This window comes from Sphingomonas fucosidasi (genome assembly GCF_036663855.1).
GTDB classification, from domain to species: Bacteria; Pseudomonadota; Alphaproteobacteria; order Sphingomonadales; family Sphingomonadaceae; genus Sphingomonas; species Sphingomonas faeni_B.
In genome coordinates this window covers 1-56,912 of sequence record NZ_JAXOJR010000010.1, presented here as the reverse complement: position 1 = coordinate 56,912, position 56,912 = coordinate 1, and the positions used below count along the sequence as shown (strand labels likewise).

Sequence of the window (56,912 nt, the reverse complement as noted above, 5' to 3'; positions counted from 1 at the left end):
CGCCCGATGCGGAATAGAGCGTGCCGTTCCAATCGCCGTTCGTGGTCCGATCGACCGCTTCGCTACCGATCGCACCGCTGAAATCACGCGAGCCGTCGAACTTGATCGTGGCACCCGAGACGCGCGCATTGGCCTGCAGACCGCCCCAATGCCCGCGCCAATATCCGGCCAGCTCATACTGGTTCGATCGCACTTCGTTGTTGGTGCCATCATCGGCATCCTGCCCGTTCAGATACGCGAGCGAGGTGCCGAAATTGCCGACGCCGGTCTTGTATTCCGCACCAGCCGAAACGCCCCAGCCGCTGATGTCGTAGCCCGCGGTATCGGCGACGCTTTTCGACGTGCCCCATGCGACCTGCGTTACCCAATAGCCCCACTTCCCCTCGTCCTTGAACGGGCCATGCGGGTCGGCGAGGACGCGGGCGGTCGCGCGCGAGCCCATCGTGACCGCCTCGAATGTGCCGCCGGCATGATCGGGCAGCATCTGGCGGACCGAGCCGCGGAATGCGTCGCCATCGGTGATGTTGAGAAACGCCCCGCCGATCTTCGCGTCGTTGCCGAGCGCCTTGTAGATCGCGTCATAGGCCGACGCCTGCGAGCGGTTGAGCCCGAGTTCGGTCGACGATTTGCGCGCGACGTCGACCGCAAGCTCGTTGCCCGTGGCGGTTGCGATGCTGCCCTTGTAGAGGAACGGGAGCAGAGTCGTGGTCGCGGTGAGGTTTGCGGCACCCGTCAGCGTTCCGGCGCGCAGGACGGTGTAGCGCCCCTCGGCATCGACGACGCTGGTGAGCTTCAGCGCGAGCTTCGAATCCTTGTCGAAGGCTGCGGTGCCCGCGACCTGGATCGCCGTGCTGGTGCCACCGGCCTTGTCGAGCGTTACCGCGAGCACGCCGCCCCCGGTGACCGAGAGCGAGGCGATCGACGCCGCGTTGGTGATGTCGAGCGTGCCGCCGGCCACCGCGACCGCGAGCCCTTGCGCGTTGGCGAGCGTGCCCGAGAAGCGCGAGGTCCCGCCGAGCGTCAGCGTATCGGTACCGCCACCAAAGTCCGCCGCACCGACGAACACCGACGTACCGGCCAGCGCGAGCGCGTCGTTGCCCGCGCCGAACACCGCGCCGCCGGTGAAGTTCGCGTCACCCGACAACGCCAGGCGGTTGTTGCCGCTGCCGAACCGTGCGGTGCCGGTGACGGTGCCGTCCGCGACGTCGAACAGATCGTTGCCGGTGCCGAAGCGCACGTCGCCGACCATCGCGGGTGCGGCGATGCCGGTCGCGACCGCGGTCTGGCGGACGATCGTGCCGGTCGTGTTCGCCGACAGATCGACCGCGACGTTGCGCTCGGACGTGGCGAGCGCCCCCGAAGCACCGATACCGCCGCTGTTCTCGACCAGAGTGACGGTGCCCGACCGGTCGAGGATGCCGATCGCGGTGCCGTCGGCGGCTTGTGCGGTCGCCTTGATCGTGCCGCTGTTGCGGACCGTCGCGACCGAGGCACCGGTGTCGATCAGCACCGCCGTCGAGCGCGATGCCGCCGTGCCGCCGCCGGCTGCCGAGATCGTGCCGGCATTGCGGATTTCGGGGGTCGACGCACCGCTGCCGAGCTTCAACCCCGTCGCGCTCGCGCCGTTTGCCGCCGCCGCGACAGTGCCGTTGATGCCGATCCCGCCGGCGATCGTCACCGCGCCACCGAGCCCGCCGATCGCGAGGCCGTTACCCTCGACGCCACCATAGACGCCGCTGCCCGCGATGCCGCCGTCGACGATCAAGCCGAAGCCGGTTCCCGTCCCCGCGACCGCGCCGATCGCGACCGCACGCGTCGCCGAACCGATCTGCACCGCCGGCGCCGCGCCATAGGAGGTGATCGCCGCCGAGCCTTCGGTGGCGTCGGGCAGGCCGTCCTTGTCTTCGTCGGTATCGGTGGTGCTCGCGTCCTTCGGCGGCACCGCGAAGATGATCCCGCCCGAGACGTCGCCGGCGACGACCAGCGCGGAACCGCCCTGCAACAGATCGTCGGCTTCGAGCTTCGAGGGGTCGGCGGGGGCCGTCACGTAGCGATAGCCGGTCGAGCCCAGCGCGCCCTGGACGACCAGCGCACCCGCGATGTTACCATCGATGCGTGCAGCCACCGCGCCCTGCCCGATCGCCGCGATCGTGCCCGCGAGTCGGACGTTGCCGGTCACGTTCGCGATCCGCACGCCGGTCGAGCGATCGCCGGTGACCGAGGTTTGCCCGTCATGCGTGAACGCGCCGGTCAGCGGCCCGCCCAGCCAGATACCCGCGGAATCGTTGCCCTTCACCGTGATCGCGCCGCTGTTGACGATCGCGCCCGTGTAGGCGCCCGCGGTGCGGATGCCGGTGCGTCCGGTGCCCGCCGCGAACGGCCCGTCGAGGTCGCCGTCCTTGTCGGTATCGGTCGCGACGTAGCTTTCGTCGACGATGATCTTGCCGGCAGTCGCGTTGGTGATGCCGCCGCCAGTGCCTGCGTTGGCGAGGATGCCGGTCGATCCGTCGGCGTTGGTGACCTGGATCGTACCTTCGTTGGTGACAGAATTGACGCTGTCGACCGTGACCGCGGTGCCGCTGGTCGGCGTCACCGAACCCGCCGCGGCGATGCGGATGTTGTCGGGTGCGCCCGCCTTGATCGTCGAGGTCCGCACCGCATCGGTCCGCTTGGTGTCGATCACGGTCTGCGCCTGCAGCGGCGACGTGATCGCGAACAGGCAGGTGGTGGTCAGCAGGAGACGACGCATACGGAACCCTTTTCGATGTGTTTTCGAAAAGAGGACGGAGGCGAGGCTCGCGAACCTTGAACCGCGCGCTATTATCCCGTGGCACCAGGACCCCGGCGGCGCGTTGTCGGCTCGATAATTTCAGGGAAACGCCAGCATGATCACTACCATCGCCGAACTCGACCGCATTCGCGACGACACCAAGCGCCTCGTCACGACGCGCTCGATGATGTCGGCGGGGGCCGCGGTCGTGCCGATCCCCGGCGCGGATATCGTCGCGGACATCGGCCTGCTCACCAAGCTGCTGCCCGAGATCAGCAAGCGCTTCGGCCTCGATCACGACCAGGTACAAAAGCTCGAGCCGCAGATCGCGCAGCAGGCGCTGGTGATGGCGTCGAGCCTCGGCAACACGATGATCGGCCGGATGGTGACCAAGCGCATCGTCGTCGCCCTGCTCCGCCGCGTCGGCGCGCGCGTCGCGGTGGGATCGATGGCGAAATTCATCCCCTTCGCGGGCTCGGCGGTGGCCGCGACGATCAGCTTCGGCGCGATGAAGCTGGTCGGCAATTCGCACGTGGAGGATTGCTACAAAACCGCGCTGGCGCTGCTCCCCGCCGACCAGCGCGCGCTGGCAAACGGCTGAACCTCTCATTCTCCCCCGCCAGGGGGAGGTGGATCGCGTAGCGAGACGGAGGGGGAGGACACGCAACGGATGTGATCGTTACCTCCCCCTCCGTCTGGCAAAGGCCAGCCACCTCCCCCGCCAGGGGGAGGATTGCAGCGTCAGAACGCCGCGTCCAAACCTATCCGCACCGTCCGCGGTCGCTGCGGCGTAATCTGCCCACTCCCGACCTGGAACGGCGTCCCCAGCGCGAACCGGTTGCCGACACTGTCCGTCAGGTTAGTCACCCCAAGCGTCACCCCCAACGAAGCCCGCCCGACCCGCGCCGTCAGCGCCGTATCCAGATAATCCCCCTGCTCCTCGCCGAGCACAGGCCCGACCCCGAGCCGCGACCGTCCGACATAGCGCGCCCACCCATACACCCGCAGTTCCAGATCCCGCCCGACATCCCGCCGGTAATCCGCCCCCAGCCGCCCGGCATAGCGCGCGATGTTCGGCACCTGGCTCATCCGCGCGAGCGCCACGAACAGCGCCGGGCTGGGCTCGGTCACGCGGCTGTCGTTATAGGTGAAGCCCGCGTCGAGCGTCAGCCCGGCGACCGGCTTCCACCCACCCGCCGCGCTGAACGTCCAGATCCGCCCGTCGCCGATATTGGCGGTGCTCGGCAGGCCGGTAGCGTCGATGAAGTCCGCCTGGATATCCTGCCAGATCGTGTGCGAGACGCTCGCCGACAGATACGCGCTGTCGACCCCCGCCAGCCCATAGCGCACGCCGCTCTCCAGCGTCCGCACGCGATCATTCTCGAACCGCCGCACGAAATCGCTCTCGATCGCCAGCCCGCCCGGGCGGAATCCCTGCTGGTACCGCCCGTACAGCGACACCTTCGGCAGCACCGCGGCGATCAGCGAGGCGGACGGCAGTACGCTCGTCTCGATCCGGTCCGCGGTCACGCGCGCACGGGCAAGCGCGACGGTCTCTAGCCGCGCCGGCGCGACGTCCTCGCCGGTGCCTGCCAGCGAGGCGCGCGTGACCCGAGCGCCAGCGGTCGCGATCAGGCCGCGCACCAGTTGCACGCTCCCCTCGCCGTACAGCGTCGCCTCGTCGATGCTGTTGGTCACGCCCGTCACCGGCGCGGGCGCATCGACCGGCCCGAGCGACCGTGACAGCCGCGTCCGGTTGTGCGTGAAACTGCCACCGACCACCCAGCCGAAGCCGTTCCGCATCGGCCGCCAGACCCGCGTCTCGTTCGCGATCATCGATGTCGCATTGCGCTGTGCGAACACGCGGGCTTCGCCTTCGGGCAGCGTCGCGTCGTACCGCTCGGTCAGCGTCTGGCCGACGATCCCGGTCGAGGACTTGACCTTCAGCCCGCCGATCGCGCCCGACACGACCACCTGCCCCATCGTGTAATCCGCCGAGAATCCCTGCACGATCGCGCTCGACCGGGTCAGAGGTGGTGCGTCGCGATCGGCATATTGGCTGTCGTCGCCCTTGGTCCATTGCCCGATCCCGCCGAAATCGACGGTCCAGCCATTCCCCGCATCGAGCCGCAGCATCGCGCGACCACCACCGATCCGCGTCCGGTTCACGTCGCGCCGGTCGCGCACCGGATTGTCGATATACCCGCCCTCGCTGACGCCGTAGCCAACGACGCGCAGCGCCACCCGCTCGCCCAATGGCACGTTCAGCGTCACGCCCAGATCCGCACCCGGATCGCCGTGCCACGTCGCCGAGAGACCGGCTGCGATCGACGCCGACACCGCGCCCATCTCCGGTGCATTCGGCACGGTGCGGATGATCCCGCCGAGCGAGCCTGCGCCGTACAGCGTCCCCTGCGGCCCTTCGAGCACCTCGACCGATGCGATATCGTACAGCCGCAGATCGGGATCGGGCGCGTTGTAGCTCAGCCGAAGATCGCCGAAATATTGCCCCACCGTGGTCTGGGTCGGCCCCGTGAAACTGGAATCGGCGATGCCGCGGATGAACAGCTTGTTGCGCCCGGCGCCGAGATGCGTCGAGGACACGCTTGCCAGCCGCGCAAGGATCGCCTCGGTCCCGCCCGCGCCGCCGAGCGCGAGATCGACCCCGTCGAGCAACGCCACCTGACCCGCGAAATCGCGCAACCGCACGTCGCGCTTGCTGCCGGTCACGACGATATCCGCGCCCCCTGCCACCGGTGCGGCGACGGGAACGACCTTCGGCCGCTTCACCCGAACCGCCACGACACGCGGTGCGCGCGCCACGAGCCGCCACCCGACCGGCCCCGCCGCAACGACATCCGCATTCGCCGCAGACGCCAGCCGGTCGAGCGCCCCGCGCGCGCTCATTCGCCCACGCACTGCCGGCACACGCCGCGCCCAAAGTCCCGGATCGCCGATGACGATGCTCGTCCCCGACTGCCGCCCGAGCGCCAGCACCGCATCGCCGAGCCGCCCTGCCGGCAGGTCGACCGCCCCCTGCCCCGCCTGCGCGGGAGCGGCGACGGCGAGCGCCGCGACGACCAGACATCCGCGCATCCTCACGAGCGCGAGGACATCACCCAGTGACCGCCACGCTTGCGGATCGCCACCCCCAGCAACGGCGCGGCCAGCCTCGGATCGCCCACCAGCTTGGCGGTGGCGATGCTGCCGCTGAACGGCCGCTTCGCCACGGTCGGGTCGGCGCGCAGGTCGACGCCGAGCGCGCGCGACAGATCGTCCGCCACCTCCGCCAGCGTCGCGCCTTCATAGGCCAGCACGCTGTCGCGCCACGATCCGACGCTGGCGACATCGACCGCCGTCACGATCGCCTTGCCGTCGCGCACGAGCAGCCCCTGCCCCTTCACGAGCCGGATGCCATCGCGTCCCGGGTTATAGTCGACTGCGCCCTCCGACACCGCGACGTGGGTCTCGCCACGCGCGTACTTGACGTCGAACGCGGTCCCGACATCGACCAGTCGCGCGCCGCCGACGCTCACCTCGAACGGATCGCTATCGTCGTGCCGGACCACGAACATCGCCTCGCCGCGCTCCAGCGTCGCGATCCGCGGGTCGTCGCGATCGAGCATCAGCCGTGTCTCACCACCCATCGCGATGCTGCTCCCGTCAGCGAGCTGCACCGTCCGCATGGCGCCGGCCGCGGTCTCGACCGCATAGGGGTGCGCGCGCGTTTCGAGCGCCTCATAGCCGACGAACAGCGCCAGCGACGCCGCGATCGCGCCGCCCGTCCAGACCGGCCAACGCCGCTTCGGCATCGGCACGACGACCGGTGCCGCCGCCTCGGCCGGCACGGCCGCCGCCATCTCCTCGATATCCGCCGACATCGCATGATACGCCGTCGCATGACGCGGGTCCGCCTCCAGCCAGGCGTGGAACGCCGGCCAGTCGTCGAACGCGTCGCTGCCGGTCTGGACGACCCAGTCCAGCGCTTGCGCGTCGATATCGTCATGCTCCGCCATCATGGCCTCCTATACGCGATGACGGAGACGATCCGGTACGACCTTGAAAACTCAAGTCTCGTCATAGCGCCGCTTTGCATCGATCATCGCACGATACGCTTTCCGCAGGTCGCCCTCGACGGTGCTGAGGCTCACCCCGAACTCCGCCGCGACCGTCCGCTGCTCGACCCCGTCGATCCTGTGCCGTCGAAATATCCCGGCCGCGCGCGTCCCGACCGACTGCAATGCCGCCTCCGCCAACGCCGCCTGCTCACGCGCGATCACGACGCGCTCGGCGGACGGCTCCTCGGACCGATCGAGCGAAGCGCCGCCGGTCGCCTCGGTCCATTCCCGATCCCGCTTCTCCGCCTGACGCACCGCGCGGTGGCGGTCGAGCATCAGGTTGTTCGCCATCCGGTACAGATACGACAGCGGCGACGCGATCGGCCCGGTCGGTGCCGATTGTATCCGCATCCACAGCTCGTGCAGCAGATCCTCGGCCGCATCGCCCGCACCGAGCGACCGGAGAAACCGCAGCAGCGTGTCGCGGTTCGCGAGGAAAACGGCCTCAAGGCCCGAGGAGTCCATGTTCCGCCCGTGTCGATAGGCCGCCGATCGGCGCGCCACGGCGCCGGGTTCGCGGGGAGACCTACAGCGCTTGCCCCCCCCGCACAATCGGAACGCGGTCGGAACGGAATCGCGTCCGCCGGGTCAGGCCCGGCTGCTGATCGAGGATGGAACTACGTCTTCCGCGATCCGCACGATACCAGGCGATACTCGGGATGATCGCCCTGTACCGCTGCCAGATGCGAATCCGTCCCCGCCAGCCGGCCATGCAACGACGGTCGCAGATGCACGAAGGCGAAACGCGCCAGCATTCCCTCGTCGAGGTCGGTCCGGGGAAAAACCGGCGACTGCGCGCGCCGATTATCGCTGCCCGCCGCTGCATCCGGGTATTTCCCTACTTCTGCGCGCCGCGGTTGGCGGTATCCAGACGGAGATGGCATCCGTTCCCCTTCCCTCTGCCGATCATGTTGCCGATGGCGACGTGCAGGCGCCGTCGCGCGCCGATTGCGCGTCGTGGCTGCCACGCGACCGCGAATGGCTGTTGCTGGCAGGGTATGGCGTAGCGTTTCTCGCGTTGCACCGGCTGGCGATCCTGTGGAGCGGGACAGGCTATTATTCTCTCTGGTTTCCAGCCGCCGGGGTGCGTCTCGCCCTGTTCTGGCGGTTTGGCGCGCGCCTGGCGCCGACTGCGGCGCTCACCGAGATCGCCGTCCAGTGCCTGACCGGAATCGTCGTCTTCACCCAACCCGAATGGCCGCGCGCCATATTCGGCGTCGCCAGCCCCGTATTGGCGTATGGCATCGCGGTCGCGGTGGTGCGCCGGGTCGCCGATGGTGCCACCGGCAGCCTGGCGACCGCGCCGATGCCGCTCGGGCTCGCCTCCGTCCTTGCCCCGCTGACCGCGGTTGCGTTCGCATTGCCATGGTCGATCATCCGGCCCGACCTCACCAACGTCGCCAGCGTCCGCGACGTCATCGCGTCGCTGACCGGGTTCGCGGTCGGCGACATGCTCGGCGTCCTGCTGATTGCCCCGCCGCTGTTGTGGATCGCCGATCTGTCGAGCGGTCGGACGGTCATGCCGGCGATGTTTCCGTCGCGCCGGCACATCGCCGAGGCCATCCTCGTGCTCGGCCTGTCGCTGGCGCTGGTGGCGACGCTCGCGACGATCGGCCTCGGGCTGCCCGCGACCCCGGTGCTGCTCGCGATCGCCTGGATCGGGCTGCGCTTCGGACGGGCCGCGGCGTGGGCGGCGATCGTTGTCACCGCGATCCTCGTGCTGCCCGAGACGACCGGCGCGGTCCCGGTCGACCAGCGGCTCGCGCTTCACATGAGTCTCGCTGCGGTCACCGTGGTGGGCTATCTCGCGGGAAGCTTCGCCGACGCCGAAGCGCGGGCGCTCGCCGCCGTGGCGCGGCGCGACCGGATGCTGTTCCAGGCCGAACGCCTGAAGACGCTGCGCGCGATGTCGGTCGCGGTGATCCACGAGATCAGCCAGCCGCTGTCCACGCTCGCGATCGAAGCGCGTCATCTGGTCGAGATCAGTGCCCGCGCCGATCCCGAGATCGCCGAAACCGCGCGACTTATCGAGCGCAAGACCGCGACGTTGTCGACGCTGGTCCGCCGCCTGCGTCGGTTCGGCGGTCGTGCGGTCGACGAGCCCTCGCTATTGCCGGTCGCGACGCTGCTCGACACGGTCACGGCGCTGGCCAGACCCGAGGCGAGCGTGGCGGGCGTCGCGATCCGTATCGCCCCCGTCGATCCCGAATGGACGGTGATGGCGCAGGAGATCGAGATCGCGCAGGCGCTCGTCAATCTGGTCCGCAATGCCGTGCAGGCGACCGACGATGGCGTGGTCGAGATCGCCGTGACGCGCCGCGACGACCGGATTGCGATTGCGGTCGTCAACCATTGCACCGATCACCCCCTCGTCCATGAGGGCATGGGCGTCGGCTCCCTGGTGGCGAAGGCGATCGTCGAAGCGCATGGCGGCACGCTGTCCCGCGCCGATCGCGGACTGGCGCGGATCGCGCATGTCGTGACCCTTCCGCTTGCCGAAACGCCGATCGGGTATGTCGCATGACGCTGACTTTATGCAGTCCCGCAACGGTGTACGTGCTCGACGACGACGACGATCTCGGCGCCAGCGTTGCTCGCCTGCTGATGCGGCACGGTCACGTCGCACAGGCGTTCGTCGACCCGATCGCGTTGCTGCGCGATTATCCGCGCACCCCTGCCGCCTGCATCATCTCCGACGTGATGATGGGCGACATGGACGGCTTCGCCTTTGCCGATGCCGTGCGGGAACTCGATCCCGACGTCGCCCTGGTCTTCATGACCGCATGGCCCACTACCGCCAACGCGGTCGACAGCGTGCGACGCTATGGCGGACTCGACTACCTCGAAAAGCCGATCGACGAGGACCGCTTGCTGACCGCGGTTGCCGAAGGGGTCGCGTGGTCGAACGGTCGCCGCCTGCTGACACGACGTACCGCGTTGCTGACGACCCGGGAACGCCAGGTGTTCGACATGCTGGTACGCGGCCATAGCAACAAGGCGATTGCGGGCGCGCTGGGGCTCAGCATCAAGACGATCGAAAACCACCGTGCGGCGATCGTCACCAAGACCGGTACCAATGGGCTCGCGCAATTGATCGCGCTCGTCTCATGAACGGTCGCGCGGCTGCAAGCGCTCCCCAATCATCCAGCCAAGGGACGGAAAGGGCGCGCTTTCTTTTGCCGCAACCATGTCTCCATGTCTCAAAGTTGAGCGCTGTGGACATTTCGCGGTTGTACAATCTGGATCAAGTGTCGGCCTTGGCAGGGGGTCGTCGACGGTCGTCGCGCGCACCCGGAAGTAGGATGTGACGATGCTGGTTTTTCCAATGCGCTCGACCAAAAGCGTCGATGGGCTGCTGATCCCGGGACCATCGGTAGAGGGCCAGCTACGATCGCGGATCGACGCGCTCGGCACCATGCGTTCCCGGTCCGCGGGCGCCTTCGAGATTTCGCGCCTGCCGGGGACCGCTCGAGTCCTGGTGATCCCCGAAGGCACCCGGGTCTCCGCGCGGATACGCAATCGCTATTACGATCGGCTGCCCGATGTCGCCATCGTCGGCCCCTCGAGCCAACCGGTCACCTTGCAGATCGATGGCACGGCGCCGGTCGAAATTCCGTTGAGTCCGCTGGACTGGTCGCGGTTGACGGCCGTCGTGGCCGCGACGATGTCCGATCGGATCGTCGGCGCGCGCGATCTTGGCATCACCTGCCTCGACGACGTCGCCGACTTCGCTATGGCAGACTTGGATACGGCCCGTTCGGACGGGGCCGACTCCGACGTGGCCGACTCGCATGTCGTCGACCTTGCGACCAGGGCGATCGCGCGGCTTGCCGAAGCGGTGGTCGCGCGCGACATGACGTCGCTCGATGTCGCAACCACCACGCTGATCGCAGAACTGATGGCGCTGATCGACGCCGGTAGCGTCGACGATGCCGCGACTGCCGCCAGTCAATTGGCGACGACTCCGCATAATCTTCGCCGTATCGCACTGCGCTGGTTCGGTTTTCCACCCAAGACGCTGTTGATGCGCCGCCGTTTCATTGCCGCGCTCGAACGGTTTCAGGAGACCGGGATGGATTTTGCCACGATCACGAACTTTGGTTATTTCGATGCGTCGCACTTTCTCCGCGACGCCAACCGCTTTTTAGGGACCACGCCCCGGCGCTATCTTCGCCGCATCGACAAATAATTTCTTGCAAAACCTGGATCTAGTCGAAATGTCTAGGGATAATCCGGCAGTGTGATAATCTAATCTAGATCAAGTCTTACAGATTAGGAAATGAGCATGAGTCATGAACGATCAGATCGTTTGACCACTGCCGAGGCTTGGCAACAGCGGGCGGACTACCACCGCAACCGTGCCGCGCAGGAAAAACTACTTGCCGAGCGTTCGAAGACCGAAGCGGGTCGCGCCGCGCATCGCCTTCTCGGCGACCGGCATCTTCAGATGATGACGTCGGCTGAACATGTCATGGCGATGACCGACCCCGAAATGCCGCAGAGCTCATCCTTGCAGATGACAGGCTGGCTCATGCGGCAATGCTATAGCGATCAATCCTAACGAAGGGTCGGCGTAGCGTCCGCATCGACCGTTCCCAGGTTGATCCCGTCGTAAAGCGCTAGCAACGCCGTTACTTCCTCGACCACCGTCTCTTGTTCGGCACGCCACCGCGTCGTCGCGTCGTGCTGCGGGATGCCGCCATGTCCATCATGCAGCGTAAAGCCCTGATCGATCAGCCATATCGCATCCGCCGCCCGGGCGCGCTGACGCCGCAGGTGATAGACCCATTGCTCGATGATTCCCGATGGAACCAGCCTGTCCAGATCGCCCATTCGCAAACCGGTACGGCAAGCGCCACGGCAATGCCAGAGTGCAACCGATCAATCCGCACTCGCCGAGAATCGCACGGGATCCGCGCGCGCATCATGGTCTCGCCGCGGTACTCGGTGATCGAGCATTCCTCTTTTTGTAACGCCCCCGCCGCCCAAACACGCCGACGACGCTTTGCGTGCGGCACGCAGATCGTTAGAGCGCGCGGCGATGAACGACCCTTCCATTATCCGCCGCCTTTATGGCCGACGCCAAGGCCACAAGCTTCGCCTCGGCCAGGCCGCGCTTGTCGAGGAAACGCTTGCGGACCTTTCGGTGCCCGACGAGGGTCCCCTCGACGCCGCGACGCTGTTCGGTGATACCGACGGCAATGGCCGTTCCCTCCATGTCGAAATCGGCTTCGGCGCGGGCGAGCATCTTGCCGCCCAGGCTGCGGCCAATCCCGATATCGGGTTCATCGGCTGCGAGCCGTTTCTCAACGGCGTGGTCGGCGCGCTCTCCCATATCCGCGACGGGGCGCTGACCAACGTTCGGCTGTATATGGGCGATGCCCTCGAAGTCATCGAGCGCTTGCCCGATGCCAGCCTCGACCGTCTCTACCTTTTGCACCCCGATCCCTGGCGCAAGGCGCGACACGCCAAACGGCGCATGGTCAATCACGGACCGCTCGACACGATCGCCGCCAAGCTGAAGCCCGGCGCGGAGTTCCGGCTCGGCACCGACGACCCGACCTATTGCCGCTGGTCGATGATGATCATGAATGCGCGCCGCGATTTCGTTTGGCAGGCCGAAAGCCCACACGACTTCCTCACCCGCCCCGACGACTGGCCCGAGACGCGCTACGAACGCAAGGCGCGGCGGCAGGGTCACGAGGTCTGGTACTTCCGGTACATCCGGACCTGACGGCGGGCAGTTTTCAGCGACGATCCAAAGCTTTCGGCCCATCTCGTCGGTGGACGGTGATTGTCCGGCATGAGGCTTCTCGCTTACAAGGGCTCCAACGAGGCGCATCGGCTATCAGTGCGCCCAGGGAGAGACAATGGCTCGTCAGCTCGAACGATTCCCGAACCTCGTCTCGATGTTCTTCGCGCGCGCCGCGGAGAGGGGCGACGCGCCGTTTCTCTGGACCAAGACCAGCGGCACGTGGGTCGCCACCAGCTGGGCCGACGCGGCGCGGCAGGTCGCGAGCCTCGCCACCGCGCTCACCGCGATCGGCCTGAAGCGCGGCGACCGCGTCATGCTGGTCAGCGAGAACCGCCCCGAATGGTGCCTGAGCGACCTCGCGATCATGGCGGCGGGGTGCATCACCGTGCCGACCTACGTTACCAACACCGAACGCGATCACCTCCACATCATCGAGAATGCGGGTGCCTGCGCGATCATCGTGTCGACCGCCAAGCTCGCCAGGACGTTGCTCCCCGCGGTGGTGCGCTCGAACCAGGCGCAGACCGTCATCGGGCTCGAGGACATCAAGGTCCCCGCCGGAATCGATTTCCACAACTGGCACGCGCTGATCGCCGCGCACCAGACCGCCCCCGAAACCGCCGCCGCCCGCGCCGACTTCGCCCGCGAAGACCTCGCCTGCATCATCTACACATCGGGCACCGGCGGCGCGCCGCGCGGCGTGATGCAGCACCACGGCGCGATCCTCCACAATTGCGCAGGGTGCGCGAACGTGATCTCGGAGGATTTCGGCTGGGACGACGAGGTCTTCCTGTCGTTCCTGCCGCTCAGCCACGCCTACGAACACACCGGCGGCCAGCATTTCCCGATCTCGCTCGGCGGCCAGATCTATTACGCGGAAAGCCTCGAAAAGCTCGCCGCCAACATCGAGGAGACGCGCCCGACGATCATGTTCGTCGTCCCCCGCCTGTTCGAGGTTCTCCGCACGCGCATCTCGAAGACGATCGAGAAACAGGGCGGTGCCTCCGCCTACCTATTGCGTCAGGCCCTGGACATCGGCCGCAAGCGCTACGCCGGCCGCCTCCGCCTGATCGACCGTCCTATGCAGGCCGCCGTCGCCACGCTCTTCAAGCCGAAGATCTCCAAGAAATTCGGCGGCCGGTTGAAGGCGATGATCTCGGGCGGCGCCCCGCTCAATCCGGAGGTCGGCCTGTTTTTCGAATCGCTCGGACTCACCTTCCTGCAAGGCTATGGCCAGACCGAAGCCGCCCCCGTCATATCCTGCAACCGCCCCCAGGCCGGCGTCCGCATGGACTCGGTCGGCCCGGCGCTCAAGGACACCGAGGTTCGCATCGCCGAGGACGGCGAGATCCTGGTGCGCGGCGAACTCGTCATGCACGGCTATTGGCGCAACGACGCCGAAACCGCGAAGGTGCTGAAGGACGGCTGGCTCCACACCGGCGACATCGGCGAGATCGACGATCGCGGCCGGATCCGCATTACCGACCGCAAGAAAGACCTGATCATCAACGACAAGGGCGAGAACGTCGCCCCGCAAAAGGTCGAGGGGATGCTGACGCTCCAGCCCGAGATCGTCCAGGCGATGATCGTCGGCGACAAACGCCCCTACATGGTCGCGCTGGTCGTGCCCGATCCGGAGTGGACGCAGGAATGGTGCGCCGCCAACGGCGACGCGTGCAGCTTCGCGCGGCTGGCGGAGAATAGCGAGTTCCGCACGGCCCTGGGCGCGGCGATCGAACGCGTGAACAAGGATTTGACGGTAACCGAACGCATCCGCCGCTTCGTGCTGGCGGATGGCCCGTTCACGATCGAGAACGAGCAGCTGACGCCGAGTTTGAAGATCCGCCGGCATGTGTTGCGGCAGGTCTACGGCGAAAGGTTGGACGGCTTGTATAAACCCTAAAACCTAAGCCCTCTCCCCTCCGGGGAGAGGGAGGGGCCCGCCCGTGCTTGCGGGTGGGAGCGTGAGGGGCGTGAGGCTCGGGCGATCATCCCAAAGCCCCTCACCCTTCCGTCGCCAAGCGGCTCCTCCTTCCCTCTCCCCTGCAGGGAGAGGGGCAAACCTCACTTCTTCGCCGCGTCCGGCACGACCGCCATCGTCCAGTCCTTTTCCGGCCGCAGATACTTCGCCGCCGTCGCCTGCAACTCCACGGGCGTCGTCGCGACCAGATCCGAAGCGATCCGCTGCGTCGCCGCGATCCGCCGCGGGTCGAACGTCGCCCCGCCGAGCTGCTGCAACCAGAACTGGTTCCCGGTCGAGGCGCGCAGGATATACTGCCCCATCGGCTTCTTGATCCGGTCCAACTCGTCCGCGGCGATTGGCGTCGACACCAGCTCGGCCGCGATCTGCCGCGCGATCTGGAAGAAGAACGACACCTTCTCCGGCGCGACCTGCCCGATCGCGACCATGCGGCCGCCGGTGTTCATCCCGACCGGCCACTGGCTCGACACGTTCGGGCTGTAGCTCGCCCCTGCCGCCTGCCGCAGCCGCTCGAACAGACGATCGCTGAACACTTGCGCCAGCACGTCCAGGCGCCGCGCCTCGACGATGTTGTCGATCCCACCGCCGGTCGGCCAGGCGATCACCGCCGCCGCCTGGTTCTCCGGGCCGGTATGCGCACGCATCACCGGCGTCGTATTATGCGCCGGAAAACCGACCGGAGCACCGACCGTAGACACCGCCGTCCGCGGCTTCATCGCCCCGAACGACTTGGCGACTGCGGCAATCGCCTCGTCCGCCTTCACGTCGCCGAAGATCGAGACTTCGATCGGTCCGGTCTTCAGGATCGGCTCCCAGAACGCACGGAAGTCCTTCGCGTTGAGCGCCTCGACGGTCTCCTTCGACGGCGTCCCCCAGCGCGGATCACCGGCCCGCAACAGACCTTCGAGATCGCGCGACAACACGCCATCGGGCGACGAATCATACCCCGCAAACCCGGCCAGCGCCGCCACTCGCGCACGCGCCACCGGCGCCGGATCCCAGGCCGGGAAGGCGAGCTTGGCCGCCATCAGCCGCAACTGATCCGAATAATCCGCCGGCGAGGTGATCGCGCCGAGCGTGAACGCGTCGTCGTCGATCCCGAAGTCGAGGCCGATCCGCCGCCCCGCGGTCAACTGGTCGAGATCGCCCTGGTCGAGCTTGCCGATGCCGCCCGCAACCAGCGCGAGATCGCCCGCCCAGGCCGGCGTCGGCCGGTTCGACGGGATCGCGGTATAGCCGCCACCGAACCGCACGCGCACGTAAACGCGCCCGGTCTCGCCCGCGTTGGGGAACAGCAGCACGCGCGTCCCGTTCGCGAAATTCACCTGCTCCATGTCGAACGCGGTGATCTTTTCGCGGCTCGCGACCGTCCCCGGCTTGCCGAGCGACGGCAGCTTCGAGAAATCGACCGACGCCTGCGCGCGACGCTTGCCCGCAAGCCCCGAGACGTCCGCCTTCAACGCGGTCGCCAGCTTGTTCGCAGCACCGGCATCGGGCGTCTGCGTATTCACGAGCGCCCGCGTCGCGGTGCCCTCGAAGATCGCCTTGCTCGAGGCGAGCAGCGTGGCGGGCGTGAACATCCCCTTCGCCTTGGCGTCCTGCAAAATCTTGTAGGACGTCTCGGGCCCCGCCACCGTCTCGCGGATGTCGAGCGCGCCGACCATGTCGTCGGCCTGCTTCGAGCCGGCCTCGACCTTCGCGGTCTCGACGCTGGTCCGCATGATCGTGTCGAAATCGGCATATTCGCGGTCGACCTCGGCCTGGCTCGGCGGGTTGGTCTGCGCGTCGGCGATCACCGCGCGCACGTCCTTCAACGCCGCTTCCCAGTCCGTGCCGATCGGCACGATGTTGACGCTGGTCAGGTTCGCCGAGCGCGACACGTCGTCGATCGACACGCTCGCCTGAAGGAAACTCCCGCCCGCACGCGCCCGCGTTTCCAGACGCCGGCTGATCAGCCGGGTGGCCAGCACGTCGACCAGCCGCTTCTGGTTCATGATCGCGGTGTCGTCCTTATACTCCCACGGACGGACCACGCCGAGCGTGACCACTGCCGGAATCGCAGGCTCGGCGACCGTCGCGGAGACCGGCGCCTTCGGGTCAGGCTTGCCGAAATCGGGCGCGGGCACGACCGGGTCGGTGCGCTTCCAGTCGGCAAAGTTCTTGACGATCAACCGCCCGAACAGCGCCGGATCCATGTCGCCCGAGATGATGACGACGGTGTTCTCCGGCCGATACCAGCGATCGTGAAACGCCTTTACCGTGGCGCCGGTGGCGGCCTCCAGCGTGTTGATGTTGCCGATCGGCGAGCGATCCGCGAGCGGCTGTCCGGCGAAGAACGTCGCGCGGATCGCATCGCCGAACCGCACCTGCGGCCCCGGCTGCTCGCGCTGTTCGGCCAGCACGATCGGGCGCTCGGCGGCGACCGACGCGTCGGTGATCGTCGGCTTTTCCATCATGCCGGCCATGATCTTCAGGCTCTCGTCGAGCCCCGCCTGCGTGGCCGAGGGAAGATCGAGCTTGAACGTCGTCGAGGTCGGCGTGGTCTGTGCGTTGGTATCCGACCCGAAGGTCGCCCCGAACCGCTGCCACACGCGCTTCGCCTCGCCGTCCGGCACATATTCGGACCCGCGGAACGAGAGATGCTCGATGAAATGCGCAAAGCCGCGTTCGCTGTCGGTTTCGTTCAGCGAGCCCGCATCGATCCGCACGCGTACCGAGACCTGGCCCGGCGGCACGCCGTTCTTGCGCACCGCGAACCGCATGCCATTGGGCAGCGTCCCGAACTTCCACTCCGGGTCCCGCGTGAGGTCGCTGCCCTTGTAGAGCCACGCGGTCGTATCGATCCCGGTCAGCTCGGGCAGCGTCGGCGCTTCTTTAGCGGGTGTGGAGGCGGCCTGCTGACTTGCCATCTGGCCGCTCGCCGGGATAGCGAGGCCGAGCAGGACGGGTAGCAGGACGGGAGCGCGATACAGGCGCGATAAGGATACCATGGCGCATCTCTAGCGTCCCCGCGCGCGCATCGCCAGCGTCGCACCATGGGTGGGGGTCGCGGCTGCCATCATTTCGTCCAACACCCGCGGTATATCGTGTTCAAACAAAGGGATCGGCGCCGTGACGCGTCGGGATGCAGGATAGAGATGACGGTCGAAGCGGAACTGGGGCAGTCTTCATTGTGGCGAGATTCGGGCGAGCCGGCCGTACGCCGCAGCACCCGCATGCCTGATCTCGCGCGCGTGCCCGATCTGAACGTCATCTCCGGCGCACCCAGGCCCGGCGCGCCGATGGTCGCCGAAGCCAACCGCCCTTTGATCATCCGCATCGGCAAGCATTTACGCGGCGTATTCGACCGGATGATCGCCTCGTCCTCGCTGGTCGCGAACGATCCGGTGCTCGACGTCCGCGATTTCGCCTGGACCGCGGTGCTGCGCGAGAACTGGGCCGCGATCCGCGACGAGGCCGTACATGTCGCGCTCAAAGGCGAGGCGTCGCCCAGCCTCGCGACGATCTCGCCCGATCATCGCTCGATCGCCGAGGTCGACAAATGGCGATCGTTCTTCCTCTACGGCTACGGCTATCCGATCGAGGAGAGCCTCGCCCGCTGCCCTCATACGGCGGCGGCAGTCGCGCGCATCCCTGGTCTCAACAGCGCGTTCTTCTCGATCCTCGCGCCCGGCACGCACATCCCCGAGCATCGCGGCGTGACCAAGGGGCTCATCACCTGCCACCTCGGCCTGATCGTGCCGCGCGACGGCGACGTCCGGATGCGCGTCCACGACCGCGTCGTGCGCTGGGCCGAAGGCGAGACCTTGGTGTTCGACGACACCTACAACCATGAGGTGTGGAACGACACGAACGGCACGCGAGTCGTCCTGCTGATCCAGTTCGAACGCCCCCTGCGCAACCCCGGCAAGTGGATCGCCGACCTGTTCCTCGGCATCGTCCGCCGCTCCGCCTTCGTCCAGGACGCGGTCCGCAACATCGGCAGCTGGAACGCCGCGGTGAAGGCGATGGACGTCTGAGTTTATCCAATCAATGATCCAATAATCAGTCGCCATAGCCAAGTCCGTCACCCCAGCGAAAGCTGGGGTATCCCGGTTCGGGCCACCCGCGTCCCAGCGGGAGACCCCAGCTTTCGCTGGGGTGACGGACTTTAGTGGTGAGGACGTTCGGATCTTCTCTAAGTTAAGCCCCCCGCCCCTCACCCCCCGAAAGAAACCGTTTCCCGTTCCGCGCTTGATCCACCGCGCTCGTCGGGCCACATGCGGTGCATGCTCATCGAAACGGAATCCACCCCGAACCCCTCGACGTTGAAGTTCCTGCCGGGACGCGCCGTCATGGACGCCGGCACGCGCGACTTCGCCACCCCCGAGGAGGCCGAGACCAGTCCGCTGGCCGAGGCGATCTTCAATCTCGGCGACGTGACCGGCGTGTTCTTCGGCCGCGATTTCGTGTCGGTGACCGCCGCGCCGGGCGTCGCCTGGTCGGACCTGAAGCCCGACGTGCTCGCGATCCTGCTCGATCATTTCTCCGCCGCGATGCCGCTGTTCAAGCCTGCACGCGCCGGTTTCTCGGTCCCGTCCGACGAGCCCGCTCTGTCGGACGACCCCGCAGATGCCGACATCGTCGCGCAGATCCGCGAACTGATCGACACGCGCGTCCGCCCGGCGGTGGCGAACGACGGTGGCGACATCGTCTATCGCGGCTTCGACAAGGGCAAGGTGTTCCTCCAGCTCCAGGGTGCCTGCGCCGGCTGCCCGTCGTCGAGCGCGACGCTCAAGAACGGCATCGAGCAGCTACTAAAATACTACGTCCCCGAAGTCACCGAAGTGAGAGCCGTCTGATGCGCGCGAAACTCGACGATAGCGTTCTCGACACCGTCTTCCGCGACGCACGCACCTATAACGGCTACACCGACGAGCCCGTCGCCGAGAGCGAGCTGCACGCGATCTGGGACCTCATGAAGTGGGGCCCGACGTCCGCCAACCAGCTCCCCGCGCGGTTGATCTGGTGCGTCAGCGACAAATCGAAGCAGAAGCTGGCGGATGCGTGCAGCGCGCAGAACAAGCCGAAGATCCTGAGCGCCCCCGTGTCGGTGATCATCGGCATGGACACCAATTTCCATGAGCACCTCCCCGAGTTGTTCCCGCACGCCGATGCGAAGTCGTGGTTCGACGGCAACGCCGAACTGCGCGAGGCGTCCGCGTTCCGCAACTCCTCGTTGCAGGGTGCGTATTTCATCATCGCCGCGCGGATGCTCGGGCTCGATACCGGGCCGATGTCGGGCTTCGACGCGGGCAAGGTCGACGCGGCGTTCTTCCACGATACGCCGGCGGTGCGGACCAACTTCATCTCGACGCTTGGCCACGGCGATCCCGCGACGATCTACGCCCGCTCGCCGCGCCCCGACTTCGCGAAGTTCAACACGATAGCCTGAACGCGCTAGCCGACTGCGCTAGCCAAATACCGTCACCCCAGCGAAAGCCGGGGTATCCCGGTTCTGGCCACGGCCTTCGCCAACCGGGAGACCCCAGCGTTCGCTGGGGTGACGGACGTTGGGATGTGACGGAATACACAATGCGCACCTTAGTCATCGAAACATCCACCACAGCCTGCTCGGTCGCGCTCATCGAGTCCGGCGCCGTCATCGCCCGTGCGCACGAAGTCGTCGGCCGCGGCCATGCCGAACGGCTCATCCCGATGATCGCCGAGCTCCCTAACGGCGGCCGCGCCGACCGCATCCTCGTCGATTGCGGCCCGGGCAGCTTCACCGGCGTCCGCGTCGGCATCGCCGCCGCACGTGGTCTCGCGCTCGGCTGGGGCGCGGAAATCGCCGGCTTTTCCTCACTGCCCCTCATCGCCGCCGCCGGTTTCGTAGACCGACCAACCCACGATATTGCGGTGATTATGGAAGGCGGGCATGGCGAGGTCTTCATGCAGGCTTTCTCCGCCGATCTGTCGCCGCGATCCGACATGGTATCGCTGAAGCCCGACGCCGCGCTCGCCGCGCTGGCGGGCCGACGCGCGGTCGGCAACGGCGTCCGCTGGCTTGCTGCACTGGATGCCCAGTTCGAAGGGAGCCTCGACCTGACCGAAGCGCTCCCTGACGCAGCCTCCGCGATCCTGCTCCCGCCAGAACTGACCACGCTCGCACCAAGCCCGATCTACGGCCGCGCGCCCGACGCCAAGCCCTCGGTCCCGAAATAATGGCCAGCCGCCAAGTCGCGACCCGCGCGGTCTCGCTCCGCACCGGCGACGCGCGCGATCTCGCGATCGTCGACGCGCTGATGACCGAGGCGTTCGACCCGCGCTACGGCGAGGCGTGGACGCGCAGCCAATGCCTTGGCGTGCTCGCGCTCACCGGCGTCCACCTCACGCTTGCGTTCGTCGACGAGTTCCCGGCGGGTTTCACCATGACCCGCACCGTCGCCGACGAAGCCGAGCTGCTGCTGATCGCGGTGGCCCCCGACTATCGTCGCCGCGGCGTCGGCACCGCGCTGATCCGTGCGGCGATCGCCGAATGCTCGGTCGGCGCCATCGCGAAACTCCACCTCGAAGTCCGTGCGGGCAACGAGGCCGTCAAGATGTACGGCGCGCACGGCTTCACCAAGGTCGGCGAACGTCGTGCCTATTACCGCGGCAAGACCGGCGTCGCGTATGACGCCCACACATATTCGCGAGTTATCACCGGTTAAGGCTTATTGCGAGTCACTATCCCTTTTCGCAACAGCGCGAACGTCCTACATGGGGTGCAACGAGGGAATGACACATGCCGCGCAAGATCGATCTGGAAGCACTCTGCAACGAGAAAGGCCTGCGCATCACCGAGCAGCGCCGCGTCATCGCGCGCGTGTTGTCCGAGGCGGATGACCATCCCGACGTCGAGAAGGTCTATGAGCGCGCATCGCAGATCGACCCCGGCATCTCGATCGCGACGGTGTACCGCACGGTCCGGCTATTCGAGGAAGCCGGCATCCTCGACCGCCATGATTTCGGCGACGGTCGTGCGCGCTACGAGCCCGCACCCGAAGCGCATCACGATCACCTGATTGACGTCGAGAGCGGCAAGGTCATCGAATTCGTCGATCCCGAACTCGAGCAGTTGCAGAAGGCGATTGCGGAGAAGCTCGGCTTCCGACTGGTCGATCACCGGATGGAACTCTACGGCGTCGCCCTCACCCGCAAGGACTGAGCCGATCGGCCGGATCCGCTTTGGCGCGCGGCTGGCGGCGCTGCTGCTGGCGCTGATTCTGGCGCTTCCGTTACATGGCGCGTGGCGGCTGTTCGGGCGGAAATCGCCTTGGCCGCCGCGTTTCCTGGGGCTTGTCGCACGGATCGTCGGTGCGAGAGCGCGGGTCGTTGGCACCCCGCTGCGTCATGACGTCGTCTTCGTCTCGAACCATCTGAGCTGGATCGACATCCTGCTCCTGTCCGGCGCGACCGGCAGCGCCTTCGTGGCGAAATCGGAACTCCGCGCGGCCCCGCTGTTCGGCTGGCTCTGCACGCTCAACCACACGATCTTCGTCAGCCGCGCCGACCGCATGGCCGTCACCGCCCAGATCGCCCAGATCCGCGACGCGCTGGCGGCAGACTGGCCCGTGACGCTGTTCCCCGAGGGCACGACGGGCGACGGCACCTCGCTCCTCCCGTTCAAGGCGGCATTGCTGGCGGCCCTGGACCCACCCCCGCCCGGCGTCCGCGTGCAGCCCGTCCGCATCGACTATGGCACGGCAACCGACGAACTCGCCTGGGTCGGCGACGAGCCCGGCCAACACCACGCCGCCCGCGTTCTCAAGCGAAAGGGCAGCTTCATCGCAACGCTGCACTTCGCCGAACCCTTCGATCCGGTAGAATACGGCGACCGAAAAGCCATAGCCGCCGAAGCCCGCCGCCGCATGGAAGCGCTATAGCTCGACCAACGAGTGTTCCCCCGCGAAGGCGGGGTCCCAGTCTGGACTCCCGCCTTCGCGGGAGAACAAGGGGGCGCCACCGCTTCCTAACAGAGGAACACCACCCCGGCGAAGGCCGGGGCCCAGTTGGAAAGGTCGCAGTAACGGAGCGCAGGCCTCAGTTAGCAACGTCCCCCCAACTGGGCGCCGGCCTCCGCCGGGGAGGTGCAAATCGCCAAGCGGCCCTTCGACGCTTTACCAACCAACAACGCCCCCTCCCCCCACGCGCACAAATTTGGTACGGCCCCCGCATGTCCCCTCCTAAAACCTTCCACGTAAAATCCTTCGGCTGCCAGATGAACGTCTACGACGGCGAGCGCATGGCCGAACTGATGGCCGCCCAGGGCCTCACCCAGGCCGACGTGGTCGACGCCGACGTCGTCGTCCTCAACACCTGCCACATCCGCGAACGCGCCACCGAAAAGGTCTATTCCGACATCGGCCGCCTCCGGAAGGACCAGCGCCGCAAGTCCGGCAAGACCCCAATGATCGCCGTCGCCGGCTGCGTCGCGCAGGCCGAGGGCGAGGAGATCTTCACCCGCGCCAAGGTCGACATCGTCGTCGGCCCCCAGGCCTATCACAACCTCCCCGACCTCGTCGCGAAGGCCGCAGCCGGCACCCCCTCTCTCGACACCGACATGCCGCTGCTGTCGAAGTTCGGCGCACTCCCCGCCCGCCGAAAGGTCGCCCCCTCGGCGTTCCTCACCGTGCAGGAAGGGTGCGACAAATTCTGCACCTACTGCGTCGTCCCCTACACGCGGGGCGCAGAGATCAGCCGCCCGTTCGCCGCGATCGTCGACGAGGCGAAAGCGCTGGTCGACGCCGGTGCACGCGAGATCACGCTGCTCGGGCAGAACGTAAACGCGTGGTCTGAGAATGAGCGCGGCCTGCACGACCTGATCCGCGACATCGACCGCATCCCCGGCCTCGCGCGCATCCGCTACACCACCAGCCACCCCAACGACATGACGCAGGGCCTGATCGACGCACACCGCGACATCGAGAGCCTGATGCCGTTCCTCCATCTGCCGGTCCAAAGCGGCAGCGACCGCGTGTTGAAGGCAATGAACCGGTCGCACACTCGCGACTCCTACCTCCGCCTGCTCGACCGTGTCCGCGCCGTCCGCCCCGACATCGCGCTGTCCGGCGACTTCATCGTCGGCTTCCCCGGCGAGACCGACGCCGAGTTCGAGGACACGCTCAGCCTCGTCGATGCGGTCGGCTATGCGCAGGCATACAGCTTCAAATACAGCCCCCGCCCCGGCACGCCTGCGGCGTCGATCGTCGAACAGGTCCCGGAATCGGTGATGGACGAACGCCTCCAGCGCCTCCAGACCGCGCTCAACCGCGACCAGCACGCCTTCAACGCCGCCACCGTCGGCCGCACCTGCACCGTCCTGCTCGAACGCACGGGCAAACTCCCCGGCCAGCTGATCGGCAAGTCCCCCTGGCTGCAATCGGTCCACCTGCTCGGCAACCACGTGATCGGCGACCTGGTAGAGGTGACGCTCGCGGCAGCCGGCCCCAATTCCCTGAGCGGCATCGAACGCATCGCCGAAGCCGCCTGACCCCCTTCCGATCCTCCCCCGCAAGGGGGAGGTGGCAGGCACTTGCCTGACGGAGGGGGAGGTAAGGCGTCACCGCTGTTTCGCGTGCCTCCCCCTCCGTCGCCTACGGCGCCACCTCCCCCTGGCGGGGGAGGATCGTGAGGAGCGCATTCAAGGCATGGCGGCAACACTCACGAGCCATCGCTCGAGCCCCGCGATTTCGCTGTCCTACACCCCGATCGCCTGTCACACTCGCCGCCGATGCAGCTTCGCCCGCGCGACTCGAATCATCTCTCGGCCAGCGCTCCGGCGCGGCTTGAACGCGTCGCTTGGCGTGCTCATCTCCGGTCCGACGACACGTCAATCGCACTGTGCGTTGGCCTAACCCGGCCTAACCTTCTTTTGCAAAAGCCCTTCTTTTCCAAAAGCCTGTCCCTGAAAGGACCGTATGAGCCGTAAACCCGTTCCCGCCCAGTCCGGTGACCGCGCCCGTGTCGAGCTGCTGTTCGACAAGCCCCAATTGCTCGTCCGGCTGTTCGGCCAGTACGACCAGAACCTGGTAGCGCTCGAGAATCGCCTCGGCGTCTACATCACCGCACGAGGGAACAAGATCGGCCTGGAGGGCACCGCCGAACAGGTCGCCAAGGCCCGCGATGTCCTCCACGACCTCTACGCCCGCATCCAGCGCGGCGAGGACGTCGACACCGGCCTCGTCGACGCGTCGATCGCGATGGCGGACGAGCCCGTGCTCGAAGGCATCATCCGCGCCGATGCCGGTGGCGGCGGCGCCCCCCCGATCATGATCCGGACGCGTAAGAAGACGATCGTCCCGCGCACCCCCGCGCAGGCGCACTACATGCGCGAACTCGCCAACAACGACATGATCTTCGCGCTCGGGCCGGCAGGGACGGGCAAGACCTATGTCGCCGTCGCGCAGGCGGTGCAGCAGCTCATCACCGGTAGCGTCCAGCGCCTCATCCTCTCGCGCCCCGCGGTCGAAGCCGGCGAACGTCTCGGCTTCCTCCCCGGCGACATGAAGGAGAAGGTCGATCCCTACCTCCGCCCGCTCTACGACGCGCTCTACGACTGCCTCCCCGCCGAGCAGGTCGAACGCCGCATCGCATCGGGCGAGATCGAGGTCGCCCCGATCGCCTTCATGCGCGGCCGCACGCTCGCCGACGCGTTCGTGATCCTCGACGAGGCGCAGAACACCACGCCGGCGCAGATGAAGATGTTCCTCACCCGCTTCGGCCAGAACAGCCGCATGGTGATCTGCGGCGACCCGAAGCAGGTCGACATCCCCGGCGGCGTCGCAGCCTCGGGCCTCGCGGATGCGGTCACGAGGCTGGAGGGCGTCGAGAGCATCTCGATGTGCCGCTTCACCGTCGGCGACGTCGTCCGCCATCCGATCGTCGGCCGCGTCGTCGCCGCCTACGAAGGAACCGATGCTTGATGGTCGGGATATCCTGGAGTACATCTTCAGGATATCCCCGGAGTCGGACGATGGCATCGCTCTATATCAAGAACGCGGATACCGCGGATCTCGCACGTGAGGTGGCGGGCTTGCTCGGTACCAGCAAGACTGCAGCGGTCCACGACGCTCTCCTGCACCGCAAGCGTATGCTCGAGACAGAGAAGCGCGCGAGTATCCATGATCGGTTCGCGGCTTGGCGAGCGGCTCACCCACTAGGCGAACCGACGGGGTTGGAAGCGGACAAGGCCTTCTACGATTCGCTTAACGACGAAGACGACGATTGATCGCGTTCCTGGACGCTTCCGCAATGGTCGCAATCATGACGGGCGAGCCGGAAGCCTTCTCCCTCGAGAAGCGATACGGTCAGGCTGAAGCGGTACTGTGCTCGGCGATGTCGCTATGGGAAACAGTCCGCGCGGTGGCACGCAAGCGCAAGGTTCCCGTCACCGTCGCACACGCCGAAGTCGAGACGTTCATAGTCGACTTCGCCCTCCGCCTCGTTCCGATCGGCGAGATCGAGACCCGAGAGGCCATCAAGGCTCACGAACGCTACGGCAAAGGGAACCACCCCGCGAAGCTCAACATGGGCGATTGTTTCGCCTATGCCTGCGCAAAGACCAATGGTGCGGAACTTCTCTACAAGGGTAATGATTTCGCCCAAACCGATCTCGCCTGAAGGACCTGCATGCTCGAAATCGCGCTCTCTTCCGATGCCCCCTGGCCTGAGCAGGACTGGGACGCGCTCGCCCTGCGCGCAACGACCGCGGCCATTGAGCGGACTCCACATGGCGAACTGCTGACCGGTACCGCAACCGTCGAGATCTCGATCCGGCTCGCATCCGACGAAGAGGTCCACACGCTCAACAAACAGTACCGCCAGAAGGACAAACCGACCAACGTCCTGTCCTTCCCGATGGTCCAGCCCGATCTGCTCGCCACGATCACCCAGAACTCCGACGACGGCGAGGTCCTCCTGGGTGACATCATCCTTGCGCACGGCGTCTGCGTGGCGGAAGCCGCCGAGCGCGGCATTTCTGTCGAGGATCATGCCATGCATCTGATGGTGCACGGCACGCTGCATCTGCTAGGCTATGACCATATCGACGACGACGAGGCCGAGGGTATGGAGCAGATCGAGCGTGATGCGCTCGCCGCGCTCGGCCTTCACGACCCTTATCTGATAAAAGAGGACTGACGACCACGATGGCCGATGGCCCCAATGCCGGTAACGGCGATAGTAGCGACAGTATCTGGCGCGGGCTCAAGGGCCTGATCTTCGGTAGCCAGGACGAATCTCTCCGCGACCAGCTCGAGGATGCGATCGATCGGCACGAAGGCGATCCCGCGCCCGACGCCAAGGGCGATCTCACGCCGCTAGAGCGCCAGATGGTCCGCAACCTGCTCCACTTCAGCGAGCGCGACGCCGGCGACGTCGGCGTGCCGCGCGCGGATATCATCGCGGTCGAGGAGGACACGCCGTTCGCGGATCTGGTTAAGCTGTTCGCCGAGGCTGGGCACAGCCGCCTGCCGGTATATCGCGACAACCTCGATACGATCATCGGCATGGTCCACATCAAGGACGTCTTCAACATCCTCGCGACCGGCGCCGAGCATCCCGCGTCGATCGCCGGGCTGATCCGCGAGCCGCTCTACGCGCCCATGTCGCGCGGGGCGCTCGATCTGCTCGCCGACATGCGGCAGAAGCATGTCCACCTGACGATCGTGCTCGACGAATATTCGGGCACGGAGGGCCTCGTCACGTTCGAGGACCTGATCGAGGAAATCGTCGGCGATATCGAGGACGAGCATGACGATGCGCCGCAGGTGTTGATGACGCCGATCGAAGGCGGTGCCTGGGATGTCGACGCGCGCGCCGAGCTGGAGGACGCCGCAGAACTGATCGACGCGCGACTGGCGGAGGTCGATGGCGATATCGACACGCTGGGCGGCTTGGCGGCGCTGCTCGCGGGCCATGTGCCGCAGGTCGGCGAATGCGTCGATCACCCCAGCGGCTGGAAGCTCGAAGTCATCGACGCCGACGAACGCCGCATCAACCGCCTCCGCCTGCATCCTCCGGTGGTGGCGATCGAGGACGACGACTGAGTTTTGACGTTTGAGGATAACTGACGGCCTTTAATGTTCCCCGTAATCCCGCCCCCCTTGCCGCAAACCCGCCCCTCTTCCTCATTCCGTATCGTCCCGTCATCCCAGCGAAAGCTGGGATATCATCGTATAGGCCACGTCGCCCGCAAAAACGGGGAGACCCCAGCTTTCGCTGGGGCGACGGGGCTTGGCGGGGGCGGCGGGGTTGTCTGGGCGACGGGGTTGTCTGGGCGGCGGGGTTGTCTGGGCGACGGGCTTGGCTGGGTGCTGGGGTTGAAAGGCGGCAGAGTTGGCCGGACGACGGGGTTTGGCGAGAACGGTCCGTTGAAGATGGGCACCGCGCCCCCGTCAGCCGCTCCACCGCAGATATCACCCAACCGATCACTGCCGACGACGCAATCTATTTCCCCAATCAGTCCGCTGATGGCATATCGTCTCCAACTGAAAATGCGCCCGATTGGAGATGGTATGACCACCGAAGCAACCACCGCAGCCCCCGCTGCCGGACAATGCCCGATGCATGGCGGCTCGACCCACCAGGCCACCAACGAGCCCGGCAAGATGGATGGCCCCGCCGTCCTGTTCGAGATGACCAACCGCACCTGGTGGCCAAACCAGCTCAACGTCTCGGTCCTCCACCAGAATCCGCCGGCCGGAGATCCGATGGGCGACGACTTCGACTATGCCGAGGCGTTCAAGTCCCTCGATCTTGCCGCGGTGAAGGCCGACATCGTCGCGCTGATGACCGACTCGCAGGAGTGATGGCCAGCCGATTTCGGGCATTACGGTCCGCTCTTCATCCGCATGGCGTGGCACGCTGCGGGCACCTACCGCATCGGTGACGGCCGTGGTGGCGCAGGCGCGGGTCAGCAGCGGTTCGCGCCGCTGAACTCGTGGCCGGACAACGCCAACCTCGACAAGGCCCGCATGCTGCTGTGGCCGATCAAGGAGAAGTACGGCCGCAGCCTCTCCTGGGCCGATCTACTCGTACTCACCGGCAATTGCGCACTCGAATCAATGGGCTTCCAGACCGCAGGGTTCGCCGGCGGCCGCATCGACGTGTGGGAGCCAGCGACTGACGTGAACTGGGGCGCCGAGCGCGAGTGGCTCGCCGACGAGCGCTATTCGGGCGACCGCGACCTCGCGCACCCGCTCGCCGCGGTCCAGATGGGTCTGATCTACGTCAATCCCGAGGGCCCGAACGGCAACCCCGATCCGATGGGCTCGGCACGCGATATCCGCGAGACGTTCGGCCGCATGGCGATGAACGACGAGGAGACGGTCGCGCTGATCGCCGGTGGCCACACCTTCGGCAAGACGCACGGCGCCGCCGAGCCGGAGCCCTATATCGGGCCTGAGCCGGAAGGCGCGAGCATCGAGATGCAGGGGATGGGCTGGGCAAACAGCTACGGCAAGGGCAACGCCGGCGACACGATCACCAGCGGCCTCGAAGTCATCTGGACGCAGGAGCCCACCAAGTGGACCAACCTGTATTTCGAAAACTTGTTCGGCCACGAGTGGGAGCTGACCAAGAGCCCCGCCGGTGCGCACCAGTGGATCGCCAAGGACGCCGCCGAGGACGTGCCCGATGCGCATGACCCGTCGAAGAAGCATCGCCCGACGATGCTGACCAGCGACATCGCGCTCCGCGTCGACCCGGCCTACGAGAAGATCTCGCGCCGCTTCCACGAGAATCCGGACGAGTTCGCCAAGGCATTCGCCGAGGCCTGGTACAAGCTGACGCACCGCGACATGGGCCCCTACCCGCTGCTGCTGGGTCCGGAAGTGCCGGCAGAGCCCCGCATCTGGCAGGATCCCGTCCCCGCTGCCGAAGGCGAGCCGCTGTCCGACGCCGATATCGCGGCGCTGAAGGCGAAGATTCTCGACTCGGGCCTGTCGATCTCGCGTCTGGTGAAGACGGCGTTCGCGTCGGCCTCGACCTATCGCGGCACCGACAAGCGTGGTGGTGCGAACGGCGCCCGCATCCGTCTCGCGCCACAGAAGGACTGGGCGGTCAACGAGCCGGCCGAGCTGGCGCAGGCGCTCTCGACGTACGAGGGCATCCAGCGCGACTTCGCAGGCAGCGGCAAGACCGTATCGCTTGCCGACCTGATCGTGCTCGGCGGCAATGCCGGCATCGAAGCCGCGGCGAAGAAGGCTGGTCACGAGCTGACCGTGCCGTTCACCCCGGGCCGTACCGATGCGTCGCAGGAGCAGACCGATGCGCTGTCGTTCGCCCCGCTCGAGCCGCGCACCGATGCGTTCCGCAACTATGTCGGCGAGACGTCGGTCTATTCGGCCGAAGAGCTGATGGTCGACCGCGCGCATCTGATGGGCCTCAACGCCCCTGAAATGACGGTGCTGATCGGCGGCCTGCGCGTGCTGGGCGCCAATCACGGCGACTCGAAGCTCGGCGTGTTCACCGATCGTCCCGAGACGCTGACCAACGACTTCTTCCGCAATCTCCTGCGGACGAGCTTCACGGCAAAGTGGACCGCGACCGGCGAGGGCGTGTTCGAAGCCCGCGACCGCAAGACCGGCGAGACGCTGTGGACGGGCAGCCGCGTCGATCTGGTGTTCGGCTCGAACTCGCAGCTGCGGGCACTGGCCGAAGTCTATGCCGCAGACGACGCGAGCGAGAAGTTCGCGAGCGCCTTCGTGAAGGCCTGGAACAAGGTGATGAACGCCGACCGCTTCGACCTTGCCAAGGTCCGTGCGGAGCAGGATGCCGCGATCTCGTAAGCGACGTTTGGTTGATTAGAGGGCCGCCAGCAGCAATGCCGGCGGCCCTTTTTTTGTGCGCTGATCCGGTCTCCGACCAATCCCGCCATCCCCACTCTCCCGTCATCCTACCCCCCTCCCCGTGATCCCACGCCTACCCGTCATCCCAGCGAAAGCTGGGATCTCAATGAGGCGGATGCTGCGGCCCGAACCGGGAGATCCCAGCTTTCGCTGGGATGACGATCCTGGCGAGGATCACGCCGGGATTGCCCCCGCCCCGCCGCCCCCCTAATCTCCCCCCATGCGCAAACACATCCTCATCGTCCTGGGCCTGATCCTGCTCGTGATCGCCGCTGGCGTCACCTATCTCGCCTGGCCCGACACGGCGAAATTGCCGGTCGATCAGGTCACCGGCAAGCTGCCCAAGATCACCGACCCCCGCATCCAGACGATCCCGACCGTCAAGGTCGCCAAGGTCGTCGGCTGGCAGAACGGCGCGATGCCGACGCCCGCCGCAGGGCTGGCGGTGAAGCCGTTCGCGACTGGCCTCGATCACCCGCGCTGGATGTACCGTCTGCCTAATGGCGACGTGCTGGTCGCCGAGACGAACTCGCCCCCGCGCGAGGGTGGCGGGATCACCGGCTGGGTGATGAAGGTGCTGATGGGCCGCGCCGGCGCCGGCGTCCCTTCGGCCAACCGCATCACGCTGCTGCGCGACGCGAACGGCGACGGGGTGGCGGAGACGAAGTCGGTGTTCATGACCGGTCTCAACTCGCCGTTCGGCATGACGCTGCTCGACGGCCAGCTCTACATCGGCAACACCGACGCGCTCGTCCGCGTGCCCTATACCGACGGCGCGACGAAGATCACCGCCAAGCCCGAACTCGTCATCAAGCTCAACCCCGGCGGCAATCACTGGGCGCGCAACGTCATCACCGCAGCCGACGGCAAGACTCTCTATGTCGGTGTCGGATCGTCCTCGAACATTGCCGAGAACGGCATGGACGCCGAGAAATACCGTGCCAACATCCTGCAGGTCTGGCCGAAGGACAAGAACTGGCGGATCTACGCCGCCGGCCTGCGCAATCCCAACGGCATGGCGATCAACCCCAGGTCCGGCGGCCTGTGGACCGTCGTCAACGAGCGCGATCAGCTCGGCTCCGATCTTGCGCCCGATTACCTGACGCAAGTCGAGTTCGGCGATAATTTCGGCTGGCCCTGGTATTATTGGGGCGGCTATCCCGACAGCCGCGTCGAGCCGAAGAACCCCGCACTCCAGCAATATTCGAAGCGCCCCGACTACGCGCTCGGGCCGCACGTCGCCGCGCTCGGCCTGACCTTCTCGGCCGACGCCAAGCTCGGCGACCGCTTCACCAACGGCGCATTCGTCGGCGAGCACGGCTCGTGGAACCGCAAGCCGGTATCGGGCTACAAGGTCGTCTATATCCCGTTCGGCGACACCGGCTTCCCGGCGGCAAACGTGAAGCCGGTCGAAGTGCTGGGCGGGTTCCTCAACAAGGACGGCGACGCACAGGGCCGCCCGGTCGGCGTCATCACCGACGAGACCGGCGGTCTGCTGGTCGCCGACGACGTCGGCAACGTCATCTGGCGGGTCAGCGCGGGAGGCTGATCTTGGCGGGGGTACGCGACGCCCAGTTGGTCAGTCTGTCACCCCTGACGTGTTCTGTGCCTATCCCCTTCAAGTAAGGGCCGGTTGACCTTCGTACGGTACCCTGCCCTTCCTTGTTCTCCCGCGAAGGCGGGAGCCCAGTCTGGATCCCCGCCTTCGCGGGGAAACACGTCTTCTTGATTGAATGGCAAGCCGCCGACGTGCTGGAGGGAACCAGGATTCCGTAAACTCGAACTCGTCGCGGGCGCAGCATCGTGGACGCCGGGACGAGGCTCTCCCGGGCGTAGCCGAAGGGCCCGCATGAAAAATGGTCAGTCCGGGAGAATGTCTCTCGCGGCCACAAGATCTTCCTCGTCGACCATGACGCGCACCGGGATCAGCAGCCAGCTCCCCTCCATGATCGACATCCCCCCGTCGAACGCGACCGCGGGGATACCTTCGCTCTCGAGGCGCCCGACGATAATATGCGCTTCGTTCCGGCCGTACCGCCCCAGTTCGACCAGGCTCATGCGCCGACACGGTCCGGCAGGACGGTCCCAAGCCGCACCGGCAACCCGTCGATGCTCGCGGTCGGCCCCGCCAGCTCCTCGATCCGTTCGGCCTCGGTTTGCCGGGCATGATATTTCGACAGCGTCTGCCGCTCGCGGTCCAGTGTCATGAAGGGCACGCCCCAGCCGCAACTCGTCTGAATTTCATCGACGTCGATCACGAAAATCTGTCGCGTGCCGGGTAGCGGCGTGAACCGGGCAAAGAGGTCCGCCCACCCCTCGTCCTGCGGCAGCACGGCACGGCCCTTGCCATAGATCCGGAAGATCAGCGCCGGCTGGTCGAACGCGCAGAACATGATCGTGATGCGCCCGTCCGCGCCCAGATGCGCGTTCGTCTCGTTCCCCGACCCACCGACGTCGAGATACGCGACCGTCTTCGCATCGAGCACGCGGAAACTGTCCATGCCCTTGGGACTAAGATTGATCCGCGCGCCCTCGGCCGCCGTCGCGACGAAGAACACCGGCTGCCGGTCAACGAACGCACGATGCTCGTCGGTGAGCGCGGGGAAGAATTCCATCGGTTGGCTCCGAATTGACGCGCAAGGATCATGCGCATAGATCTGTGCAATGAAACACGATGACATAGCTTCGAGCAAACGCCGCCCCGTCAACATGTCGATCGATACCGGCATCGTGGCGGCAGCGAAAGAAGCAGGTGTCAACATGTCGCGCGTCACGGAGGCTGCGCTTCGCGCGGCGATCAAGACCGAGCGTGAGCGACGATGGAAGGACGAGAACCGAGAGTGGATCGAAGCGCATAATCGCTGGATCGACGAGAATGGAATTCCGCTGTCTGGTCTCGAGACGCTCTAAATGGCACAGTTCGATGTCTATGCGATCGAAGGTCACGGCCTCGTCGTCGATTGCCAAAGCGATCTTCTGAGCGACTTGCGCTCGCGGGTCGTAGCTCCACTACGCGAACCCGACGAACCGTCTGTATCCAAGTCCCGCCTCAACCCTCTCGTGACGATGGACCGAACGGAATACCGGGTAGCGATCCAGTTTCTGCGCGCGGTCGATGATCGACGACTGCGCGAAAAAGTAGGTTCGCTGCTCAACTATGAATACGATCTCAAGGCCGCGATCGACATGGTGGTCAGCGGCCTTTAAGCCGCCGTCCCGCCGACCGTGAGCCCGTCGACCAGCAACGTCGGTTGCCCCACGCCGGCCGGGACCGACTGCCCGCCCTTTCCACACATCCCGATTCCCTCGTCGAGCGCAAAGTCGTTGCCGATCCCGCGCACCTTGGTCAGCGAGCTCGGCCCGTCGCCGATCAACGTCGCGCCTTTGATCGGTGCGCCGAGCTTGCCGTCCTCGATCAGATACGCCTCGGTGCAGCTGAACACGAACTTGCCCGAGACGATATCAACCTGCCCGCCGCCGAACGCTTTGGCGAAGATGCCCTTCTTGACGCGCGACAGAAGCTCGGCCGGATCGTCGTTGCCCGCCTTCATGAAGGTGTTCGTCATCCGCGGCATCGGCGCGTGCGCGTAGCTCTCGCGGCGGCCATTGCCGGTCGCCTCGACACCCATCAGCCGCGCGTTGAGCCGGTCCTGCATATAGCCCTTGAGGATGCCGTCCTCGATCAGCACGGTCTCGCGCGTCGGCGTGCCCTCGTCGTCGATCGTCAGCGACCCGCGGCGATCCTGGAGCGAGCCATCGTCGACCACCGTCACGCCCTCGGCCGCGACTCGCTCGCCGATGCGGCCGGAGAAGGCCGACGTGCCCTTGCGGTTGAAATCGCCTTCCAGCCCGTGACCGATCGCCTCGTGCAACAGGATGCCGGGCCAGCCGCTACCGAGCAGCACGGTCATCTCGCCGGCCGGCGCCGCGATCGATTCGAGGTTCACCAAGGCCTGTGACAGAGCCTCGTCGATCGCGCGGTTGTACGTCGCAGGCTCGAACAGGTCGTTATAGAGATAGCGACCGCCAATCCCGTAGCTCCCCGTCTCCCGGCGCCCGTTCTGCTCGGCGACGATCGAAACGTTGAGACGCACCAACGGCCGCACGTCGGTCGCGACGAAACCGTCGGCACGAACGATCTCGACCACCGACCATGTGCCCGACAGGCTTACCGACACCTGCGCGACGCGCGGATCTCGGCCGCGCGCGGCGGCATCGATCGTCTGGCACAAATTCACCTTGTCTGCGAACGAGACGAGGTCGAGCGGGTCGACGGCGGTATAGCGGCGCTGGTTCGTGCCCTGTGGCGGGCCCGCCTTTGCCACGACGCCAGGTTCGATCAGCGCCATCGTCTCGGCGGCGCGGCGGATCGCGGCGGGGGTCATCTCGTTGGAATGCGCGAACGCGGTCATTTCACCCGAGACAGCGCGAAGGCCAAACCCCGAGCTCGTATCGTAGGAGGCGGTCTTCAGCCGGCCGTCGTCGAAGCCGAACGCCTCGGCCTTGCGATATTGCAGGTACAGCTCGCCGTCATCGGCCTTGCCGAGCGCCTTGGCGGTCAGGGCCTGCGCCTGTTCGGGGTCGAGCGTATCGCGGTAGAGGAACGAACGGGGGTCTGCTGCTATCGTCATCCGATAGATATAAGCGGCTTAGCGCCCTGCGCCATCCCCGTGATCGCGCAATGTCGACTGGTCCGCGCCATCGGCCGTGCCGCCGACGAGGATGAAACGCCGGTCGCAATAGCCGCAATCGACATAGCCGGTCTCGTCGATCTGCAACCACACGCGCGGATGGCCGAGCGCTGCACCGCCGGGAATGTCGGTGGCGCCGTCGCAGGCGACGCGAGCGTGGGTGACGCGGGTGGTTTCGAGCGGCGGATGCATGAGGGGGCGATAGCAAGGGTGCGCCGGCCGGGCAATTGCTTCTTCGGCGTGGGCTAGAAGGAAGAATGGGTTCACGCGGAGGCGCGGAGACGCGGAGGTGTTACGCTTGTCGCAAAGCGACCTTCCGATCATCTACGGCGAAACAGACAGTTGCGTCTCCCGACCGACAGGCTGGATGCAACACCTCCGCGTCTCCGCGTCTCCGCGCGAACAAATCTTCTTTGCCACGCCCGAGGGGATGACCAGCCCGCGACGCCCCGCTATGCCGCTGGCATGACCGAAGCCGCGATCGCCATCAAGAACCTCTGCAAGACCTACGCGCCCGTCGGCACGGCGCCGCCGAAACGCGCGCTCGACGATGTGACGTTCGATATCCCCCGCGGCCAGATCTTCGGGCTGCTCGGCCCCAATGGCGCGGGCAAGTCGACGCTGATCAACATCCTCGCCGGCCTCGTCAACAAGACCGACGGCAGCGCCGCGATCTGGGGGTTCGACATCGACGAGCACCCGCGCAACGCCAAGGCGTCGATCGGGATCGTCAACCAGGAGATCCTGTTCGACCCCTTCTTCTCGCCGTTCGAGACGCTGGAGATCCAGGCCGGCCTATACGGCGTCCCCAAGGCAAAGCGCCGCACGATGGAACTGCTCCGCGCGGTGCACCTCGAGGACAAGGCGCACGCGTATGCCCGCACGCTGTCGGGCGGCATGAAGCGCCGCCTGATGGTGGCCAAGGCGATGGTCCACTCCCCCCCCGTCCTCGTCCTCGACGAGCCCACCGCGGGCGTCGACATCGAACTGCGCCAACAGCTCTGGACCTATGTCCGCAGCCTCAACCAGGCCGGGGTGACCGTGGTGCTCACCACGCATTATCTCGAGGAAGCCGAGGAACTCTGCGACCGGATCGCGATCATCAACAACGGTCGCCTGATCGCCAACGAACCCACGCGCGAACTGGTCGGCAAGGCGCAGGAAAAGATCGTCGCCGTCACCGTCGACCGCGACGTGACCGATATCCCCGCCAACGCCTGCTTCCAGAAGATCACGCTGATGGGCAATCGCACGCTCGAGATCACCTACAAGAAAGACCGCGTGAACGCCGGCGAAGTCTTGGCGGCAATCCAGTCCAACGGCTTCGGCATCGTCGACGTCTCGACCAAGGAACCCGATCTGGAGGACGTCTTCCTCAGCCTGACTCGCGCCGCCAACGCATGAACAGCGACATCCTGATCGTCGGCTCGGGCGCCGCAGGTCTTACCGCCGCGCTCAACCTCGCCTACCGCTTCAAGGTCACCGTGCTCGCCAAGGGCGCGCTGAACGAAGGCTCGACCGCCTGGGCGCAAGGCGGGATCGCCGCCGTGCTCGAGCCCGGCGACACGTTCGAGAACCATGTCGAGGACACGATGGTCGCCGGCGCCGGTCTCAACGACCGCGCGATCGTCGAGATGGTCGTCGAAGGCGCGCCCGCCGCAATCGAGCGCCTGACGCATCTCGGCGTGCCGTTCGAGACCGAAGGCAACGCGCTGCACCTCACACGCGAAGGCGGCCACTCGCACCGCCGCATAGTCCACGTCGCAGACGCGACCGGCTGGGCGGTCCAGGAGGCGCTCCAGAAAGCCGCCGAAGCGCATCCGAACATCACCCTAGTCCCCGACCAGATCGCGATCGACCTCGCTACCGGCCGTCACGAGCAACGCTATTCGGGTGCCGGCAACGTCTGGGGGGTCTACGCGGTCGACCGCAAGACCGAGCGTGTCGCGCTCTACACCGCGCGCGCGACGATCCTCGCGACCGGCGGCGCAGGGCGGACATACCTGTTCTCGACCGCCCCACGCGGCGCGACCGGCGACGGCATCGCAATGGCGTGGCGCGCCGGCGCACGCGTCTCCAACATGGAGATGATGCAGTTCCACCCGACCTGCCTCTACAATCTGGAGGTCAAGAATTTCCTGATCACCGAGGCAGTGCGGGGCGAAGGCGGGCGCTTGATCAACCCGTCGACCGGCAAGCGCTTCATGACCTATTACGACCCCGCGCGGATGGAACTGGCGCCGCGCGATATCGTCGCGCGTGCGATAGATGCCGAGATCAAGCGCTACGGCCTCGATTACGTCCATCTCGACATCAGCCACATGCCCGCCGAATTCATCCGGCATCACTTCCCGAACATCCACGAGAAGCTGCTGACGGTAGGCATCGACATGACGACCCAGCCGATTCCAGTCGTTCCCGCGCAGCACTATACCTGCGGCGGGATCGTCATCGACGAACATGGCAAGACCGACCTTCCCGGCCTGTACGCCGCCGGCGAGTGCACCGAATCCGGCCTGCACGGCGCCAACCGCCTCGCGTCCAATTCGCTGCTCGAATGCTTCGTGTTCGGCGAGGCGGCGGCGGACAACATCGCGGCGAACTGGGACAAGTTACCCCCGCCCCCGCCAATCCGCCCCTGGGACGAAAGCCGCGTCACGGATTCGGACGAAGAGGTCGTCATCAAGCAGACCTGGACCGAAATCCGCCGTTTCATGTGGAATTACGTCGGCATCGTCCGCACCACGAAACGGCTCGAACGCGCCAAGCACCGCATCGAATTGCTCAACGACGAGGTCGCGGAATATTACCAGCATTTCCGCGTCACCCCCGACCTGATCGAGTTGCGCAACCTGCTCCAGACCGCCGAACTGATCGTACGGTCCGCGCTGCACCGGCACGAAAGCCGCGGGCTGCATTTCACGCTCGATTATCCCGGAACGCTGCCCGACGCGGTCGATACGGTTCTCGTTCCCTGACATGGGGGCGGCTTGGCGCACGGTCGGCGCGCTTCGTCGCAGCGGGGAACAGGCGCTGTTTCCCGCGCCGGATCAACGGATAAGGGTCGCTGCTCCAGTGCAGGGCGTTCAATCCATCATGACATCGGCGAGTGCGTTCAAGCGGCTTCTGGCAACCACTCTCTTCGGCGTGGCGCTCGCTGGATGCGGATCGGCGTCGCGGCCGAGCCCACCGGCGGTCACCCCGATGCAGCAGGCCGGGGGGGTCGTCTCGATCCCGGTGCCGCCGCCACTGCCGCGGACCCCGCGCCCCGCGCCCGCCAGCCTGATCAACGCGATCTCCGAATTGCAGAGCGGCTTCCAGGGCAAGGCCGGCATCGCCGTCCGCGCGGTCGACGATGGCTGGACGGTCGAGGCCGGGGGGCGCCAGTTGCTGCCGCAACAGTCGGTCAGCAAGCTGTGGGTCGCGCTCACCGTCATGGACCTGCGCGATCAGGGCAAGATCCGCCTAGACGAACCGATCGTCGTCCGCCCGCAAGACCTGACGCTGTTCCACCAGCCGATCGCGATCCTGGTGAAGGGCGATGGCTATCGCACGACCGTCGGCGCACTGCTGACCCGCGCGCTAACGCATAGCGACAATACCGCGAACGACCGGTTGCTCACGCGGGTCGGCGGGCCGTCCGCGGTGCGGTCGATGATCGCGCGGAAACAGCTTGGTGCGATCCGGTTCGGGCCGGGCGAGCGACTGTTGCAGAGCGGCACGGCGGGGCTGGTCTGGCAGCCCTCCTATGCGGTCAACGGCGGCTTCATGACGGCGCGCAATCGGCTGTCGCCGGCCGTGCGCGAGGCTGCGATGAACGCGTATGTCCGCAATCCGCCCGATGGCGCCGCCCCGATCGCGATCGCCGATGCGATTGCCCGGCTGGCGAAGGGCGATATCTTGTCCGAAACCTCGACCAAGATCCTGCTCGACACGATGGGACGTTCGGTCACCGGCCGCGCCCGCCTGCGCGCCGCGCTCCCCGGCGGCTGGGAGATCGCGCACAAGACCGGCACCGGCCAGGACCTCGGGCGACGCAATGCGGGGTTCAACGACGTCGGCCTGCTGACCGCGCCGGATGGGCGTCGCTATGCGATCGCGGTGATGATCGGCGACACGATCCGGCCGATGCCGGAGCGGCAGAAGCTGATCCAGGCGGCCGCGGCGGCGGTGGCGAAGTACGCCGGGACCACGCGGGCTCTTAGTTAAAGCACGGCGGCGGTATCGGGCGGAAGCCTAGGCCCTGCCGTCATCCTGACGAAAGTCAGGACCCAGAGCCAAATGCGGTATCGCCCGCAATTCTGGGTCCTGACTTTCGTCAGGATGACGGTGTAGTAGGCGACGTCTTCCAAAACAGCCTCAGTCGAAGCCGTTTGCCAAAAACCGCTCCGCCACCGCGCAGTGCATCGCGATCCCATGCGCCATCACGCGCTCGTCGATCGTCATCTTCGTGTTGTGCAGCGGCGGGTTGGTGCGCGGATCGCTGCCCTCTGGCGCCGCGCCGATGAACGCCATCGCGCCCGGCAGTTTCTGAAGCACGTAGGAGAAGTCCTCCGCCCCCATCATCGGCGGCATCACCTGATACGCGCCCTCGCCGCCGATCGCGGTCGCGCATGCCTTCATCAGGTCGGTGGCGCGCTCGTCGTTGACGGTGACCGGATAGCCTTCCTCGATCGTCGGCGTTCCGACCGCGCCGTGCGCCGCGGCGATCCCCTCGACCATGCGGATGAACGCCGCGCGCACCTGCTCGCGCGTCCGCTCCGACAGCGTCCGCATCGTGCCGAGCATCTCGACGGTCGACGGGATGACGTTGTGCGCGGACCCGGCATTGAGCTTGGTGATCGACAGCACTGCAGGGTCGGTAACGGCCACCTGCCGAGCGACATAGGTCTGCAAGGCGGTGACGATCTCGCAGGCGATCGGCAGCGGATCGAGGCAGTCGTGCGGCATCGCGGCATGCCCGCCGCGGCCGGTGATCGTCGCGCGCAACGTGTCGGTCGACGCCATCAGCGTACCCGCGCGGCTGACGACATGGCCCATCGGCATGTTCGGCGAGATGTGGAGCGCGAACCCGGCCTCGGGCAGCGGGGCGTCGAGCAGGCCGTCGGCGATCATGTGCCGCGCGCCGTGATGGCCCTCCTCGCCGGGCTGGAACATGAAGACGACTGTGCCGGGGAGTTCGTCGCGACGTGCGCAGAGTGCCTTGGCCGCGCCGACGAGCATCGCCGTGTGCGAATCATGGCCGCAGGCGTGCATAGCGCCGTTGATCTTCGAGGCGAACGGCAGGCCGGTCTCCTCCTGCATCGGCAGCGCGTCCATGTCGCCGCGCAGCAACACCGTGCGACCGTTGCCGCCGGCGGTGCCGCCGCGCCCGCCGCGCAGTATCGCGACGAAGCCCGTGGTGGAGGTGCCCTCGCGGATTTCCAGCGGGAGGCCAGCGAGCGCGGCCTTCACCTTGTCCGATGTGCGGGGGCAGTGAAGGCCGACCTCGGGATCGGCGTGGATCGCACGACGGAGCGTGATCGCGTCGTCGAGGCTGTCCTCGCCGATAGTGGCCCAGTCGGTCGGGGCCCAGTCGGTGGTGGATTCGAAATCGAGGGACATCGCTTGGCTCCTTGAATGGCCTAACCACCACCCCGGCGGAGGCCGGGGCCCAAATGGGAAGGTCGATGTAACGGAGCGCCGTCCGCCGTTACCTCAGTCACCCAATTGGGCCCCGGCCTTCGCCGGGGTGGTGTTTGGTTGGGGCGGGTGGCTGCCCGCCCCCAATCATGGAGGCAGTCTACCCCCGGAACAGCCCGCCTAAAACCCCGCGCAGGACCGTGCCGACCAAGCCACCGCCCGTCGACGACCGTCGCGATTTGGTGCCGAACACCTGCTTGCCGATCTCGTTCGCTACCTGCCGGCCGATCGACGAACTCGCCGCGCGCGTCGCCGACGATGCCATCTTGGTCCAGGGCGAGTTCGCAGCCCCGCGGTCCGCTTCGCGTTGCTGGCGATCCGCCTCGCGCTGTTCTGCAACCCGAGCCCGCTCGGCCTCTTTCGCCGCCTTCGCATCGAGCTTCGCCTGCGCGGCCGCAGCCTTCTCCGCCTCGGTCGTCGCCTTCGCCTCGGCCGCGGCGGCGCTAGCTTCCTGCGTCTTAGCCGCGAGCAGTTCCTCGGCCGACTCGCGATCGACCAGCATGTCGTATTTCGCGCCGACCGCATCGGTCTCGATCATCACCTTCCGCTCGGCGGCCGTGATCGGACCGACGCGCGAGGCAGGCGGCTTGATCAGCGTGCGCTCGACCGGCGTCGGCGCGCCGTCCGCCTGGAGCAGCGACACGAGCGCCTCGCCGACCTTCAGCTCGGTGATGATCGTCGCGACATCAACGCCGGGGTTCGCGCGGAACGTCTCCGCTGCAGATCGCACCGCCGCCTGATCGCGCGGCGTGAACGCACGCAGCGCATGCTGGACGCGGTTGCCGAGCTGCCCCGCCACCGTGTCGGGGATATCGATCGGGTTCTGGGTGATGAAATACACGCCGACGCCCTTCGAGCGGATCAGCCGGACGACCTGCTCGATCTTCTCCAGCAGCGCCTTGGGCGCCTCGTCGAACAGCAGATGCGCCTCGTCGAAGAAGAAGCACAGCACCGGCTTGTCGGGATCGCCGACCTCGGGAAGATGCTCGAACAGCTCGCTCATCAGCCACAGCAGGAAGGTCGCATACAGTTTCGGCGAGGCCATCAGCTTGTCGGCGGCGAGGATGTTGACGATCCCCCTCCCCCGATCGTCGACGCCGATGAAGTCGTTCATCTCCAGCGCCGGCTCGCCGAAGAAATTCTCCGCGCCCTGCGTACGCAACTGGAGCAGCGAGCGCTGGATCGCACCGATCGACTGCTTCGAGACGTTGCCGTACGTCACCGTCAGCTCGTCCGCACGCCCGGCGCATTCGGTCAGCATCGCCTGGAGATCGTCGAGGTCGATCAGCAGCAGCCCCTCCTTGTCGGCGACGTGGAAGGCGATCGTCAGCACGCCCTCCTGAACCTCGTTGAGGTCCATCAGCCGCGACAACAGCAGCGGCCCCATCTCGCTGATCGTGGTGCGGATCGGATGGCCCTGCTCACCGAACAGATCCCAGAACTGCACGGGGTTGTCGGCATAGGCCCAGCTATCGTCGCCGATCGCCTTCGCACGCTCGGCAAAGCTCGCGTGCGTCCTGGCGGTCGGCGAGCCGGCCATCGCGAGCCCGGACAGGTCGCCCTTCACGTCGGCGACGAAGCACGGTACGCCGTTCGCGGAGAAGCCCTCGATGATCCCCTGCAGCGTCACCGTCTTGCCGGTACCGGTCGCGCCCGCGATCAGGCCGTGGCGGTTGGCGCGCTTCAATTCGAGCGTCTGCGGCTTGCCGTCCACGCTTGCGCCGATGAAGATGCCGTCGGTCATGGGTCTCGTCCTCTGTATCCGGTGCTGACCCTATCCCCGCACGATGCAAAGAAAAAGGACCGCCGCTCGGGTGAGCGACGGTCCTTTGAGATCAATAGGTCGGTCGAGTCTTACTTGATCTTGACCGGCAGGAACTGCGCCGGACCACGGGCACGCTTGACCTGCAGCAGGACCTGCGGGCGCCCGGCGGACTTGGCGGTCGTCACTGCGGTCTGAACGTCGGCCGAGGTACGCACCGGCGTGCCGTTGACCGACATGATGACGTCGCCGCGCTTCAACTTACCGTACGCATCGCTGGTCTGCGCGACCACGGCAATGACGACGCCCTGCGTGCCGGCCTCGACGCCGACCGCCTGCGCGATCGCCGGGGTCAGCGGCTGTACGCCGATGCCGAGCGCCGCACCGGCCGTCGGTGCCGCGGTCGCGCCGGAATCGTCGCCGTCATCGCTGTCGTCGCCACCAAAGCCCTGTGCGTCGCCGCCGAGCGTCGCCGCCAGCTTGTCTGCGCTCGGGCGCGGCACGACGACCACGTTGGCAGTGGTCGGCTTGCCGTTGCGCAGGATGTCGAGACGCGCGGTCTGGCCGGGCTTCACGTTCGAGACGAGGTACGACAGCGACTGGTCGACCGTCACCAGCTGACCGTTCACCTTGGTCACGACATCGCCCGCACGCACGCCGGCCTTTGCCGCGGGCCCGCCTGCGGTCACGTCGTTGATCAGTTCGCCCTGGTTCTTGGGGATGCCGAGCGCCGCGGCGGTATCTTCGTTGATCGTGCCGCCCGGCTGAAGCTGGACGCCAATATAGCCGCGCTCGATCGTGCCGCCCTTCATGAAGGTCGCGATGATCGGCTTGGCGACGGCTGCGGGGATCGCGAAGCCGATGCCGATATTACCGCCCGACTGGCTGAAAATCTGCGAGTTCACGCCGATCACGTTGCCGTTCAGATCGAACATCGGGCCACCGGAGTTACCCTGGTTAATCGACGCATCGGTCTGGATGAAGCGGTCATACGCGCCGCCCTGCCCGGTGACGCGGTTGATCGCCGAGACGATACCCGCGGTCACGGTGCCGCCCAGGCCGAACGGCTCGCCGATCGCGACGACCCAGTCGCCGACGCGCGCGCCGTTTGAATCGCCGAACTTCACGAACGGCAGGTTGGCCGCGTCGATCTTCAGCAGTGCGAGATCGGATTCCTGATCCTTGCCGATGACCTTGGCGACATATTCCTTCTTGTCGCTCAGCGTCACCGTGATCGAGTCGACCGTCGCGCCCTGTGCGCCCGGCGAGATCACGTGGTTGTTGGTGACGACATAGCCGTCGGGCGAGATCAGGAAGCCGGAGCCGAGCGAGGCGCCTTCGCGCTTCACCGGGGGGGCGCCCGGCGCGCCGCCCATGCCACCGAGCAGGTCGCCGAACGGCGTGCCCGCGAACGGATTGGCCTGCTGCTTCTGGACGATCGTCTGCTTGGTCGAGATATTGACGACCGCAGGCTGGAGCCGCGCGACCATGTCGGCGAAGCTCATCGGCGCGCCGGGTTTCGGCGAAACCGCCTGGATCGCACCGGGTTCGTTCTGCGCAACCTGCGCGCCGCTGGGCTGGAGCGCGAGCGTCGCGGTCGCGCCGCCGAGGAGAAGAGCACTGGTAATGGCGTAGGCGTAACGCACTAGATGTTGTCCTCTCGTTTCATCAATCGAAACAGGTATCCCGTAGGGATGCCGTTCTGAACAATGCTTGAATATGAACGGGGTTCAAAGGTTCCGCAGGCTCAACGCCCGCGGCCCTCGAATTCCCTCAGATAACTGTTGTTCGGCGAAAGAATGATCGAGGTCGATCCTTCGGGTGCCGGACCGCCATCCGCGCCAAACGTGTGCCGATACGACTGCATCGCACGGTAGAAGTCGTAGAAATCGGCGTCCTTGCCGAAGCTCTCGGCATAGATCTTCGCCGAATCCGCATCGGCCTGCGCGCGGACGATCTGCGCCTGCTTCTGGCCCTCGGCACGGATCGTGATCGCCTCCTGCTGGCGCGCGCTCGACATGCGCTTGAGCGCGCTTTCGAGCGGCAGGCCGACCGGCAAGTTCGCCTGCTTGATGCGGACGTCGACGATCTCGACGCCATACTGGCTGGCGACGCGCTGGAGCCCCTTCTGGATATTGTCCATCAGTTCAGACCGCTCGGGGCTCAGCAGTTCGACGAAACGCCGCTTGCCGAGTTCGTTGCGCAGCGCCGAGCCCAGGATCGGGCGCAGCTGATCCGGAATCCGGTCCTCGCTGCCGACCGCGTTGCGCATCTTCCGCGGGTCGACGATCCGGTAGCGGGCGTACGCATCGACTTCGAGCCGCAGCTGGTCGGTCGACAGCACCAGCGTGTTGTCGAGTTCGAGATCCTGCACGCGCTTGTCGATCCAGACGATCCGGTCGACGAACGGAATGCGCGCGATCAGGCCGGCGCCGGTCTGTCCGAACGCGGTGTTGGGCTGCCACGCGTTCACCGTACGGATCGGCTGGCCGAAGCGCAGGATCACCGCCTGCTTGGTCTCGGGCACGATCGCGAAGGTCGCGGCGGCGAGGATCACCAGCAGCAGCGCGACGATCCCGGCCACGATCGGATTGCGGAAACTCACGGCGTTCACTGGGCAGCTCCAGACTGGGGGGCAGCCGCCGCCGCGGCAGGCGCTGGCGTCGACTGGACAGCCTCCGGGTTCGGCAAACGCTTGGCGTTCGACAGCGGCAAGTACGGCACCACCCCGCCCGGCGTCTCGACGATCGTCTTGTCGCTCTTGGCGAGCACCGCCTCCATCGTCTCGTAATACATGCGGCGGCGCGTCACTTCGGGCGCGAGGCGATACTGCTCGTACACCTTGTCGAACGAGGCTGCCTCACCCTGCGCGCGAGCCACGACCTGCTGCGCATAGGAGCGTGACTGGTTGAGGTTGGCGATCGCCTCCTGCTGCGCGGCGGTGACGGCGTTGAAGTCCTCGACGATCCGCGCGGGTGCTGCGGCCTGCTTGATCGCGACGCCCTGGATGCGGACGCCGGATTTATAGTCGTTGAGGATCTGCTGCGTCATCTCCGCGACGCGCTGTTCGATTACCGTGCGTCCCGTACCGATCGCCTGGTCGAGCGTGGTCGTAGCGACCACCGCACGCATCGCGCTCTCGGCGGCGGCACGAACCGTGTCGTTCGGCTCGGCGAGCTGGAACACATAATCGCGCGGATCGGCAATGTCCCAGCGCACCGAATAGGCCAGATCGATGATGTTCTGGTCGCCGGTGAGCGTCAGGTTCTCGCCTTCGCCTACGGGGAAGTTGTCGGTGCGGATCTTCTGCACGTCGACCACCATCACATTGGCGATCGGCGCGGGCATCGTCAGGCGGATACCCGGATCGAGCGTGCCGGCATATTTGCCGAAATAGGTGACGACGCCGCGCTGCTGCGGGCCGATCTGGTGGATCGCGGTGAACAGGATCCAGACGACCGCAATGATCGCGACGCCGATCGCCCAGAGCGCACGGGCATTGGCACCCGACGGCAGGCCGCCGAAGCCGCCATTGCCGCCGCCCCCGCCGCCCGAGCCACGCGCTTTCCTCAGGAACTCGTCGAGCGCAGTCGGCTTGGCCGCAGGTTTGCGACCACCGGGCGGCAGGGCCCAGGGATTGCGCGGGCCAGGGTTACCGTCGTCGCCCGAGCCGCCCCAAGGGCCTTTCGGTGTTTCGGTGGCGAGGATATCGGGGCGCCGGAACCAGCGCGAGAAGATCGTCATACCAACCTTTATAGGTGTGCGGCGGCGGAAAAACAGTGCCAAGCGCCCTTAGCGGCCCTATCTGGCCACGATGATCGATATCGAAGCGGTAAAGGCGGCGGTTGCCGCAGTGGCGGGCAAGCGGGCGACCGTCCGGCTGGAGGGAACACGGGCCGGCATCATCATCGATGCCACCGGGCTGGATCCGCAGGCGCGCGATGCGCTGGAGGCGACCGTGCGGATGGCCGCGACGCAGCCCGGAGTGACTGAAGTGCGGATCGCGGTGACCGCCGAACGCTCGACCCGCCGGCTGATCGCGGTCGCCAGCGGCAAGGGCGGTGTCGGCAAATCGACGCTCGCCGCCAACCTCGCCATCGCGATGTCGCGTGCCGGGCGGCGTGTCGGGCTGGTCGACGCCGATATCTACGGGCCGTCCCAGCCTCGCCTGATGAATGTCGAGGGCACCCGCCCGACCGCCAAGGACAAGGTGCTCGATCCGGTCCCGACCCCGTACGGCGTTCCGTTGCTGTCGATGGGCCAGCTCGTCGAACCGGGCAAGGCGATCGCCTGGCGCGGGCCGATGGCGGCGGGTGCGCTCGGCCAGCTGGTCGAGGCGGACTGGGGCCTGACCGATACGCTCGTACTCGATCTCCCGCCCGGGACCGGCGACGTCCAGCTGACGATGGTCCAGAAATACCGCCCGGCGGGCGCGGTGATCGTCTCGACCCCACAGGATCTCGCGCTGATCGACGCGCGCCGCGCGATCGACCTGTTCGAGAAGGCCGGCATTCCCATCATCGGGCTGGTCGAGAACATGGCCGGCTATATCTGTCCGCATTGCGGCGAGGCGTCGGACCCGTTCGGCAATGGCGGCGCGGAGGCAGCGGCGCGCGAGCTCGGCATCCCGTTCCTCGGCCGCGTACCGCTGACGATTTCGATCCGCACCGCGTCCGATGCGGGGACGCCGCCGGCTTCGAACCCCGACGATATTGTGTTCATGCCGATTGCGGCTCAGGTCGTCGCATGGCTCGGAAAACTGTGAAACCCGCGAGCCCGATCTACGTTGTCTGATTACCGGTCGTACCCGACGCGTAGAGTTGCGGTACGAGCGGACCAGGTTTCCCCCGACAGGAGGCATCGATGCCGTTGACCGCCGATGCCGACATCAAAGCCTTGCTCGAAGGCGCACGGACGATCGCGATGATTGGCGCGTCCGATCGCCCGGACCGCCCTTCCTACGGCGTGATGGCCAAGCTCCAGGCACACGGCTACCGCGTGATCCCGGTCAATCCGCAGATCACCGGCGAGCATATCCACGGCGAGTTCGTCTTCCGCGAGCTATCGCAACTCGGCGACCCGATCGACATCGTCGATATCTTCCGCAACTCGGCCGCAGCCGGCGAGGCGGTCGATCAGGCGATTGCAGCGGGTGCGAAGGCGGTTTGGATGCAACTCGGCGTCATCAACGAGGACGCGGCAGCGCGCGCCGAGACGGCAGGGCTGAAAGTCGTGATGGATCGCTGCCCGGCGATCGACATTCCCAGGCTCGGAGTCGCCAAGATCGAGCAATGATGCTTGCCCCGGCGCGCGATCGCGGTCAGTCTGAATGTCTGTCCGGGAGGTGCCGATGCTCGCGATGCTGCTGTCGATACTGATCGAAGACCCCCTGATGGCAACCGCAAAGGCGCGAATGGCCGCCGAGCAACCCTGTATCCAGAGCGCGGACGAAACCGATATCACGGTCTGCGGAATGCGACACGCGGACCGGTTTCGCGTGCCGTTCGTCGTTCATGACGCGGGCGATCCCAAGCATGAAAGCATCCGCGACGAACGCACGCGGCTACTCCGCCGCACCTCGCCGCTCGCCGATCTCGGCCCGTTCCAAGTCGGCGGCGGGATGGCCGGAGTCAGCATGACCGTGGGTGGCGAAGGCGGGACATCGTTCCGCAAGCCTGCACCATAGAAGGGTCCGTTCGATGTTCGCCGTCATCCTGTCCGCACTGATGCAAGTCGCCACACCGTCTCCGACCGCGGCGCCGGAGCGTTTTTCGATTCTGGTCGATCCATGCGCGGCCGCCTCGAAGGACGGCAACGACGTCATCGTCTGCGGGGGCCCCGCGGCGAACAGCCCACGCCTGCCGCTGCCGGACGAGCGCGGCCCCCCCGACCGCGCGGTCGCGTCGAATCCCGAACTCAGCGCAGCCCGCGCACTACAATTGGAGGGTACGCCATGTGCAGCCAGCCAATGGGGGTGCCAGGTCGGATTCGGTCCCCCGATCGCCCCGATCGCCAAGGCGGCGGTTGGGCTGATCAAGAGCGCGCTGGCAAAGAAGCCCGATACGCGTGGTCGCGTGCCGATCGACCTCGACGGTCCCGTCGGTACGGTCAACTAGGATTTAGGGGGCGCCGTGATCCTGCTGTCGATCCTGTTGCAAGCCGCCGTCGGCACAACGCCGGTCGTCGCACCGCCCCCGCAAAGCTGGTCGATCCTGAACCCGCCCGCCTGCCCCGGTTCGAGCCCTAGCGAAGTCGTCGTCTGTGGCGGCAAGGGCACGTCCGAGCAGCGCCTGCCCCTCCCCGACGAGCGCCTGCCCCAGGACCGCCCGCGCCAGCCGACCGGCGATCCGCGCGCGGCGCTCGACAATGCCGGGCGACCCTGCCCGCCGGGTGGCTGTACCGGCGTGGATTTGCTGACGGTCCCGGTCGTCCTGATCCGCGGCATCGGCGCGCTGATCGATCCGCATAGCTGCTGCGAGAATGGCGAGGGCAAGGACCCGATGGCACTGGTGCGCGACGTGGCCGGCAAGTTCCGCAAGAAGCCGGATACGTCGAACCGCGTGCCGATCGTGCTGGATGATCCGGTGAAATAAAATCCGGCAAGTCTTCCACCGGACCAACCAAAGTATTTCCCCGCAAAGGCGGGGGCCCAGTTGGGAGACGAAGCTAACGAAGCGCGCGCGCCGTTACTGCGACCTCTCCAACTGGGCCCCGGCCTTCTCCGGGGTGGTCGCTTTTAGACGGGATTGGTAGTCATTACCGCCCCCAATCAATCCAGAATATGCATCCACATCGGCTGTCCGACGAGACTCTGCGAACCCCGCAGCTTCTCCAACGCCTGCGCGATCGAGCGTTCCGGGCTCTCATGCGTCACGATCGCCACCAGCACGCTGCCGTCCGCAATCGCCCCCCGCTGGATCAGGCTCTCGATCGACACACCCGCATCCCGCATCGCCGCCGCGATCTCGGCCAGCACGCCGACCCGGTCCGCGACGGTGAACCGCAAATACGCACGCCCCCGCCGCTCGCCGCTATCCGCTTTCGACGCAGCAGTGAGCGACACCACCGGCATCGCGAACGGCGGCCCGAACTCTCCGCGCGCGATGTCGATCAGGTCGGCCACCACTGCGCTTGCCGTCGGGCCATCGCCAGCACCAGCACCCTGGAACAGCAGGCGGCCGACGAAATTGCCCTCCGCCACGACGGCGTTGAGCGACCCCGTCACATGCGCCAGCGGATGATCGATCGGCACGAGATGCGGATGCACGCGCTGGAACAGCCCGGCCGCGCCCGCTTCCGCCAACCCGAGGAGACGCACGCGATAGCCCAGCGCCGCCGCCTCGGCGATGTCCGCCCCCAGCAGATTCCGGATGCCGCTCACCCCGACGTCGTCGAACGCCGGCTGCGTGCCGAACGCGACCGCGGCCAGGATCGACAGTTTGTGCGCGGCATCTACCCCGTCGATGTCGAAGCTCGGATCGGACTCGGCGAACCCCAGCGCCTGCGCCTCCGCCAGCACCTCGGCAAAATCGCGACCTTCGGACTCCATCTTCGACAGGATGAAATTGCAGGTCCCGTTGAGAATTCCGTACACCCGCGCGATCTCGTTCGCCGCCGCACCTTCACGCAGCCCCTTGATGACCGGGATGCCGCCCGCGACCGCGGCCTCGAACTTCAGCGCGACGCCCGCTGCCTCGGCCGCCTGCGCCAGCTCGAGCCCGTGATGCGCGATCATCGCCTTGTTCGCGGTGACGAAACTCCGTCCTGCCCCCAGCGTGCTGCGGGCCAGCGTCAACGCCGGGCCATCGGAACCGCCGATCAACTCGACCACGACATCCGCCCCTGGTTGCTTCGCCAGCGCGGTCGTGTCGTCGACCCAGGCGAACCGCGACAGATCGACGCCGCGATCCTTGCCGCGATCGCGTGCGGACACCGCGACGATCTCGATCTCGCGCCCCGCCCGCCGCGCAATCAACTCGCGGTTCGCATCCAGCAGCCGGATCACCCCGCCGCCTACCGTCCCCAGCCCCGCCAGAGCCACTTTCAACGGGGCCACGCGCAATGGTTCGCTCATTTTCGTCCTCCACTCGCGCGTCCGGTTACGTTTCGCGGAGGCTTTGCGCAATCCTGATGACGCGACACGCCGCCGCCCCTATCTGAGGCGACATGATAGGCCGCTTCGATCACCTCCCCAACCGCCGCACGATCATCGATCGCCGCGCCGTCGCCGAAACCATCGCCACGCTGCACGGCGAGGACGCCACCGCGCTCCGCCGCGACGCGACAACGCTACTGAAGGCAGCACTCGAGGCCGGCCGGGTCGAAGTCGAACGCCGCCTCGTCGAACATCCGTCGCGCGGGCTCGAAGCAGCGGGTGCGCAGGCGTATCTCATCGATCAGCTGCTCCGCATCCTGTTCGATTTCACCACCCAGCGACTCTACCCGCTGCCCAACCCGACGATCGGCGAGCGGCTGACGATCATCGCCGTCGGCGGCTATGGGCGTGCGGAAATGGCGCCGCATTCGGATGTCGATATCGGCTTCCTCACCCCCGGCAAGCAGACCCCTTGGGCCGAGCGCGTGATCGAATCGATGCTGTACGCGCTGTGGGATCTCGGTCTGAAGCTCGGCCAGTCCAGCCGCTCGCTGGACGAAATGGTGCGTCAGGCCAAGGGTGACGTCACCGTCCGCACCGCGTTGCTCGAGGCGCGCTACGTCTGCGGCGATGCCGACCTCTACGAACAGGCATCGCACCGCTTCAAGACCGAGGTCCAGGCCGACACCGCGCGCACCTTCATCGCCGACAAGCTCGCCGAACGCGACGCGCGCCACCGCAAGATGGGCGACACCCGCTATGTCGTTGAACCCAATGTCAAAGAGGGCAAGGGCGGCCTGCGCGATCTTCACGCATTGTTTTGGATCGGCAAATACATCTACGACGTCCAACGCGCCGCCGAGCTGGTCGAGGTCGGGTTGTTCACCAAAGCCGAATACCGGCTGTTCCACCGCGCCGACAATTTCTTCCAGGCGGTCCGCTGCCATCTCCACAGCATCACCGGCCGCGCCGAGGATCGGCTGACGTTCGACCTGCAACGCGAGATCGCCGACCGGATGCGCTTTTCCGATCGACCGGGGAAATCGAAGGTCGAGCGATTCATGCAGTTCTATTTCCTGCAGGCGAAGACGGTCGGCACGCTCAGCGGCGTGTTCCTCGCGCATCTCGACGAGAAGTTCGCCGCGCGCGGCCGCCGTTTCGGGTTGCCGACGATCCGTCGTTCACCGCGCAAGCTCAACGGTTTCGTGCTCGATCGCGGCCGGTTGGCGCTACCTAGCGACGACTTCTTTCAAGTAGATCCCGAACGCCTGATCGAGATCTTCCAACTCGCCGACAAGCACGGCGTCGAGATCCATCCGCTGGCGATGCGTGCCGCCGCCCGCGACGCCAAACTGGTCGATGACGTTCGGAACAGCCCGACCGCCAACGCGCTGTTCCTCGACGTGCTGACCTCACCACGCGATCCCGAACTCGTGCTGCGCTGGATGAACGAGGCGGGCGTGTTCGGCCGGTTCGTGCCCGACTTCGCGCGTGTCGTCGCGCAGATGCAGTTCGACATGTATCACCACTACACCGTCGACGAGCACACCATCCGCGCGATCGGCCTGCTCGCGCGCATCGAGAACGGCGTGTTGAAGGAGGAGCATCCGCTCGCCAGCGCGATCTTCGAGCAGATCGTGTCGCGGCGCGCTTTGTATGTCGCGGTGCTGTTGCACGATATCGCCAAGGGCCGCGGCGGCGATCATTCGATTCTCGGTGCGGAGGTGGCGCAGCGCCTGTGCCCACGCTTCGGGCTGACCGCCGCCGAGACGGAAACGGTCGCGTGGCTGGTCCGTTGGCACCTGCTGATGTCCGCCACCGCGTTCAAACGCGACCTCAGCGACTTCAAGACGATCCTCGATTTCTGCGACGTGGTGCAGAGCCCCGAGCGCCTCCGCCTGTTGCTGACGCTGACGATCGTCGACATCCGCGCGGTCGGCCCCGCCGTCTGGAACGGCTGGAAACGCCAGCTGCTTGGCGACCTGTACGAATCCGCCGAAGAGGTACTGCGGCTCGGTCACAAGCAGAAAGGGCGCGCCGAACGCATCGCCGCCAAGCAGGAGCATCTGCGCGATGCGCTTGGCTGGGACGAGGCGACCTTCGAAACGCTCGTTCGCCGTCTTCCCGAAGCCTATTGGATCGCCGAGCCCGAGGACGTGCTCGCGCACAATGCCCGCTTCCTCGCAACCACCGGCGACGCGCAACTTGCGATCGACGCCCACGTCTACCCTGGGCGCGGCGCCACGCTGGTGACAATCTACGCGGCCGATCATCCAGGACTGTTCTATCGCATCGCCGGCGCGATCCATGTCGCTGGCGGGAACATCATCGATGCGCGCATCCACACCACGCGCGACGGGATGGCGGTCGACAACTTCCTCGTCCAGGATCCGTTCGGCCGACCGTTCGATGGCACCGAACAGGTTTCACGCCTCAAGACGGCGATCGAGGATGCGCTCGCCAATCGCGGCAAGCTGGCCGACCGGCTGGTGGCGAAACCCCTTCCCCGGACGCGGGCCGAAGCGTTCGACATCGTTCCCAACGCGCTGGTCGACAACAAGGCGTCGAACCGGTTCACCGTGGTCGAGGTCAATGCGCGGGACCGGCCGGCGCTGCTGAACCAGCTCGCCAACGCCCTGTTCCAGTCGAAGGTCACGATCCATTCCGCGCATGTCGCGACTTACGGAGAGCGCGCGGTGGATACGTTCTACATCACCGACCTCACGGGGGACCGGATTACCCAGCCTGCCCGGTTGAAGACGCTGGAGCGAAGGTTGCTCGCGGCGGCGGCCGGCGAAGAGATCGATCTCGCAGCATAGTGTCGCGCGCCCGACTTCCGCGGGGGAAGCCCTAGGGACAGTCCGGTGTCACAAGCGGCAGCTGGTGCTCGGCGTTCGCGGGATGCGGCGCGTACGGCAGGTTCACTCAGACACGAAAAAGCCGGCCCGCAGCAAACTGCGGACCGGCTCTTCACGCAGCCCTTCCGATCAGAAACGCGAGCGCAGCGTCAGGCCATAGGTCCGCGGCTCGCCCAGGAACGAGGAGAAGATCTGGTTCGCGGTCGAACCGAACGCCTGCGTCTGGGCCTGGCTGCCGGCACCCTGGAACGGTGCGTTGAACGCCACCTGCTGATAATTGGTGTCGAGCAGGTTCTGTGCCCAGAGTTCCAACGCCCACTTCTGCTGAGGCCCACGGATACCGACACGGGCATTCACCAGGAAGAAGCCATCCTGCGCCTTTTCCGGGAACAGGTCAGATCCGGTGTTGTAGTCGCTGGTCATGCGGCCGTCGACGTAGAACAGCGCAGTCATCCCGGTCGACCCGATGTCCGGCGTCCAGGCGGTCGAGGCGGTCACGGTGTGCTTCGGCGCATTCGACAGGTTGCTGCCCGAGAGCAGGAACAGCGCGGGATCGAGTGCCTGCCCCGAGTCGCTGCCGACCAGATTGTTGCGGAAACGCGTGTTCGTGTACGTGTAGCCGAGGTTCACCGTGTAATTCGGTGCCGGGAACAATCCTGCCTCCAGCTCGAAGCCCTGCGAGATGACGCCGTGCTGGACGCCACCGGAGCAGGCGCCCGTGGCCGCGCTCGCATCGCGGTCCGCACCGTTCAGGCTGGTGCCGCAGGTGCTGATGTTCTCGACGATGAAGTTGGTGCCGTTGAAGGTGTTCAGCTGGAAATTCTTGAACTCCTGGCGGAAGCCCGCGACGTTGAAGGTGAAGTCCTTCGAGGTGAACTTCAGACCGAGTTCGTACGAATTCACCGTCTCCGGATCGAACCGGAGATTTACGACGCTCGCATTCGTCGGCGACGAGAACACGTTCGCGGTCAGGTCCGAACGATCGAGATTGTAGCCGCCAGCCTTATAGCCGCGCGAATAGGAGGCATATAGCAGCGTGTCGGTACGTGGCTTGTAGGAGATGACGCCGGTGCCGGTGAACTCGCCTTCCTTGAACCCGTCGTTCAGATCGAGGCCGTTAAGTGCCGACGACGAATTGCCCGTGCAGGTGAGCGTGATGATGCCACCGACGAGCGTCTTGAGCGCGGCGGGCACGGCTGCACTGGCGAGCAGCGGGCTGAGATTGGCCTGCTGGGCCGGACATACCGTGTTGTTGTTATTGAAGTCGGCGTGAAAATCCTTCGCCTCGCGCGTGTAGCGCAGACCGCCGGTGATCGAGAGCTTGTCGGTCAGCTTGAAGATGTTGTGCGTGAAGAACGCGTAATTCTCGCTGTCCTGATAATAGGTCGAGCGCTGATCGCCCAGATTGTTGAGCGTGCTGAGGCGATCGAGGCCGGCGAGGATCGTTGGTCCGAGAGCGCCGAACCCTGCCCCAAGCGCCTGTCGCCCATTGGCGCCGCCGAGCGCAGCCTGCGGGGTCGTGCTCAGGCAGCCGGGGTTGTTCGGGTTGCGCAGTGCCGCCAGCGGATTGGCCGTCGCGACGATCCGGCACGCCGCGAACGCGCCATATTGCGTGCCGAACTTCAGATTGTCGGCAACGACCAGATCTTCCTTCGAATAATAGCCGCCGATCAACCAGTCGAGTTTGTCGTTGAACAGGGAGCCGTTCAGCCGGACTTCCTGGGTGAACGTATGGAACTGGCGAAAGCTGTTCCCGTCGTCGGCCCGATAGCCGATGTCGAGGTTGCCGTAATCGATGTCGGACGCGCCGCCAGATTTGTATTCGCGGTATGCCGTGATCGAGGTGAGCGACGCGCCACCCAGATTGATGTCGATCTGGCCGGAGCCGCCATAGTCGGTCGTGAGGTTGGAATAAGCACGACCCGGCGTATTGGCGATGCGGCGGTTGTACGGGTCACCCGCACTGGCGAACACCGCACCCATGCTTTGCATGACCTGAACGATACGGTTGCCGGCAGGATTGATCGCGAAATCGCCGGGCACGCCTGGCGTCGGATCGATCTTTTCCTGGGTGTTCACGTACACCGCGCCGCAGCACTTCTCGTCGCGCCGCGTATAATCGCCGATCAGGCGGACACTGATGTCGCTCGACGGCTCGAACAGCAACTGGCCACGCACGAAATACCGGTTGCGATCGTTGTAGTCGGTCCGGTTGATGACATCGTAGTAGAACCCGTCGCGCTTGCCGAACACGCCATCGAGACGGAAGGCGAGCTTGTCTTTGATGATCGGACCGGTCAGCCCGCCCGCGATGCGGACATTGTTGTAATTGCCGTAGGTCGCCTCGGCATAGCCGCCGAAGTTATACGAAGGCAGCTTCGTCAGGATGTTGATCGAGCCGGCGGTCGCGTTACGGCCAGACAGCGTACCCTGCGGCCCACGAAGAACCTCGATACGATCGACTTCGCCGAGATCGTTGAGCCCGGAGCCGGTGCGGCTGCGATAGACGCCGTCGATGAACACCGCGACCGAGCTTTCGAGGCCGGGATTGTCACCGACCGTGCCGATGCCGCGGACGCGGGCGGAGGCGTTGGCTTCACTGCCGGTCGACGAGATGAGCAGCGAGGGGACGAGCTGCGTGGCCTGGCGAATATCGTTGGCGCCGGTGTTCTCGAGGGCTGCCGAACCGACGGCGGAAACCGCGATCGGGACGTTGGACAGCCGCTCGGAACGGCGCGTCGCGGTGATGACGATGTCGCTGGCGTTGCCCGAATAGGCCTGCGGGGCCGCGACCGGCGCCTGCCCCGCATCGACCGATCCAGCCGCAGTACCCGATGTCGTGGTGGTCGTCTGCGCCTCAGGCTGAGTCGTGGGCACGTCCTGCGCGAAGGCCGGCGATACAAGCACCGTGGTCGCAGCGGCAGACAACAGATATGCGATCATACGCATCGGCATTCCCTCCTGAGTGTTCGAATGTTTTCGAACTTATGGTTTGGACGTTAGGTAGCGAGGTTCCCACCTGCACGTCTAGCAATTTCCGCATACGGAAACCGGTTTTTTGAATGTTGTGTCTCCAAATCGCCACATAGGGCCAGCCAACAAACCCTAGTTTCAAAATGCAACCGTTTGAGAGGTTGGCTGGGCATGAAGCGGCTCATGGAATAACAATGGGTAGCATCGTCCGGCGGAGGCGCCGCCCCGCTACCTTGAGGTCTGAACCGCGCCGGGTTTGTCGGAGGCTCCAACTCCTGAGAAGGTGGAGCCATGACGAGCAAGACGACGAACAAGTTTGCGCCCGAAGTCCGCGAGCGGGCGGTACGGATGGTTT

Annotated in this window: 50 protein-coding genes and 1 pseudogene (1 of these 51 running past the window's edge); 33 read left to right on the top strand and 18 right to left on the bottom strand. The window is 66.3% G+C overall.

Annotated features, from left to right (window positions below; genetic code table 11):
- Positions 1-2,749, bottom strand: the 5' portion of a protein-coding gene (locus U1737_RS16780) for an autotransporter outer membrane beta-barrel domain-containing protein (protein ID WP_332797554.1). 458 nt of this gene lie to the left of the window's left edge; 2,749 of the gene's 3,207 nt are visible here — the first part of the coding sequence; its start codon is at positions 2,747-2,749; the stop codon falls past the left edge of the window.
- A gap of 136 nt (positions 2,750-2,885) precedes the next feature.
- On the opposite strand from U1737_RS16780, the gene U1737_RS16775 reads away from it, so the two are divergent.
- A complete protein-coding gene (locus U1737_RS16775; RefSeq protein WP_332797553.1) occupies positions 2,886-3,371 on the top strand; it encodes a hypothetical protein in 486 nt (161 codons plus the stop codon).
- Between the two features lie 140 nt (positions 3,372-3,511).
- Here the strand turns inward: U1737_RS16775 and U1737_RS16770 are convergent, their stop codons facing one another.
- The 4 genes from U1737_RS16770 to U1737_RS16755 form a co-directional block, all read right to left on the bottom strand.
- Entirely contained in the window at positions 3,512-5,866 is a 2,355-nt protein-coding gene (locus U1737_RS16770; protein ID WP_332797552.1) for a TonB-dependent receptor, read from the bottom strand.
- A gap of 2 nt (positions 5,867-5,868) precedes the next feature.
- Positions 5,869-6,786, bottom strand: coding sequence for a FecR family protein (locus tag U1737_RS16765; RefSeq protein ID WP_248522847.1), 918 nt, complete (start codon positions 6,784-6,786; stop codon positions 5,869-5,871).
- A 51-nt stretch (positions 6,787-6,837) separates the two neighbouring features.
- Positions 6,838-7,353 (bottom strand): sigma-70 family RNA polymerase sigma factor, encoded by a 516-nt coding sequence (locus U1737_RS16760; protein ID WP_332797551.1) that lies wholly within the window; start codon positions 7,351-7,353, stop codon positions 6,838-6,840.
- 152 nt (positions 7,354-7,505) lie between these two features.
- The gene (locus tag U1737_RS16755; protein WP_248522845.1) at positions 7,506-7,643 is read right to left on the bottom strand and encodes a hypothetical protein; all 138 of its coding nucleotides are present in this window, start codon (positions 7,641-7,643) and stop codon (positions 7,506-7,508) included.
- A 122-nt stretch (positions 7,644-7,765) separates the two neighbouring features.
- On the opposite strand from U1737_RS16755, the gene U1737_RS16750 reads away from it, so the two are divergent.
- The 4 genes from U1737_RS16750 (at position 7,766) to U1737_RS16735 (ending at position 11,449) form a co-directional block, all read left to right on the top strand.
- Positions 7,766-9,412, top strand: a complete 1,647-nt coding sequence (locus U1737_RS16750) for an ATP-binding protein (protein ID WP_332797550.1) — start codon at positions 7,766-7,768, stop codon at positions 9,410-9,412.
- Positions 9,409-9,999, top strand: a complete 591-nt coding sequence (locus tag U1737_RS16745) for a response regulator transcription factor (RefSeq protein ID WP_248522843.1) — start codon at positions 9,409-9,411, stop codon at positions 9,997-9,999. Before U1737_RS16750 ends, U1737_RS16745 begins: the two co-directional genes overlap by 4 nt.
- A 199-nt stretch (positions 10,000-10,198) precedes the next feature.
- Positions 10,199-11,077: a helix-turn-helix domain-containing protein gene (locus U1737_RS16740; protein WP_332797549.1), complete on the top strand. Its 879-nt coding sequence runs from the start codon at positions 10,199-10,201 to the stop codon at positions 11,075-11,077.
- Positions 11,078-11,173: 96 nt separating this feature from the next.
- Positions 11,174-11,449, top strand: coding sequence for a hypothetical protein (locus tag U1737_RS16735; RefSeq protein ID WP_248522841.1), 276 nt, complete (start codon positions 11,174-11,176; stop codon positions 11,447-11,449).
- Here U1737_RS16735 and U1737_RS16730 read toward each other — a convergent pair.
- Entirely contained in the window at positions 11,446-11,721 is a 276-nt protein-coding gene (locus U1737_RS16730; RefSeq protein ID WP_332797548.1) for a hypothetical protein, read from the bottom strand. The genes U1737_RS16735 and U1737_RS16730 overlap by 4 nt on opposite strands.
- Before the next feature lie 208 nt (positions 11,722-11,929).
- Between U1737_RS16730 and trmB the strand changes: the two genes are divergently transcribed.
- Together trmB and U1737_RS16720 are read left to right on the top strand one after the other, a co-directional pair.
- Positions 11,930-12,622 (top strand): tRNA (guanine(46)-N(7))-methyltransferase TrmB, encoded by a 693-nt coding sequence (gene trmB / locus U1737_RS16725; RefSeq protein ID WP_332797547.1) that lies wholly within the window; start codon positions 11,930-11,932, stop codon positions 12,620-12,622.
- A gap of 136 nt (positions 12,623-12,758) precedes the next feature.
- Positions 12,759-14,546 (top strand): AMP-dependent synthetase/ligase, encoded by a 1,788-nt coding sequence (locus tag U1737_RS16720; RefSeq protein ID WP_332797546.1) that lies wholly within the window; start codon positions 12,759-12,761, stop codon positions 14,544-14,546.
- A gap of 161 nt (positions 14,547-14,707) precedes the next feature.
- On the opposite strand, the gene U1737_RS16715 is transcribed toward U1737_RS16720, so the two are convergent.
- Positions 14,708-17,614, bottom strand: coding sequence for a M16 family metallopeptidase (locus U1737_RS16715; protein ID WP_332797545.1), 2,907 nt, complete (start codon positions 17,612-17,614; stop codon positions 14,708-14,710).
- Positions 17,615-17,761: 147 nt separating this feature from the next.
- On the opposite strand from U1737_RS16715, the gene U1737_RS16710 reads away from it, so the two are divergent.
- From U1737_RS16710 to U1737_RS16640, 15 genes and pseudogenes are all read left to right on the top strand, one after another.
- Complete coding sequence (locus U1737_RS16710; protein ID WP_248522836.1) at positions 17,762-18,643, top strand: aspartyl/asparaginyl beta-hydroxylase domain-containing protein; 882 nt, start codon at positions 17,762-17,764, stop codon at positions 18,641-18,643.
- Positions 18,644-18,892: 249 nt separating this feature from the next.
- Positions 18,893-19,465 carry a NifU family protein gene (locus U1737_RS16705; protein WP_187504735.1) on the top strand — a complete coding sequence of 191 codons (573 nt, stop codon included), beginning with the start codon at positions 18,893-18,895 and terminating at the stop codon, positions 19,463-19,465.
- On the top strand, positions 19,465-20,058 hold the full coding sequence (locus U1737_RS16700; RefSeq protein ID WP_332797544.1) for a malonic semialdehyde reductase: 594 nt from the start codon (positions 19,465-19,467) through the stop codon (positions 20,056-20,058). Before U1737_RS16705 ends, U1737_RS16700 begins: the two co-directional genes overlap by 1 nt.
- A 140-nt stretch (positions 20,059-20,198) precedes the next feature.
- Positions 20,199-20,828 carry a tRNA (adenosine(37)-N6)-threonylcarbamoyltransferase complex dimerization subunit type 1 TsaB gene (gene tsaB / locus U1737_RS16695; protein ID WP_332797543.1) on the top strand — a complete coding sequence of 210 codons (630 nt, stop codon included), beginning with the start codon at positions 20,199-20,201 and terminating at the stop codon, positions 20,826-20,828.
- Positions 20,828-21,316, top strand: a complete 489-nt coding sequence (locus U1737_RS16690; protein WP_332797542.1) for a GNAT family N-acetyltransferase — start codon at positions 20,828-20,830, stop codon at positions 21,314-21,316. The genes tsaB and U1737_RS16690 overlap by 1 nt, the downstream gene beginning before the upstream one ends.
- Positions 21,317-21,390: 74 nt before the next feature.
- Positions 21,391-21,813: a Fur family transcriptional regulator gene (locus U1737_RS16685; protein WP_056047123.1), complete on the top strand. Its 423-nt coding sequence runs from the start codon at positions 21,391-21,393 to the stop codon at positions 21,811-21,813.
- On the top strand, positions 21,737-22,531 hold the full coding sequence (locus U1737_RS16680; protein WP_332797541.1) for a lysophospholipid acyltransferase family protein: 795 nt from the start codon (positions 21,737-21,739) through the stop codon (positions 22,529-22,531). The genes U1737_RS16685 and U1737_RS16680 overlap by 77 nt, the downstream gene beginning before the upstream one ends.
- Before the next feature lie 290 nt (positions 22,532-22,821).
- Positions 22,822-24,138 (top strand): tRNA (N6-isopentenyl adenosine(37)-C2)-methylthiotransferase MiaB, encoded by a 1,317-nt coding sequence (gene miaB, locus U1737_RS16675; protein WP_332797540.1) that lies wholly within the window; start codon positions 22,822-22,824, stop codon positions 24,136-24,138.
- 427 nt (positions 24,139-24,565) lie between these two features.
- Entirely contained in the window at positions 24,566-25,570 is a 1,005-nt protein-coding gene (locus U1737_RS16670) for a PhoH family protein (RefSeq protein WP_132737677.1), read from the top strand.
- Positions 25,571-25,620: 50 nt separating this feature from the next.
- The gene (locus tag U1737_RS16665) at positions 25,621-25,875 is read left to right on the top strand and encodes a type II toxin-antitoxin system VapB family antitoxin (protein WP_332797539.1); all 255 of its coding nucleotides are present in this window, start codon (positions 25,621-25,623) and stop codon (positions 25,873-25,875) included.
- Positions 25,872-26,267 (top strand): type II toxin-antitoxin system VapC family toxin, encoded by a 396-nt coding sequence (locus U1737_RS16660; protein WP_332797538.1) that lies wholly within the window; start codon positions 25,872-25,874, stop codon positions 26,265-26,267. Before U1737_RS16665 ends, U1737_RS16660 begins: the two co-directional genes overlap by 4 nt.
- A gap of 9 nt (positions 26,268-26,276) precedes the next feature.
- Positions 26,277-26,786, top strand: coding sequence for an rRNA maturation RNase YbeY (gene ybeY / locus U1737_RS16655; protein WP_332797537.1), 510 nt, complete (start codon positions 26,277-26,279; stop codon positions 26,784-26,786).
- 8 nt (positions 26,787-26,794) lie between these two features.
- Positions 26,795-27,694 carry a hemolysin family protein gene (locus U1737_RS16650; RefSeq protein ID WP_248522826.1) on the top strand — a complete coding sequence of 300 codons (900 nt, stop codon included), beginning with the start codon at positions 26,795-26,797 and terminating at the stop codon, positions 27,692-27,694.
- A 516-nt stretch (positions 27,695-28,210) separates the two neighbouring features.
- A pseudogene (gene katG / locus U1737_RS16645) lies at positions 28,211-30,436 on the top strand (catalase/peroxidase HPI).
- Positions 30,437-30,716: 280 nt separating this feature from the next.
- Positions 30,717-32,045 carry a PQQ-dependent sugar dehydrogenase gene (locus U1737_RS16640; protein ID WP_248522825.1) on the top strand — a complete coding sequence of 443 codons (1,329 nt, stop codon included), beginning with the start codon at positions 30,717-30,719 and terminating at the stop codon, positions 32,043-32,045.
- 311 nt (positions 32,046-32,356) lie between these two features.
- On the opposite strand, the gene U1737_RS16635 is transcribed toward U1737_RS16640, so the two are convergent.
- Both U1737_RS16635 and U1737_RS16630 read right to left on the bottom strand, forming a co-directional pair.
- Complete coding sequence (locus U1737_RS16635; protein WP_248522824.1) at positions 32,357-32,554, bottom strand: putative signal transducing protein; 198 nt, start codon at positions 32,552-32,554, stop codon at positions 32,357-32,359.
- Positions 32,551-33,111 carry a pyridoxamine 5'-phosphate oxidase family protein gene (locus U1737_RS16630; protein WP_248522823.1) on the bottom strand — a complete coding sequence of 187 codons (561 nt, stop codon included), beginning with the start codon at positions 33,109-33,111 and terminating at the stop codon, positions 32,551-32,553. Before U1737_RS16630 ends, U1737_RS16635 begins: the two co-directional genes overlap by 4 nt.
- 49 nt (positions 33,112-33,160) lie before the next feature.
- Between U1737_RS16630 and U1737_RS16625 the strand changes: the two genes are divergently transcribed.
- The gene (locus U1737_RS16625; RefSeq protein WP_248522822.1) at positions 33,161-33,406 is read left to right on the top strand and encodes a type II toxin-antitoxin system CcdA family antitoxin; all 246 of its coding nucleotides are present in this window, start codon (positions 33,161-33,163) and stop codon (positions 33,404-33,406) included.
- Positions 33,407-33,703: a CcdB family protein gene (locus U1737_RS16620; RefSeq protein ID WP_248522821.1), complete on the top strand. Its 297-nt coding sequence runs from the start codon at positions 33,407-33,409 to the stop codon at positions 33,701-33,703.
- Here U1737_RS16620 and tldD read toward each other — a convergent pair.
- Complete coding sequence (tldD, locus tag U1737_RS16615) at positions 33,700-35,127, bottom strand: metalloprotease TldD (protein ID WP_332797536.1); 1,428 nt, start codon at positions 35,125-35,127, stop codon at positions 33,700-33,702. The genes U1737_RS16620 and tldD overlap by 4 nt on opposite strands.
- A gap of 18 nt (positions 35,128-35,145) precedes the next feature.
- Positions 35,146-35,379, bottom strand: coding sequence for a zinc-finger domain-containing protein (locus U1737_RS16610; protein ID WP_248522819.1), 234 nt, complete (start codon positions 35,377-35,379; stop codon positions 35,146-35,148).
- A gap of 273 nt (positions 35,380-35,652) precedes the next feature.
- On the opposite strand from U1737_RS16610, the gene U1737_RS16605 reads away from it, so the two are divergent.
- From U1737_RS16605 to U1737_RS16595, 3 genes are all read left to right on the top strand, one after another.
- Positions 35,653-36,591, top strand: a complete 939-nt coding sequence (locus U1737_RS16605; RefSeq protein WP_248522818.1) for an ABC transporter ATP-binding protein — start codon at positions 35,653-35,655, stop codon at positions 36,589-36,591.
- Positions 36,588-38,165 carry an L-aspartate oxidase gene (gene nadB, locus U1737_RS16600; RefSeq protein ID WP_332797535.1) on the top strand — a complete coding sequence of 526 codons (1,578 nt, stop codon included), beginning with the start codon at positions 36,588-36,590 and terminating at the stop codon, positions 38,163-38,165. Before U1737_RS16605 ends, nadB begins: the two co-directional genes overlap by 4 nt.
- Before the next feature lie 118 nt (positions 38,166-38,283).
- The gene (locus tag U1737_RS16595) at positions 38,284-39,396 is read left to right on the top strand and encodes a serine hydrolase (RefSeq protein ID WP_332797534.1); all 1,113 of its coding nucleotides are present in this window, start codon (positions 38,284-38,286) and stop codon (positions 39,394-39,396) included.
- 150 nt (positions 39,397-39,546) lie between these two features.
- On the opposite strand, the gene U1737_RS16590 is transcribed toward U1737_RS16595, so the two are convergent.
- From U1737_RS16590 to hflK, 5 genes are all read right to left on the bottom strand, one after another.
- Positions 39,547-40,791 (bottom strand): M20 metallopeptidase family protein, encoded by a 1,245-nt coding sequence (locus U1737_RS16590; protein ID WP_248522813.1) that lies wholly within the window; start codon positions 40,789-40,791, stop codon positions 39,547-39,549.
- Positions 40,792-40,969: 178 nt separating this feature from the next.
- The gene (locus U1737_RS16585; RefSeq protein ID WP_332797533.1) at positions 40,970-42,613 is read right to left on the bottom strand and encodes a helicase HerA-like domain-containing protein; all 1,644 of its coding nucleotides are present in this window, start codon (positions 42,611-42,613) and stop codon (positions 40,970-40,972) included.
- 110 nt (positions 42,614-42,723) lie between these two features.
- Entirely contained in the window at positions 42,724-44,277 is a 1,554-nt protein-coding gene (locus tag U1737_RS16580) for a Do family serine endopeptidase (protein WP_332797532.1), read from the bottom strand.
- 101 nt (positions 44,278-44,378) lie between these two features.
- The gene (gene hflC / locus U1737_RS16575) at positions 44,379-45,245 is read right to left on the bottom strand and encodes a protease modulator HflC (RefSeq protein ID WP_328805510.1); all 867 of its coding nucleotides are present in this window, start codon (positions 45,243-45,245) and stop codon (positions 44,379-44,381) included.
- The gene (gene hflK, locus U1737_RS16570; protein WP_248522805.1) at positions 45,242-46,375 is read right to left on the bottom strand and encodes a protease modulator HflK; all 1,134 of its coding nucleotides are present in this window, start codon (positions 46,373-46,375) and stop codon (positions 45,242-45,244) included. The genes hflC and hflK overlap by 4 nt, the downstream gene beginning before the upstream one ends.
- A 70-nt stretch (positions 46,376-46,445) precedes the next feature.
- Between hflK and U1737_RS16565 the strand changes: the two genes are divergently transcribed.
- The 5 genes from U1737_RS16565 to U1737_RS16545 all read left to right on the top strand — a co-directional run bounded on the left by U1737_RS16565 (position 46,446) and on the right by U1737_RS16545 (position 49,224).
- Positions 46,446-47,396: an Mrp/NBP35 family ATP-binding protein gene (locus U1737_RS16565; RefSeq protein ID WP_254686409.1), complete on the top strand. Its 951-nt coding sequence runs from the start codon at positions 46,446-46,448 to the stop codon at positions 47,394-47,396.
- Positions 47,397-47,494: 98 nt separating this feature from the next.
- Complete coding sequence (locus U1737_RS16560; protein ID WP_332797531.1) at positions 47,495-47,926, top strand: CoA-binding protein; 432 nt, start codon at positions 47,495-47,497, stop codon at positions 47,924-47,926.
- 55 nt (positions 47,927-47,981) lie between these two features.
- Positions 47,982-48,317, top strand: coding sequence for a hypothetical protein (locus tag U1737_RS16555; RefSeq protein WP_332797530.1), 336 nt, complete (start codon positions 47,982-47,984; stop codon positions 48,315-48,317).
- A gap of 13 nt (positions 48,318-48,330) precedes the next feature.
- On the top strand, positions 48,331-48,747 hold the full coding sequence (locus U1737_RS16550; RefSeq protein ID WP_332797529.1) for a hypothetical protein: 417 nt from the start codon (positions 48,331-48,333) through the stop codon (positions 48,745-48,747).
- Between the two features lie 15 nt (positions 48,748-48,762).
- Positions 48,763-49,224, top strand: a complete 462-nt coding sequence (locus tag U1737_RS16545) for a hypothetical protein (RefSeq protein ID WP_248522797.1) — start codon at positions 48,763-48,765, stop codon at positions 49,222-49,224.
- 176 nt (positions 49,225-49,400) lie between these two features.
- Here U1737_RS16545 and U1737_RS16540 read toward each other — a convergent pair whose 3' ends face one another.
- Complete coding sequence (locus U1737_RS16540; protein WP_248522795.1) at positions 49,401-50,705, bottom strand: homoserine dehydrogenase; 1,305 nt, start codon at positions 50,703-50,705, stop codon at positions 49,401-49,403.
- Positions 50,706-50,797: 92 nt separating this feature from the next.
- Here U1737_RS16540 and U1737_RS16535 point away from each other — a divergent pair, with 92 nt between their 5' ends.
- Positions 50,798-53,545 carry a [protein-PII] uridylyltransferase gene (locus U1737_RS16535; RefSeq protein ID WP_248522793.1) on the top strand — a complete coding sequence of 916 codons (2,748 nt, stop codon included), beginning with the start codon at positions 50,798-50,800 and terminating at the stop codon, positions 53,543-53,545.
- A gap of 168 nt (positions 53,546-53,713) precedes the next feature.
- Here U1737_RS16535 and U1737_RS16530 read toward each other — a convergent pair whose 3' ends face one another.
- Positions 53,714-56,533, bottom strand: a complete 2,820-nt coding sequence (locus U1737_RS16530; protein ID WP_332797528.1) for a TonB-dependent receptor — start codon at positions 56,531-56,533, stop codon at positions 53,714-53,716.
- Between the last annotated feature and the right edge of the window lie 379 nt (positions 56,534-56,912).

Bases quoted from the DNA above. Each gene is read 5' to 3' on its own strand.
- ybeY (WP_332797537.1), top strand. From the start codon at position 26,277: ATGCTCGAAATCGCGCTCTCTTCCGATGCCCCCTGGCCTGAGCAGGAC.
- U1737_RS16710 (WP_248522836.1), top strand. From the start codon at position 17,762: ATGACGGTCGAAGCGGAACTGGGGCAGTCTTCATTGTGGCGAGATTCG.
- U1737_RS16745 (WP_248522843.1), top strand. From the start codon at position 9,409: ATGACGCTGACTTTATGCAGTCCCGCAACGGTGTACGTGCTCGACGAC.
- U1737_RS16635 (WP_248522824.1), bottom strand. From the start codon at position 32,554: ATGAGCCTGGTCGAACTGGGGCGGTACGGCCGGAACGAAGCGCATATT.
- U1737_RS16750 (WP_332797550.1), top strand. From the start codon at position 7,766: ATGGCATCCGTTCCCCTTCCCTCTGCCGATCATGTTGCCGATGGCGAC.
- U1737_RS16550 (WP_332797529.1), top strand. From the start codon at position 48,331: ATGTTCGCCGTCATCCTGTCCGCACTGATGCAAGTCGCCACACCGTCT.
- U1737_RS16770 (WP_332797552.1), bottom strand. From the start codon at position 5,866: ATGCGCGGATGTCTGGTCGTCGCGGCGCTCGCCGTCGCCGCTCCCGCG.
- U1737_RS16670 (WP_132737677.1), top strand. From the start codon at position 24,566: ATGAGCCGTAAACCCGTTCCCGCCCAGTCCGGTGACCGCGCCCGTGTC.
- U1737_RS16640 (WP_248522825.1), top strand. From the start codon at position 30,717: ATGCGCAAACACATCCTCATCGTCCTGGGCCTGATCCTGCTCGTGATC.
- U1737_RS16665 (WP_332797539.1), top strand. From the start codon at position 25,621: ATGGCATCGCTCTATATCAAGAACGCGGATACCGCGGATCTCGCACGT.
- U1737_RS16765 (WP_248522847.1), bottom strand. From the start codon at position 6,786: ATGGCGGAGCATGACGATATCGACGCGCAAGCGCTGGACTGGGTCGTC.
- trmB (WP_332797547.1), top strand. From the start codon at position 11,930: ATGAACGACCCTTCCATTATCCGCCGCCTTTATGGCCGACGCCAAGGC.
- U1737_RS16650 (WP_248522826.1), top strand. From the start codon at position 26,795: ATGGCCGATGGCCCCAATGCCGGTAACGGCGATAGTAGCGACAGTATC.
- U1737_RS16760 (WP_332797551.1), bottom strand. From the start codon at position 7,353: ATGGACTCCTCGGGCCTTGAGGCCGTTTTCCTCGCGAACCGCGACACG.
- U1737_RS16595 (WP_332797534.1), top strand. From the start codon at position 38,284: ATGACATCGGCGAGTGCGTTCAAGCGGCTTCTGGCAACCACTCTCTTC.
- U1737_RS16740 (WP_332797549.1), top strand. From the start codon at position 10,199: ATGCTGGTTTTTCCAATGCGCTCGACCAAAAGCGTCGATGGGCTGCTG.
- U1737_RS16775 (WP_332797553.1), top strand. From the start codon at position 2,886: ATGATCACTACCATCGCCGAACTCGACCGCATTCGCGACGACACCAAG.
- tldD (WP_332797536.1), bottom strand. From the start codon at position 35,127: ATGACGATAGCAGCAGACCCCCGTTCGTTCCTCTACCGCGATACGCTC.
- U1737_RS16565 (WP_254686409.1), top strand. From the start codon at position 46,446: ATGATCGATATCGAAGCGGTAAAGGCGGCGGTTGCCGCAGTGGCGGGC.
- U1737_RS16555 (WP_332797530.1), top strand. From the start codon at position 47,982: ATGCTCGCGATGCTGCTGTCGATACTGATCGAAGACCCCCTGATGGCA.
- U1737_RS16585 (WP_332797533.1), bottom strand. From the start codon at position 42,613: ATGACCGACGGCATCTTCATCGGCGCAAGCGTGGACGGCAAGCCGCAG.
- hflK (WP_248522805.1), bottom strand. From the start codon at position 46,375: ATGACGATCTTCTCGCGCTGGTTCCGGCGCCCCGATATCCTCGCCACC.
- U1737_RS16625 (WP_248522822.1), top strand. From the start codon at position 33,161: ATGAAACACGATGACATAGCTTCGAGCAAACGCCGCCCCGTCAACATG.
- U1737_RS16705 (WP_187504735.1), top strand. From the start codon at position 18,893: ATGCTCATCGAAACGGAATCCACCCCGAACCCCTCGACGTTGAAGTTC.
- U1737_RS16730 (WP_332797548.1), bottom strand. From the start codon at position 11,721: ATGGGCGATCTGGACAGGCTGGTTCCATCGGGAATCATCGAGCAATGG.
- U1737_RS16620 (WP_248522821.1), top strand. From the start codon at position 33,407: ATGGCACAGTTCGATGTCTATGCGATCGAAGGTCACGGCCTCGTCGTC.
- U1737_RS16530 (WP_332797528.1), bottom strand. From the start codon at position 56,533: ATGCGTATGATCGCATATCTGTTGTCTGCCGCTGCGACCACGGTGCTT.
- tsaB (WP_332797543.1), top strand. From the start codon at position 20,199: ATGCGCACCTTAGTCATCGAAACATCCACCACAGCCTGCTCGGTCGCG.
- U1737_RS16690 (WP_332797542.1), top strand. From the start codon at position 20,828: ATGGCCAGCCGCCAAGTCGCGACCCGCGCGGTCTCGCTCCGCACCGGC.
- U1737_RS16720 (WP_332797546.1), top strand. From the start codon at position 12,759: ATGGCTCGTCAGCTCGAACGATTCCCGAACCTCGTCTCGATGTTCTTC.
- U1737_RS16535 (WP_248522793.1), top strand. From the start codon at position 50,798: ATGATAGGCCGCTTCGATCACCTCCCCAACCGCCGCACGATCATCGAT.
- U1737_RS16700 (WP_332797544.1), top strand. From the start codon at position 19,465: ATGCGCGCGAAACTCGACGATAGCGTTCTCGACACCGTCTTCCGCGAC.
- miaB (WP_332797540.1), top strand. From the start codon at position 22,822: ATGTCCCCTCCTAAAACCTTCCACGTAAAATCCTTCGGCTGCCAGATG.
- U1737_RS16715 (WP_332797545.1), bottom strand. From the start codon at position 17,614: ATGGTATCCTTATCGCGCCTGTATCGCGCTCCCGTCCTGCTACCCGTC.
- U1737_RS16685 (WP_056047123.1), top strand. From the start codon at position 21,391: ATGCCGCGCAAGATCGATCTGGAAGCACTCTGCAACGAGAAAGGCCTG.
- U1737_RS16605 (WP_248522818.1), top strand. From the start codon at position 35,653: ATGACCGAAGCCGCGATCGCCATCAAGAACCTCTGCAAGACCTACGCG.
- U1737_RS16540 (WP_248522795.1), bottom strand. From the start codon at position 50,705: ATGAGCGAACCATTGCGCGTGGCCCCGTTGAAAGTGGCTCTGGCGGGG.
- U1737_RS16590 (WP_248522813.1), bottom strand. From the start codon at position 40,791: ATGTCCCTCGATTTCGAATCCACCACCGACTGGGCCCCGACCGACTGG.
- U1737_RS16560 (WP_332797531.1), top strand. From the start codon at position 47,495: ATGCCGTTGACCGCCGATGCCGACATCAAAGCCTTGCTCGAAGGCGCA.
- nadB (WP_332797535.1), top strand. From the start codon at position 36,588: ATGAACAGCGACATCCTGATCGTCGGCTCGGGCGCCGCAGGTCTTACC.
- U1737_RS16735 (WP_248522841.1), top strand. From the start codon at position 11,174: ATGAGTCATGAACGATCAGATCGTTTGACCACTGCCGAGGCTTGGCAA.
- U1737_RS16610 (WP_248522819.1), bottom strand. From the start codon at position 35,379: ATGCATCCGCCGCTCGAAACCACCCGCGTCACCCACGCTCGCGTCGCC.
- U1737_RS16630 (WP_248522823.1), bottom strand. From the start codon at position 33,111: ATGGAATTCTTCCCCGCGCTCACCGACGAGCATCGTGCGTTCGTTGAC.
- U1737_RS16755 (WP_248522845.1), bottom strand. From the start codon at position 7,643: ATGCTGGCGCGTTTCGCCTTCGTGCATCTGCGACCGTCGTTGCATGGC.